Here is a 57,671-nt window from a genome sequence, read left to right on the forward strand (position 1 = left end):
TTCCGCGACGAAGCGCAACCGGTCGAAGTTCATGTTGGCGCCGCACAGGATCACTGCGTAGGTTTCGCCGCGCGTGCCGTGCGTTTCCACATACTGCTTGACGGCAGCCACGGCCAATGCGCCAGCTGGCTCGACGATGCTGCGCGTGTCGATGAACACGTCCTTGATGCCGGCGCACACGGCGTCGGTGTCGACCGTCATGAACTCGTCGACCAAGTCAGCAGCGATGCGAAAAGTCTCTTCACCGACCAGCTTGACGGCCGTGCCATCGGAGAACAAACCCACATCGACGAGCGTCACGCGTCGTTTGGCTGCGACCGATTGCATCATCGCGTCGGAGTCGCTCATTTGCACGCCGATGACCTTGATCTCGGGCCGAACGGCCTTGATGTAGTTGGCCACGCCGGAGATCAAGCCGCCGCCGCCGATGGCGACGAACACCGCATCGAGTCGACCCTGATGTTGGCGCAGGATTTCCATGGCGATGGTGCCCTGGCCGGCAATGACATCGGGGTCATCGAACGGATGGACGAAAGTCAGGCCCTGTGCCGTTTGCAGTTCGAGCGCATGCGCATAGGCGTCGGAGTAGCTGTCGCCGTGCAGATGCACTTCACCGCCCAGCGCGCGCACTGCGTTCACCTTGAGTTCGGGCGTGGTAACCGGCATCACCACCACCGCGCGTGCGCCGAGTTTTTGCGCCCCCAGCGCTACGCCTTGCGCATGGTTACCGGCCGAAGCGCAGATCACGCCGTTCGCCAACTGTTGGGCGCTCAGGTGCGCCATCTTGTTGTACGCACCGCGCAGCTTGAAGCTGAATACGGGTTGCTGGTCTTCGCGCTTGAGCAGAACCGTGTTGCCGAGACGAGCGCTCAACGCCTTGGCAGGTTCCAGCGCGGATTCGACCGCCACGTCGTACACGCGCGCCGTCAGGATCTTCTTCAGGTAGTCGGCGGGAGTGAGCGAGGTGGGCATGGGGCCGCGATCATAGTGCGCCCAAGAAAAAAGCCCCGGGTCTTGCGACTCGGGGCTAAATCCACCAATTGGAAGGGTGGAGGAGACAACCGGTGCGTCCTTGCGGAGGCGATGAAATAAAGTATATCGACAGTTTGTTGCATTGCAACAAGCGCCCGACGCTTTTCGCATACACAAACCAACTTGCAGTGTGATTTTTTTGCCTGCGACCCCGACCTTATGGAGCTACGACGATGGAATGCACAGTGAGCTGGACTGGAAATGCCGGCACGCAATCGGCAATGGGCTTTGTCGCAGAAACCGGCAGCGGCCACGTTTTGACAATGGACGGCGCAGTGGACGAGACGAAACCTGAAAACGGTGGGCGCAATCAGGCGCCGCGTCCGATGGAAACGCTTCTGGCTGGCACCGGTGGTTGTACTGCGTATGACGTGGTACTGATCTTGAAGCGCGGGCGCCATAAGGTCGAGCGTTGCAGCGTCAAGCTGACCAGCACGCGGGCTGAGAAGGATCCCAAAGTGTTCACAACGATCCACATGCACTTCACCGTCGCCGGCAAAGGCATCCCGGCCTCTGCGGTCGAGCGTGCCATCGCGCTAAGCCACGACACTTATTGCTCTGCGACCATCATGCTTGGCAAGACGGCTGAGATCACGACCAGTTTCGACCTGATCGAGACTTGATCGGCCCAGACCTTCTCATATGCGATGCGCGACTGTCGTCATCACCCGTGATACGAGCTTCATCATTCCCTTGGCGGGCGCGGGCAGTTCCTTGGCGCCGGCGCTCCATGCCTCTGCTGCGTGGCGCGCTTCGTCCATCTTCATTTGCACGATCACTGCGCGCGATTCGCGATCAGCTGCCGGTAAACGGTCCAGGTGGCCATCGAGATGCGCCTCGACCTGCTTTTCCGTCTCTGCAACGAAGCCCAGACTCCAGCGATCGCCCAGGCGGCCCGCCAACAGGCCCAGCCCGAAAGCGCCCGCATACCAGAGCGGATTGAGCAGCGACGGGCGCGCGCCCAATGCCTCCAGCCGTTCGTGCGTCCAGGCCAGGTGGTCGGTCTCCTCGCGAGCGGCGTGCAGGAAGTGCTCGCGCAGGCTTTTGTCCTTGGTGACGGCGGCCTGTGCCGTATACAGCGCCTGAGCGCAGACCTCGCCGACATGGTTCACTCGCATCAGCGCGCCGGCTTCGCGCCGCTCGATGTCGGTCAGTGCAAGTGGAGCAGCATCTGTCGCTGTCGCTGTCGCTGTAGCCGACGGGATGGGTCGCGTCGCGTACGGCGCGGAAAAAAGGGTCCGAAGTGCTGCGTCGGCTGCAATTAAAAGAGGGTCAAGGGTCGAACTCATCACCTTATTTGAACCGAAGAGCAATCACCTCGCCGTTGTGCACTTTCTATTTCACATCACGGCATCGAGGAGGCTTTCAGTCCTTTGTTGCACCCGTGCAACGAAACGCGCGGGCCAGCTGACTTTTCGGGCGAATTGTTTTGCCCTGTCGCGGCTGCTCTGGTGCAATAGCGACAACTTCCCAAAAGGAGGTTGGCCCGGGGTCCGGTGGGAGCACAAAAGTGCACAAGCACAGTGAACCCTCCGCACCGGAGCCCTATGTTTAACCTTGGAGAAACTTGCAATGAAAAAATCTCTAGTTGCTTTGGCTGCCCTGGCTGTTGCCGGTATTGCCTCGGCTCAGTCGTCCGTCACGCTGTTCGGTGTGGTCGACGCTTCGGTCAGTCACTACTCGTCCAAAGCCGAGTTGGCCAACCCGTTCGCAGTGGCGCCTTTCGTCATTCCTACCGGCATCAAGCAAAGCCAGACCGTTCTGGGCAATTCCGGCTACAACTCCAGCCGGATCGGCTTCCGTGGTACGGAAGACCTCGGCGGCGGCTTGGCTGCCAGCTTCTGGCTCGAATCGAGCATGTCCAATGATGACGGTGCCAAGGCTCTGAGCAACTTCAACCGTCGTTCGACGGTGAGCTTGTCCGGTGGTTTCGGTGAAGTTCGTCTGGGTCGTGACTACACCGCCACGTTCTGGAACGACACCGTATTTGATCCGTTCGGCACCAACGGTGTCGGCAGCAGCGCAATCTTTGGCACGAACCTCCGTTTGTCCAGCCTGCGTGGTCCAGGTGCTGCCGCAGGCGGCTCCGGCAGCGACAACTACGTTCGTACCAGCAACTCTATCGGCTACTTCCTGCCGCCAAACCTTGGTGGTTTCTACGGCCAGTTGCAATATGCACTGCCGGAAACCGTCAAGAACAGCGGTCTCGATCAGTCGCAGAAGGGTCGCTACGTCGGCGGTCGTTTCGGCTACGCCAATGGACCTCTGGACGTGGCAGTTGCCTACGGCCAAAGCACGGCTGCCGACACTCCTTCGGTCGTGACTGGCCTCGTGGTCGGTAACAGCCAGCAGCGCAAGATCGACACCCTGAACCTTGGCGCTTCGTATGACTTCGGTCCTGCAAAGTTGTTCGCTGAACTGTCGCAAGCCAAGGACAAGAACAAGCTGGGCACCTCCGCTGCGCTCGCAGGTCTTCCTTACTTCGTGACCACGAGCCAGACCGACAAGTACAACGGTGCTTTGGTGGGTGTGACTGTTCCCGTCGGCGCAGGCCTGATTCGCGCTTCGTACTCGCGTGTCAAGTTCAGCAACGGTGCAACGCCTGTCGTCAACGTGCAAAACTTCTTCAGCACGTCGAACTTCGACTCTACGGCTAACCAGCTGGCGCTCGGCTACGTGCACAACCTGTCGAAGCGCACGGCTCTGTACGCTACGATCGCAAAGCTGAAGATCACCGACGGCCAAAACAGCGCAGTCCTCGGCGGCCAGTCCATTATTCAAAGCAATGGGACGAACCCAACCGGTGGCGTGGGCAATTCGCCAGCTGGCTACACCCAGCGCAGCTCGTTGGGCTACGACTTCGGCGTCCGCCATTCGTTCTAATTTGACGCTGGCCTAGCCAGTTCAAATTGAAAAACGATAAAAGCCACTCGACGCAAGTCGAGTGGCTTTTTTTATGTCTCTAGTCGTAGGCCGGCACAGCCCTTGCACGTCTATCCGCACGGCGCTTTGCCTTTCTCTCCGTCACTCTCGTTGATGCCTTACTGATGCTCGTTTTTATTCTGCGCCGTTTGTTCCAGGCTGTCATCGTCATGGTGGTCGTGGCTTTCGTGGCCTTCCTGCTGTTCCAGTACGTGGGTGACCCCGTGGTGTTCTTGCTCGGGCAAGACGCCAAGCCCGAGCAGATCCAGCAACTAAGAGTCGATCTCGGTTTCGACAAACCTTTCGCGGTGCAGTTCTGGCACTTCCTGATCAACGCGGCGCAAGGTGAATTCGGCCTCAGCCTGCGGCAGGGCGCCAAGGTGTCGCGGCTGATCGCTGAGCGCTTGCCTGCCACGCTGGAACTCTCACTGGTGGCTGCGGTGATGGCACTCGCCATCGGGCTGCCGATGGGCGTCTATGCGGCACTGCGTCGCGGCTCGTGGGGTAGCCAGACGCTGATGGCCTTGTCGTTGCTCGGTGTTTCGTTGCCGACCTTCTTGATCGGCATTTTGCTGATCCTCGTTTTCTCCGTTTGGCTCGGCTGGCTGCCGAGCTTCGGGCGCGGAGAAGTCACGCAGCTCGGCTGGTGGTCGACCGGTCTTTTCTCGCGCGATGGCTGGAGTCATCTGATATTGCCGGCGATCACGCTGGCGGTGTTCCAGCTCACGCTCATCATGCGGCTGGTGCGTGCCGAGATGCTCGAAGTGCTGCGCACCGACTACATCAAGTTCGCGAGAGCACGAGGCCTGTCCGATCGGGCCATTCACTTCGGCCACGCACTGCGCAACACGATGGTGCCGGTCATCACCATCACCGGTCTACAGCTGGGATCGCTGATTGCTTTCGCGATCATCACCGAGACGGTCTTCCAGTGGCCCGGCATGGGCCTGTTGTTCATCCAGGCCGTCACCTATGCCGACATTCCGGTCATGGCCGCGTACCTTTGCCTCATCGCACTCATCTTCGTCACGATCAATCTGATCGTCGACCTGATGTACTTCGCAGTCGATCCGCGGCTGCGCATCTCGACGCTCGGGGGCCACTGATGTCACGCCTGCAAGTTTCTGGGCGCGCCTTTGCCCACATCGCCAACTTCTATCCGGAGATCGCCGCCTTCCGACGCGACCTCCACGTGCATCCGGAACTCGGCTTCGAAGAGGTGTACACCGGCGCCCGCGTCCATGAGGCGCTCAAGGCTTGCGGTGTCGACGAGGTGCACACCGGCATCGGCAAGACCGGACTGGTCGCGGTAATCCGCGGTCGCTCGACCGCCAGCAAACGCATGATCGGTCTGCGTGCCGACATGGACGCGCTGCCCATGAAGGAAGACAACGATTTCGCGTGGCGTTCCGCCAAGTCGGGCCTGATGCATGGTTGCGGCCACGATGGCCACACCGCAATGCTCGTCGGTGCCGCCCGCTACCTTGCCGAGACGCGCAACTTCGACGGCACGGCCGTGCTCATCTTCCAGCCCGGAGAAGAAGGCTATGCCGGTGCGCGCGTGATGATTGAGGACGGCTTGTTAGACAGCTTCCCGGTGCAGTCGGTGTACGCCATGCACAACTGGCCGGCCATGCCGGTCGGCACCATTGGCATTAACAGCGGCGCCATGATGGCCGCGGCCGATCGCATCACCATCGAGGTCACCGGCAAGGGTGGTCACGGCGCCCATGCCTACTTCACGGTCGATCCCGTGCTGGTGTCGGCGCACATCATCACGGCCGTGCAGAGCATCGTTTCGCGCAATGTGCGGCCGATCGACTCGGCGGTCATCAGCATCTGCGCGGTGCAGGCCGGCGACCTGGGTGCGATGAGCGTGGTGCCCGGCAAGGCCGTGATGGTGGGCACCGTGCGCACCTTCAGTGCGCAGGTTCAGGCCATGGTGGAGCAGCGACTCGGGGAGTTGTGCTCGTCGGTGGCGGCCGGTTTCGGTGCCACCGCAAAGGTCACCTTTGAGCGTATCTACCCCGCGACGGTCAACACGGTGGCTGAAGCACTGTTCGCTGGCGACGTGGCGCAAAGCCTGGTCGGCGTCGCCAATGTGGAACGTCAGATGGAGCCCAGCATGGGCGCCGAAGACTTCTCCTTTATGCTGCAGAAGAAGCCGGGCGCGTACCTGCGTATCGGGCAAGACGCCAAGGGCGGTGCGTTTCTGCACAACAGCCGCTACGACTTCAACGACGAGATCTTGCCGCTCGGCGCCGCGCTTCATGCCGGCTTGGTCGAGCAGGGCATGCCACTTGCAGATGCAGTTCGCACGCAGGCACCTATCAAGGAAAGCGTGAACTCCGATGTGCACCAAAAAGCTGCATCATCGTCAGCTCACTGACTTGACCTCGCTCATCTCTTTCATCCGTTTCCCAAACCCGAGGAGTTTTCCCCCATGAGTTTCAAGCGAAATATGCTCGCAGCGGCAGCGCTGTTCACGCTGACCGCCACCAGTTTGCTGGCCAACGCGCAGACCATTCGCATCGCGAACCAGGGCGATGCACTGTCGCTCGATCCGCACTCGCTGAACGAATCGCTGCAACTGAGTACCGATGCCAATGTGTACGACACCCTGGTCGGCCGCAACAAAGATCTGACGGTGGCGCCGCTGCTCGCGACGAGCTGGAAGCAGACGTCGCCCACGGTCTGGCGCTTCGAACTGCGCAAGGGCGTCAAATTTCATGACGGCACACCGTTCACGGCCGACGACGTGCTGTTCAGCTTCGCGCGGGCGTCCGGCGAGGGCTCGGACATGAAGTCGAACACCACCGACATCAAGGAAGTGCGCAAGGATGGCGACTTTGCCGTCGAGATTGAAACCAAGGGCCCGTTCCCGATCCTCCCGGACGTCATCACCCAACTCATGATCATGAGCAAGAAGTGGTGCGAGGACAACAAGGCGACGACGCCTGTGGACCGCCGCAAGGGCATCGAGAACACCGCCTCGTTCAAGGCCAACGGCACCGGCCCGTACCGCGTGCGCGAACGCCAGCCGAACGTGCGCACGGTGTTCACCCGGAATCCGACCTACTGGGGAAAGATCGAAGGCAATGTGCAGGAGGTCATCTTCACGCCCATCTCGAATCCCGCCACACGGGTCGCCGCGTTGATTTCGGGTGAAATCGACGTGATGGAGCCGGTGCCAGTACAGGACGTGGCGCGCATCAACGCCAGCCCCAACGCCCGCGTCATTGCCGGCCCCGAGCTGCGCACGATTTTTCTCGGCATGGACCAGAAGCGCGACGAGTTGCTCTACTCGAGCGTCAAGGGCAAGAACCCGTTCAAGGACAAGCGCGTTCGCCAGGCTTTCTATCAAGCCATCGACATCAACGGCATCCAGCGCACGGTGATGCGCGGCGCTTCGCGCCCCACCGCGTTGATGGTCGGTCCCGGCATCAACGGCTGGACCGCCGAGCAAGACAAGCGCTTGCCTTACGACATCGAAGCCGCCAAGAAGCTGTTGGCGGACGCAGGCTATCCCAACGGTTTCGAAGTGACGATGAACTGTCCGAACGACCGCTATGTGAATGACGGCCAGATCTGCCAGAGCGTGGCCGCCAACCTGGCGCGCATCGGCGTCAAGGTCAACCTCGCGACCGAAACCAAGGGAACCTACTTCCCGAAGATCCTGCGCCGCGACACCAGCTTCTATCTGCTGGGCTGGACCCCGACCACGTACGACTCGCACAACGCGCTCACCGCGCTGATGGCTTGCCCGGACGACAAGACCGGCGCGGGCCAGTTCAACCTGGGTGCGTACTGCAACGCGAAGGTCGACGAGCTGACCAAGAAGATCCAGTCGGAGACCGACAAGCCAAAGCGCGACGCCATGATCAAGGAAGCCTTTGCGCTGCACACCGACGACGTCGGCCATCTGCCGCTGCACCAGCAAGCGCTGGCGTGGGGTGTCAGCAAGAAGGTCGAACTCACGCAGATGGCCGACAACTACATGCCCTTCAAGTGGATGAGCATCAAGCCGTAAACGTCGATTTCCGCATCGCTTAGACAGAAGACAAAAGCAGACATAGGTCGCGCCGGCCGCAGTGGCGGGCGCGATCTTTGCAGCACCTTGCATCGAATACTTGCATTGAATGTTGCCACTCTCCCCACAATGAAAAAAACCTTCGCACGCTGGTACGACAGCGATGTCGGCTACAGCTTCCGCCATTCGCCCGTTGCCATGGCAGCGGCTTTCGTCGCCTTTGTCTGCATTTTTTGCGCGACCTTCGCAGGCTGGATCGCGCCGCACAATCCCTACGACCTCGCCACGCTTCGCAGCGAAGACGCCTTCTTGCCGCCAGCGTGGGTCGAGGCCGGATCTCGCCGTTTCATTCTTGGCACCGACGACCAGGGCCGCGACATCCTGTCGACGCTCATGTACGGTGCTCGCATCTCGCTGGTGGTCGGCATCGCGTCGGTGTTGCTGTCGATGGTGGTGGGTGTCGCACTCGGGCTGCTCGCGGGCTTCCGCGGTGGCTGGATCGATACCTTTCTCATGCGGCTGTGCGATGTGATGCTCTCGTTCCCGACCATCCTCGTAGCGCTGCTCATCGCCGGGGTCGGCCGAGCACTCTTTCCCAACGCACAGAACACGGTCGCTTTCGGCGTGCTCATCCTTGCGATCTCGCTCACCAAGTGGGTCGACTACGCGCGCACCGTGCGCGGCTCTACCATGGTGGAGCGCAACAAGGAATACGTGCAGGCCGCGCGCGTAACCGGCGTCACGCCGCTGCGCATCATGCGCAAGCACGTGCTGCCCAACGTGATGGGCCCGGTCTTCGTGCTGGCGACCATCCAGGTCGCGACGGCCATCATCACCGAGGCCACGCTATCGTTTCTCGGGGTCGGCGTGCCGCCGACTTCACCGTCGCTCGGCACGCTCATCAGCATCGGCAACCAGTTCCTGTTTTCGGGCGAGTGGTGGCTGTCGGTGTTTCCCGGCGCTGCGCTGGTGCTCATCGTGCTGAGCGTCAACCTGGTGGGCGACTGGCTGCGCGATGCGCTGAATCCGAGGCTGCAATGAGAAGCGACACGGTAAAGCTGCTCGACGTCCAGCATCTGGTCGTCGAATTCCCCGGTCGGCGCGGCACGCTGCGCGCGCTGGACGACATCTCGTTCGACATCGCACCCGGAGAAATCCTCGGCGTGGTCGGTGAATCGGGTGCGGGCAAGTCGCTCACCGGCGCATCCATCATCGGCCTGCTCGAACCGCCGGGCCGTGTTGCCAGCGGGCAGATCATGCTCGAAGGCGAACGGATCGATCATCTCAACCACCAGCAGATGCGGCATATCCGCGGCAAGCGCATCGGCGCGATTTTTCAGGATCCGCTGACCTCGCTCAACCCGCTGTACACGGTCGGCCGACAGATCACGGAGACCATTCGCGCGCACTTGCCCGTGAACGAAAGCGAAGCGCGGCGCCGTGCCATCGCGCTGCTCGAAGACACCGGCATTCCGGCCGCGGCGCAGCGCATCGATCACTATCCGCATCAGTTTTCCGGCGGCATGCGGCAACGCGTCGTCATCGCCTTGGCCCTGGCCGCCGAGCCGACCCTGATCGTCGCCGACGAGCCGACCACTGCACTCGACGTGTCGATCCAGGCACAGATCATCCAGCTCCTGAAGCGCTTGTGCCGCGAGCGCGGTGCGGCGGTGATGCTCATCACGCACGACATGGGTGTGATCGCCGAAACATGCGATCGCGTGGCGGTGATGTACGCCGGCCGCATCGTGGAGATCGGCCCGGTGCACGAAGTGATTCACACGCCGGCGCATCCGTACACCGCAGGGCTGATGGCGTCGATCCCGGACATGGCGATCGAGCGCGAGCGCCTGAACCAGATCGACGGCGCAATGCCGCGGCTCAACGCAATTCCGAAAGGTTGCGCTTATCACCCACGCTGCCCGCGTGCCTTCGATCGTTGCACGCAGGAGCGGCCTGAACTGATTCCCGCTTGTGCCACGAGTGCGGCTTGCTGGCTGCACGACGCGCACGGTCACGATGTGCCCCACGGCAAAGAGGCGAAGGTATGAGCGCAGTGCTGCCTTTCACAACCACACCGGCGATCGCGCCGCCACCGCTCGTGCAGGTCGACGACCTCGCGCGCACCTTCGACGTCTCTGCGCCCTGGCTCAATCGCGTGATCGAGCGTCAGCCGCGACTGTTGCTGCACGCCGTCGATGGCGTGAGCTTCACGATTCCGCGCGGACAGACGATGGCGCTGGTCGGCGAATCGGGCTGCGGCAAGAGCACCGTGGCGCGGCTGATGGTCGGCCTCTATGGTCCGAGCCGCGGCAGCGTGCGCTTCGATGGGCAAGACGTGCACGCCACCTTTGCGTCGCCGAAAGGGCGTGCGCTGCGGCAACGCATCCAGATGATTTTTCAGGACCCGTACGCGAGCCTGAACCCGCGATGGACGGTCGAGGCGATCGTCGGCGAGCCGCTGCGCGAACACGGCCTCGTGACCGAAAAAGCAGTGCTGAAAGAACGCGTCGGCGAGTTGCTGCGATCGGTTGGGCTGAACCCGCTCGATGGCGTCAAATACCCGCATCAATTTTCAGGCGGCCAGCGACAGCGCATCTCGATCGCGCGTGCGCTCGCGACCGCGCCCGAGTTCCTGGTGTGCGACGAGCCGACGTCGGCACTCGACGTGAGCGTTCAGGCGCAAGTGCTCAACATCATGAAAGACCTGCAGCGCGAGCGCGGTCTGACCTATCTCTTCATCTCGCACAACCTCGCGGTGGTGCAGCATGTGAGCGATCAGGTGGGCGTGATGTACCTCGGTCGGCTGGTCGAGGTGTCGCCCAAGCGCACGCTGTTCGCGACGCCGCGCCACCCCTACACGCGCATGCTGCTGGACGCGATTCCGCAGATGCACGCGACCGGGCGCGACCGCACGCCGGTGCAGGGTGAGGTGCCCAATCCGCTTGCGCCGCCCTCAGGCTGTGCCTTCAATCCACGCTGCCCGTTTGCTAACGAACGCTGCCGCGTCGAGCGCCCGAAGCTGTTGGCCATCGACAGCGTGCAGGTCGCCTGCCACGCAGTTGAAGAAGGTCGCCTGTAAGCAGCCGATCACCGGACTGTGGCGACTCGTAGCGGATCGTTCCGACTGCTCAACAGAGCCGGGCGCTGCGCCAGGTTTCCTTCGGCAGCTTGCCGAAGCGCTCGCGGTACGAAGCCGAAAAGCGACTCAGGTGCGAGAAGCCGCAGCCGAGCGCGACGTCGGTCACGCTGTCTGCGCTGCGCCTCGCGAGCTGCGCGTGCGCCGCATCGAGCCGCAGATTGCGCAAGGCTTGCATCGGCGAAGCCTCGCGGTGCCGACGAAACATCAGGCTCAGCGTGCGCCGGCTCACACCGGCGGCATGGGCGATGTCGTCGAGCGACTGGCTTTCCGCGAGCCGGCTTTGCATGAACTCTTCGGCGCGACGCAGCGGCGGCAAGTCGATTCGCTGTGTCGATCGCCGTGCACCGTCGTGTTGTCGCCGCGCCGAGTTCGGGTGATGGCACAAGAGATAGCGAATGAGGTTGTCTTCGTAGTGCAGCAACCACTGCGGGTCGTAGGTCCCGCCGCCCATGACAGGCGCGGCTGCGGGCAGCAAGGCGACCAGTCCCGCCACGAGCCGCCGCCACTGCATGCCGATGGCATCGTCCAGCCGGAACGATGTCTCGAATTCGATGTTGCTGTCGTCGATCCGATCTCGACCGTCATCTGCTGCAAAGGCCTGGCGCGCGACCTCGTTCAGGTGCTTGCGCTCGATCTTCAGCATGAGCTGTTCGCAGCCGGCGTGCCACTTCACCTTGACAGGCCGATGCGCCGAAATCACCGCGCCCTGGCCGGCATGGATCTGCACCAGCTCGCTGCCCATGCGGACCTCGGCGCGTCCGCGCAATGGCATCTGCACGAGCACGAAGTCGTCGAGCGAGTCGGGTTCGATGTCGACTTCGCAGCCGTAACGCAGGATGCACAACGACATCGGCCCCAAACCGGCGCGGTAGAAAGCCGAGTCGACCGCGCCGCGGCCCCAGTGGCTGCGATGCGACTTCAGCTCGGCGCTGACGAGCGCATGCGTTTCGTCGGCATGACGCGATCGAAAAACCTCATGCCGATACAACGGCGACAGCTGCTGGCTGGACAAAGCGTTCATGGGCACTCCCTGGCCCGTAAGCGTAGACCTCAATGGTCATAGCAACAAGCGTGCCCTTGGCGTGTTCCTGAGGCCTACAGCTTGGCGGTGCAGAGCGGTGCGCCCGTGTCCACGTAGTTGGTCATGACGGTTCCGATCAGCTTGTTGGTGATGCGGCCAGTGGCGTCTTTGCTGATGACGCGAAGGTAGTAGTTCTGGATCGGGAAGTTGTTGGCGCCGTATTTGAAGTCACCGCGGATCGACTTGTACTTGGCGGCCTTGATCGCCTTGAGCATGGCGGGCTTGTCGTCTACCTTGCCGCCGACATCGCGCACCGCAGCGTCCATTGCCATCAGCACGTCGTAGGCTTGCGCAGCGTAGAGCGAAGGATTGCGGCCACCGTTTTGCGCGCGGTAGTCGGCGACGAAGCGGCGGTTGGCATCGTTGTCCAGGTCGTGCGCCCAATGCGAAGTGTTGAAGATGCCCAGCATCGGCTCACCGACGCCGCCGATCATGTCTTCGTCGGCGGCAAAGGCTGTCGACACCAGCGTGACATCTTTCGACAAGCCGGCAGCGACGAACTGTTTGACGAAAGCGATGCCCATCGCGCCGGGCAAGAAGTAGTAGAGCGAATCGGCCTTGGCGGCGCGAATCTGCGCGAGCTCCGGCGCGTAGTCGATCTGGCCGAGCTTGGTGAAGATCTCGTCGGCCACAGTCCCTTTGTAGGCGCGCTTGAAACCGTTGGCCGCATCCTTGCCGCCCGGGTAGTTGGGCGCGATCACGATGGTCTTCTTGAAGCCCTTGTCGGAGGCGAACTTGCCGGCCGACTCGTGGTACGCGTCGTTCTGGTACGAGGTGCCGAAGAAGTACGCATTGCACTGCGCGCCGGAGTAGGCGCTCGGACCCGTGTTGTTCGACAGGTACGGCACCTTGGCCGCGAACAGCACCGGGCCAACGGCCAGCGCGACTTGCGAACCGATCGGGCCGGTGAAGAGGTCGATCTTGTCGCGTTGCACCATGCGGTCGACCGCCTGCCGCGCAGAGTCGGGGTTACCGCCGGTGTCGGCTTCGACATAAGTGACCGGCACGCCTCCCAGCTTGCCGCCGAGCTGCTTCATCGCGACCGCGAAGCCGGTCTTGGAATCGGCGCCGAGCGCAGCGAAGGGCCCTGACAAGTCGAGCGCGAGGCCGATCTTGACGCCCTGTGCGCCGGCCGCTGTAGACAGCGTCGCAGCCAAGGCGAAAGTCAGGCAGGCAAGGCTGCGGGGAAACTGTGACAGAGCGGGCATGAAGATCCTCGAAGTAACTTGATGTACTCGCGAGTCTGGTGGCCGCCGGCCGCGCGGGCTATCCATTTCGGGCAATGCGGGGCATTCTCGAAGCGGACAGACGCGGTGCAAAACCATTCCCAGAATGCAGCTGTGTTCGTAGTTAGAAAGCGAGCCTCCCATGCAGAACCAAACCGACATTGCAGTCGAACGACAAGTCCAACAAGAAGTGCGCTTCTATCCAACGGCGCATGCCCAGAAAAACGCGGCGCCCCACACGCTCGTGCAGGTCGACCGCGTCCACAAAAGCGTCTACACCGACCCCGAAATTTTCGAGCTCGAGATGGACCGCGTTTTTGGCCAGGCCTGGCTCTACGTCGGTCACGAGAGCCAGGTGCCGAACACTGGCGACTACTTCACCACGCGGCTCGGGCGCGAGCCGGTCGTCATGCTGCGGCACTCCGACGGCGCGGTCCATGTGCTCTACAACCGCTGCCCGCACAAGGGCGCGAAGATCGTGCCGGACGGCAGCGGCAGTGCCGGAAAGTTCCTGCGTTGCCTGTACCACGGCTGGACTTTCAAGTGCGACGGCAGCCTGCTGGCGGTGCCTTTGCGCAGCGGCTACGAAGACACTGCGATGGACTTGAAAGACCGCGAGAACGGCGTGCGCAAGGTGGCGCGCGTGGCGACGTATCGCGGCTTCGTCTTTGCCAGCCTGGCCGCCGACGGGCCCGATCTGCCCGAATTTCTCGGCGGCGTGGCGACCTCTCTCGACAACTTTTGCGACCGGGCACCCGATGGCGAAGTCGAGGTGGCCGGCGGCGTGCAGCGCGTCATCCAGCGCAACAACTGGAAGATCTTTTTCGAGAACCTGCACGACACCATCCATGCGGTCGCCACGCACGAATCGTCGTGGCGCGCCGCCAAGGAAGAGTTCGAGTCGATGCCCGAGGGCACGCAAAAGCCTTTCGAGATCGTCATCGTCGACGGCAACGGCGAGCCGCTGGAGTTCTGGGAGAGGCTGGAGCTCAAGGGCTACGACGGCGGCCACGGCTACATGGAAGGCATCTTCACGCCGCCCAAAGATCCGGTGAGCCTGGCGTATGTCGCATCGCTCGAAGCCCGCCAGGGCGCGGCGCGTGCCGACGAGATCCTGCGGGTGAACCGACACAACACCATCGTCTATCCGAGCTGTTCGCCGCACACCTCGTTCCAGCAGATTCGCGTGATCCGGCCGCTGTCGGTCGACCGCACGCTGGTCGAGATCTTCACCTTCAGGTTGAAGGGCGCGCCGGATGCCACTTTCCGACGCGCGCTCAAGTACACCAACGTCATCAACTCGCCGTCGTCGACCGTGATGCCCGATGACCTGGAGGCTTACAACCGCGTGCAGGAAGGCCTGGGCTCCGACGGTGGCGACTGGGTCAGCCTGCACCGCGCGGCAGGACGCGAAGAGGCGTTGCCCGGTGGCCGTGCATCCAACGGCAACAGCGAGATGCCGATGCGCAACATGTTCCGCGCGTGGGCCGGCTACATGGCAACCGAGCCGACAAAGCACGGTCTGCTGAAAGATGCCGCATGAACTTTACAGACTGGCAAGAGCAGCAGCACATCACGCAGTTCCTGCACCACGAGGCGCGGCTGCTCGACGAGCACCGTTGGGCCGAATGGATGGACCTCTTCACGCCTGACGGCTTGTACTGGATGCCGCTGGTGCGCGGACAGACCGACCACCTCGACCACGCCTCGCTCTTTTGCGACGACGCCTTGCTGCGCTCGATGCGCGTGCGCCGGCTGTCGCAGGTGCGCGCCTATTCGCAGCAGCCCGCCACGCGCACCTCGCACGTCATCGGCAACATCGCGCTCGAATCGCGCGCGGCGGATGGCTGCATCGTCTACTCGACCTTTCATTTGCTCGAATGGCGCAAGGACGCGCAACGCGCTTTCGGCGGCAGCGTGCTGCACACCCTGCAACGCGAGGGCGACAGCTTTCGCATTCGCATGAAGCGCGTCGATCTGCTCAATTGCGAGGCGCCGCACGAAGCGCTCGAGGTGTTCATGTGAAGGCCGCCTTGCTCGCCATGCACTACCAGAACGACGTGCTCCATCCGGATGGCAAGGTGCGCGTCGGTGTCGCGGCGGACGACCCCAAGCGCACGCTGCTGATCGAAGCGGCGGCGCGCCTGATCGCCGGTGCCCGCGCCAACGGCGTGCCAGTGATCTCGGTTCGTATCGCGTTCTCGCCCGGTTATGCCGACTGCCTCACCAACTGCGCGCTGTTTCGCAACGTCGCAAAAAGCGGCGCGGTGCAGGAAGGCCAATGGGGCGCCGACTTCTTCGCGACGCTGGCGCCGAACGGCGGCGAAGCCATCGTCACGCACCAGCGCGACAACCCGTTCTGGGCCACGGATCTAGAAGCCGTGGTGCAGCGCACAGGGGCCACGCGGCTCTACATGGCGGGCATCGCGACCAACTACGTGGTCGAGCACGGCGCGCGCCATGCGAGCGATCTGGGTTACGACGTGGCCGTGGTCGGCGATGCGTGCAGCACCGCCAAGCCGCATCTGCATGCTGCGAGCCTTGAGACGCTGTCGTTGCTGGCCGACATCGTGACGGTCGATGAGGCAGTGGCACAATGGCAACGCACCGTGAGGCGGTGCAATGACGCATGACGGCCAGCTCGAAGGCAGATTGGCGATCGTCACCGGCGCGTCGGCCGGCATCGGTGCCGCCATCGCACGCGCCTTCGTTGATGCAGGCGCCTATGTGCTGGCGGCGGATATCGACGAAGCCCGCGGCCGCGCGTTGCATGCGGCGCTGGGCCCGCGTTGCCGCTTCGTGCATGGCGACATCGGCTCCGACGCGGTACTCGATGCGTTGATTCAATCGGCGCTCGACTTCGCCGGCCGCATCGACTTCGTCGTCAACAACGCCGTGTTCTACGGCGACCGTGGCGCCGAGGCGAGCCGCGCCGAATGGCTCCATGCGCTCGACATCAATCTCGTATCTGGCGCGTTGCTGGTCCACAAGGCCAGCGCCGAGCTGGCGAAGCAAGGCGGTGCGGTCATCAACATGGGCAGCGTCGGCGGCAAGTTCGGTACGACCGGTCGTGCTCTCTATCCGGCAGCCAAGGCGGCCATCCTGCAGCTCACCCGCAACCAGGCCGCGACGCTGGCGCCACAGCGCGTGCGCGTCAACTCGGTGTCGCCGGGCTGGACGTGGTCGGACGCGCTGTCGCGCATGGCCGGTGGCGACAGGGCGCGGGCCGACGCCATGGCCGCGCCCCTGCACCCGCTCGGCCGTGCCGGCGACGCCGACGATGTGGCGCAGGTGGTGCTTTTCCTTTGTTCGGATGCAGCGCGCTTCGTCACCGGTGCCGACATACCGGTAGACGGCGGTTTTTCGATGCTCGGCCCGGACCAGGGCCGTTCGGCACGCGACTGGTTCGAACGCGGTACCTGAGTCGACAAGCCCGAAAACGCTTACTGCTCTTCGCCCCAGGCAAAGCCGTCGCGGGCGATCATCGCGCTCGATGCGCTCGGCCCCCAAGTGCCCGCGGCGTATGGGCGCGGTGCGCCGTCGGCACCCCAACTGTCGATCAGCGGTTCGACCCAGCGCCACGCTTCTTCCTGCTCGTCGCTGCGCACGAAAAGATTCAGCCGGCCGGCGATCACGTCGAGCAGCAGGCGCTCATACGCGCCCACGCGTTCTGCGCCGAATCGCTTGTCGAAGTCGAGGTCGAGCTGCACCGGCGCCAGCGGCACCATGTCGCTGCGCACGCCGCCCTTGATGGTGACGCGCTGGTCTTGCGCCTGGGCGAGCAGATGCAGTTCGAGTCCGTCTTTCGGTTGCAGGTTGATGACCAGCTTGTTCGCGACACCGACCGGCGTGCGAAAGATCGCATGCGGAGCTGGCCGAAAGTTCATCTCGATGCGAGCGTCTCGCGAGCCCAGCCGCTTGCCGGTGCGAATGTAGATCGGCACGCCGGCCCAGCGCCAGTTCTCGATCTCGGTGCGCAGCGCCACGAAGGTTTCGGTGCGGCTGTCGGGCGGCACGCCGGCTTCTTCCTTGTAGCCCGGCACGCGTTCACCGTAGGCCGTGCCCGCGGTGTACTGCCCGCGAATCGCATGCAGGCCCAGCGTCTCGGGCGTCCAGCGCTTCAGCGAGCGCAACACCTTCAGCTTTTCGTCGCGAATGGCATCGGCGTGCGCGTTGATCGGTGGCTCCATGCCGATGGCGCACACCAGCTGCAGCGCATGGTTCTGCACCATGTCGCGCAAGGCGCCGGTCTGGTCATAGAAGGCCCCGCGCTTCTCGACGCCCAGGTCCTCCGCGATGGTGATCTGGATGTTGGCGATGTGCTCGCGGCGCCAGATCGGCTCGAACAGCGAGTTGCCGAAGCGCAGCGCGAACAGGTTTTGCACCGACGGTTTGCCGAGGTAGTGATCGATGCGGAACACCTGGTTCTCGTGCAGCACCTTGCGCACGGCCGCGTTGATCGCCTGGTTCGATGCGAGGTCGTGGCCCAGCGGCTTCTCGAGCACCACGCGGGTTTGCGGACCGTTGAGGCCGGCCGCGGCGATCTGCTCGACCACCTGCGTGAAGAGCGAAGGCGCGGTTGCGACGTACATCACCACGGTTTCGGCGTTGCGCGTTTTGAGCAGGTCGGCGAGCTGTGCGTAGTCGGAGGGCTTGGACAGGTCCATGCGCTGGAACGTCAGCATCTCGGAAAACTTTTTGAACTCCTCTTCGCTCGGCCGCTTGGCGCCTTCGACGGCTTTGAAGCGCGAGCGGATCAGTTCACGATAGGCGTCTTCTGTGAGGTCTTCGCGCGAGACGCCGATGATGCGGCCCTCGGCCGGAAGGCTGCCATGTCGGAATGCCTGGAACAGCGCCGGCATCAGCTTGCGCCATGCCAGGTCGCCGGTGCCGCCGAACAAAACGAGATCGAAACTCATGGGGGTGACTTGTGTGGGTGGTGGAGAAGGGTGGCACGGGTGACCATGCATCACTTTAATGGTAGTTGTACCGATGCTGAAAACGCGCTGACTTTGATAGGCTGACCCGTGGCCCGAGTGGGCCATTTTGTTTGCGGTGCAGGATCAACGTCGGGCGTAAGGTCACATGAAAAAACTTCTTGGTACGGTGGTATTGCTCGTTGCGTCTGGTGCGGCGTCGGCCCAGCAAGTCAACGTGATCTGCTCGGTGCAGGCCGATTGGTGCAACATGATCGCCACGGTCTACGCAAAGACCACTGGCGTCAGGATCAACCTGGCGCTCAAGGGCTCGGGCGAGGCACTGGCCCAACTCGTCGCGGAAAAGGACAACCCGAAGACGGATGTCTGGTTCGGCGGCACCGGCGACCCGCACCTGCAGGCGGCTGAATCGGGCCTCACGCTCGAATACAAATCGCCGTCGTTGCCGCAGCTTTATCCGTGGGCGCAGCAGCAGGCGCAACAGTCGGGCTACAAGACCGTCGGCATCTACTCCGGACCGCTCGGCTTCGGCTACAACACCGAGCTGCTGAAGAAGAAAAAGCTGGCTGCACCGACCAGCTGGGCCGACTTGCTCAAGCCCGAATACAAGGGTGACATCCAGGTCGCCAACCCGGCATCGAGCGGCACGGCCTACACGATGATCGCCACGCTGGTGCAACTTATGGGCGAAGACAAAGCCTTCGATTATCTCAAGGCGCTGCACAAGAACGTCAGCCAGTACACCCGCTCGGGCACCGGCCCGATCAAGGCGGTGGCACGCGGTGAAACGGCGGTGTCGATCAGCTTCGTGCACGACGCGCCGCAAGAAAAGATGCAGGGCTTTCCGGTCGAGACCGCCACGCCGAGCGAAGGCACCGGCGCCGAGATCGGCTCGATGAGCATCGTCAAGGGTGCACGCAATCTGGAGCAGGCCAAGAAGTTCTACGAGTGGGCGCTGACGCCGCAGGCGCAGACCTTCGGCGCTGCCGCCAAGCAGTACCAGTTGCCATCGAACAGGGCGACGCCGGTCGATGCCAACGTGCCCGACTTCAAGAAGATCAAGCTCATCAATTACGACTACAAGAAGTACGGTGAGAGCGCGGAGCGTCGCCGGCTGATCGCGCGTTGGGAAAAAGACGTCAACTCGCTTCCGCATTGATTGACGGCTCGAGTACGCACCCAGTCAAGCGCGATGAAGCGTGATGTGAAGGGCAAGCGCAACGCCGCGATCTGGCTCTGTCTCGCGGCGGGATTTTTCGGCTACGTGGTCCTGCCGTGGTACGCCATTCAGGACACCAGCTGGTACGAAGCATTGCCCCGAATCTTCAGCGGCGACGAGGCTGCCAACGGTGTGTTGCAGGCGGCAACGCACGGGCGGGTCTGGTTGTTCGCGGGCGTCGTCGGGCTTGCGCTGTGCACCATCGGTGCGCTGCTGCCAGCCGGCCGTGCGCAGGGCCGCTGGCTGCTCGTCGGCGGGCTCGTCGGCGCGGTTGGCATTTCGCTCGCCGGCTTCCTGATCGGTGCCCGGGGCTGGAGCGCGGGCTGGCTCAACAGCGCTTTCGGCGAGCTCGCGGTCAATCAGTTCGGCATCGGTGCCGGCGGCTTCGTGGCGTTGCTCGCGCTCATCCTGCTGTGCGCCTTCGGGCTGGCGCGGCTCGGCTTCTTCAAGGGCGATCTGTTCGTCTCGGGAGCGGTCATCGGCTGCGGCGTGCTGATGGCGCTCTTCATCGCCTATCCGGTGAGCAAGGCGCTGGCCGGCGCCTTCTTCGACGAAGACGGCCATGCGTCGCTGTCGGCCTTCGTCGGCCGTGTCTTCATGGAGCGTATCTGGGGCCTGAGTTGTCTGGCCGGCGGGCTGCGCTGCGGCGTCGCATGGAACACACTGGCGCTGGCGCTGGTCACCGCCGTTGGCACCACCTTTCTAGGCACGTCGATGGCGCTGATGGCCGAGCGCGGGCACAGGCGCTGGCAAAGCCCGTTGCGCGTGCTCGCGGTGTTGCCGATCATCACGCCGCCGTTCGTCGTCGGGCTCGGGCTCATCCTGTTGTTCGGCCGCGCCGGGGTCGTCAACCAGTTGCTGGAAAGCGGGTTCGGCATCGAGCCGTCACGCTGGTTCTACGGGCTCAAGGGCCTGATCATCGCGCAGCTCTTTGCCTTCACGCCCATCGCTTTCATGATCATGCGCGGCGTGGTGCAGGGCATCGCGCCGAGCCTCGAAGAAGCCGCGCAAATGTTGCGCGCCGACCGGCGTCGCACCTTCTTCACCATCACGCTGCCGTTACTGAAGCCGGGGCTTGCCAATGCGTTTTTGGTCGGCTTCATCGAGAGCATGGCCGACTTCGGCAATCCGGTGGTGGTGGGTGGCGATTTCTCGGTGCTGGCGACCGATGTGTTCTTCGCCATCGTCGGCGCGCAGAACGATCCGGGGCGGGCGGCTTCTCTGGCCTGGATCCTCACCTTCTTCGCGCTCGGCGTTTTCGCGCTGCAGCGCGGCCTGCTCGGCAAACAAAACTTCACCACGGTCAGCGGCAAGGGCGATGCCGGTATCGCGATGCCGCTGCCCGATGGGGTGCGGCGCACGATCTACGCCATCGCCTTTCCTTGGATCGTGTTCACGTTGGTGGTCTATCTGTTCGCTTTTGCCGGGGGCTTCGTGCAGACCTGGGGCCGCGACTACAGCCCGACGCTCGCCCACTTCAAGACGGCGTTCTCGCTCGAGTGGGGGCAGTTCGGACTGGTGTGGGCCGGGACCGCGTGGAACTCACTCTTCACCACGCTCAAGCTGGCCGGCATTTCGGCACCGATCACCGCATCGCTCGGCTTGCTGATCGCCTGGCTCCTGGCGCGCAACGAGTTCAAGGGGCAGGGGTTGTTCGAGTTCGCGGCATTGCTGGCATTTGCGATACCGGGCACGGTGCTGGGTGTGAGCTACATCCTGGCTTTCAACGTGCCGCCGCTGGAGCTCACCGGCACCGGACTCATCATCGTGCTGTGCTTCATGTTTCGCAATTTGCCGGTCGGCGTGCGCGCCGGCACCGCGGCTTTCAAGCAGCTCGACCGCTCGCTGGACGAGGCCTCGCTGATGCTGCGCGCATCGACTTCGCAAACGCTCTTCAAGATCGTGCTGCCGCTGTTGAAGCCCGCGCTGGTGGCTGCGCTGGTCTACAGCTTCGTGCGGGCGATGACGACGGTGAGTGCCGTGATTTTTCTCGTCACGGCCGAGAACGAACTGGCGACGACCTACATCATCGGCCGCGTCGGCAATGGCGACTACGGCGTTGCGCTCGCGTACTGCACGGTGCTGATCGTGCTGATGTCGGCGGTCATCGCGCTGATCCATTGGGCGGTCGGCGAGCGCAGGCTGGGGCGGCGCGGCGCCGATGGGGCAAGCACGGGGGCGGACACGAAGACCGTGGCCGCACCCGCGTTGCCGGCACACTGAACACGAGGCAGTCATGACGACCCACGGCATCGAATTTCGCAACGTCTCCAAGCGCTACGGCAGCGACGCCAACGCGCCACTCGCGGTCAAAGGGATCAGCTTCGAGGTGCCGCAAGGCACGCTGACCACCATCCTGGGTCCGTCGGGCTGCGGCAAGACGACCACGCTGCGCATGATCGCGGGTCTCGAATCGCCGACCTCGGGCTCGATCTTCATGGGTGGCCGCGACGTCACGACGCTCGGGCCGGCCGAGCGCAACGTCAGCATGATGTTCCAGAGCTACGCGCTCTTTCCGCACATGGACGTGATCCAGAACGTCGCCTACGGTTTGCGCATGAGCGGCGTCAAGAAAGACGAGGCGACGTCGCGTGCGCGCGAGGCCTTGCGCGGTGTCGGACTTGTCGGCTTCGACACGCGTTTGCCCAGCGAGTTGTCCGGCGGACAGCAGCAACGCGTGGCGCTGGCGCGCGCGCTGGTGCTGGAGCCCGCGGTGCTGTTGTTCGACGAGCCGTTGTCGAACCTCGACGCCCGCCTGCGCCGCGAGATGCGCGAAGAGATCCGCACGCTGCAGCAACGGCTGAAGCTGACGGTCGCCTATGTCACGCACGACCAGAGCGAGGCGCTGGCGGTGAGCGACCAGATCATCGTGATGGACGAAGGCGTCATCGCGCAACGCGGCACGCCCGAGCAGCTCTACGGCAAGCCTGAAAGCGAATTCGTCGCCGGCTTCATGGACGAGGCGATGGTGTTCCCGGCCATGGCGCAGCCCGATGGCGTGGTCACGCTCGGCCCGCTCACGCTGGGGTCGCGTTATGGCAATGTTGCGCCGGGCGTGGTCAAGGTGGCCGTGCGGCCGGAGGCTTGGCTCCTCGGCTCGGCCGTCGGCATCGAGGCGACGCTGCGCAAGGCGACCTACCTCGGCAGCTTCTACGAGTACGTCTTCGACACGGCGCTCGGTGCGGTGTTCGTGGTGTCTTACGACCTCGCGCGTCCGTTGGCTGCCGGCGTAAAGACAACGTTGTCGCTTGGCAACCATGGCGTTTCGGTGGTGCCCGCGGCGGCTTGAGAGCGCCGGGTGGCTCCTGCGGTCCAATGGCGGCATGAATATCGTTTTCGATCTGGGCGCCGTGCTGTTGACCTGGGAGCCCGTGGTGCTGGTGCAGGCGCACCTCGGCGCCCATGCACCGACCGCCGAGGGCGCACACGCGCTGGCGCGCGACATGTTTCACCATGAAGACTGGCTCGGCTTCGACCGCGGCACCCATCCGCTAGATGTTGCGATCGGTCTGATGGCGACGCGCCTGGGCCTGCCGGCCGACAAGCTCGACGCGTTGCTGGCCCCGATGGGCGAGCGGCTGGCGCCGATCGCGGTCACGGTCGAACTGCTCAAAGGGCTGCGCCAGCGCCGTGATGCCGGCGAAGCCCTGAAGCTGTATTACCTGTCGAACATGCCGGTGCCGTATGCGCGCGCGCTGGAGCGGCGGATGTCGTTCCTGCAGTGGTTCGACGGCGGCATTTTTTCAGGTGATGTCAAGCTGCTCAAGCCGCAGCGCGAGATCTACGCGTTGCTGGCAGATCGTTTTGTGCTGAAGCCCCAGATGACCGTGTTCATCGACGATTCCAGGGCGAATGTGGACGCAGCACGTGCGTTCGGTTGGCACGCCGTGCATTGCGAGTCGCCGACTGCGCTCCCTGAACAGTTGGCCCGTCAGATGACTGCGTTGTCGGGGACCACAGGGGACCGCTGCCACGACGTCAATCGTCGGATCTGAGGCGACCGTCAGGGAGTTGTGGTGGTGACTGCGCGCTTCTGTGGCAACGTCGACCGGCTGCCCGACGTCGGCGTGAAAGCCGCCGACCCCACCGGCTCGCCAGTTCGCACCACCTTGTCGACATCGAACCCCAGAGTCCGTGCGTATTCGAGTTCGGCGGCAAGCGTTGCCTCGTCGACCCGCGGCGCGCGCGACAGCACCCAGAGGTAGTCGCGATCCGGCGTGCCGACCAGCGCGACCTGGTAGTCGCGGTCGAGCTTCAGGATCCAGTAGTCGCCCCAAACTGCCGGCAGCCAACTTAGCCAAGCGGGTGCAAAGCGCACTTTCAACCTGCCTGCGCCGGGCTGGCCGATCACTGGAACGACGTGTGCAGAGCCCACCGCTTCGTCGAAACTACCGTCGGCCAGCATGCAGCGGTTGCGCACCTCGAATGTGCCGTCGGCCAGCTGCGTGTAGTCGGCCGACACCGGGCCGGTGCACTTCTTTTCGAACCGGTTGGGCAGCCTGGCCTGTTCGTGCCAGACGCCCGAGTAGCGCTTGAGGTCGACAGGTGCCACGACTTGCAGCGGTGCCCGCATCAACGGCGCGCCGTCTGCCGGGCCGCCCATGGCTTGAGCGCGTGCAGTTCGTGCGCTGGTCAACGCGATCAGCGTCAGGAACCCGCCCACGCAGAAGGCGGCCGCAAGGGTTCCGATGGACACGTTGCGGGAATGGTCTTCGGATCCCAAACGGGTTCGAGAAGCTGACGACGGGAGCGGCTCGCGGCTGCGGCGAAAGGACATTGAATCCTCCTGATGTAACGGTTTCCAGATACTGAACCGCACACGCTCGAGGCGGTGTCGGTGACGAACCACGGGGACTGTCGGCATCGGCGCTATCTGCCGGTGACTTTGAATCCCGCAGGCTGCATCAAAACATGCAGGCCGCTCATCCCGGTACAAGCATTCGTCAACATCGCGCAGGATAATGTTTCGATGAACCAACTCGACGCCCTTCGCCAATGGACCACCGTGGTCGCCGACACCGGTGACTTTCGGCAATTCGTGCAGTACAAACCGCAGGACGCGACGACCAATCCGTCGCTCATCCTGAAGGCCGTGCAAAAGCCGGACTACCGACCGCTGCTCGACGAAGCGGTTTCCAAATTCAAGGGCAAGCCGATCGACGAGGTGATCGATCGGCTTCTGGTGCGCTTCGGCACCGAGATCCTGTCGATCATTCCGGGCCGCGTTTCGACCGAAGTCGATGCACGACTCAGTTTCGATACCGCTGCGACGGTGGCACGGGCCGACCGCATCGTGGCGCTGTATCGCGCAGAAGGCATCGACGTCGAAAAGCGCGTGCTCATCAAGGTTGCGTCGACGTGGGAAGGCATCGAGGCCGCCCGGCAGCTCCAGCTGAAGGGCATCAACTGCAACCTCACGCTGCTGTTCTCGTACGCGCAAGCGGTGGCGTGCGGCGCGGCCAAGGTCAAGCTGATCTCGCCCTTCGTCGGGCGCATCTACGACTGGTACAAAAAGACAGGTGGCGCCAAGTGGGAGGAGGCCGCCAACGCGGGCGCCAACGACCCGGGCGTGAAGTCGGTCCAGCAGATTTTCGATTACTACAAGAGCCAGGGCATCAAGACCGAAGTGATGGGTGCGAGCTTTCGCAACGTTGGCCAGATCGCCGCGCTGGCGGGCTGCGACCTGTTGACCATCAGCCCCGAGCTTCTGGGCGAACTGGCGGCGAGCGAAGCGCCGTTGCCGCATGCACTCGATGCGTCGGCTGCGGCCAAGCTCGATATCCAGCCGGCTTCCTACGACGAGCCAGGGTTCCGCTTTGCGATGAACGAGGATGCGATGGCCACCGAGAAACTGGCCGAGGGTATTCGTGCCTTCGCCGCCGATGCGATCAAGCTTGAAAAGTTGATGGAGGCCAAGTGAGCGCCGCAGGCGTGCCCCTGGCATCTGGCTACTTGCGGGCCGACAACGCGCCGACCTGGGCCGCGTTGCAGGCGCACTTCGAAGCGTCCGGCAAGTCGCTCGATTTGCGCGAAGCTTTTGCATCGGACCCGCAGCGCGTCGCCTCGCTGAGCCAGTCGGCGCCTCATGTCTTCGCCGACATGTCGAAGAACCTGACCGATGCGGCAACTGAAAAGTTGTTGCTGGCGCTGGCACGCGAATGCGGCCTCGAAGCGCACCGAGACGCGATGTTCGCCGGTGACCACATCAACACCACCGAAGACCGCGCCGTGCTGCACACGCTGCTGCGCGCGCCGGCCACCAAAGGCATGACCGGCAAGCTGGCCGAGGTGCACGCTACGCTCGATGCGATGCTGGCATACGCCGAAAAGGTACGCGCCGATCACACGATCACCGACGTGGTCAACATCGGTATCGGTGGCTCCGATCTCGGCCCGCAGATGGCGGTGCTGGCCATGGCCGAGTACGTTGCGCCGGGCAAGCGTTTTCACTTCGTCTCGAACGTCGACGGCCACGAACTGGCCGGCGTGCTCAAGGGTCTGGCCCCGGAACACACGCTGTTCCTGATCGCGTCGAAGACCTTCACCACCGCCGAGACGATGACCAACGCACAGTCGGCCAAGCGCTGGTTCGAGCAGGCCGGCGGCGTCGACATCGCGCAGCATTTCGCGGCGCTCACGACCAATGTCGAAGCGGCCAAAGCCTTCGGCATCGACACCACTTTCGGCTTTTGGGATTGGGTCGGCGGGCGCTACTCGTTGTGGTCCGCCATCGGGTTGCCGATCGCGCTGGCCATCGGTGCCGACGGCTTTCGTGCGCTGCTGGCCGGCGCACACGCGATGGACGAGCACTTTCGCACCGCGCCGCTGGCGCAGAACTTGCCGGTGCGGCTCGGGCTGCTCGATGTCTGGTATCGCAACTTCCATCGCTTCACCACGCGCAGCATCGCGCCGTATCACAGCGCGTTGAAGCGCTTGCCGGCGTACCTGCAGCAGCTCGAGATGGAGAGCAACGGCAAGCAGGTCGACCTCGACGGCAAGCTGCTGCCTTTCGGTACGTCGCCGGTGTTGTGGGGCGAGCCGGGCACCAACGGGCAGCACGCGTACTTTCAAATGTTGCACCAGGGCACCGACGTGACGCCGCTCGAGTTCATCGGCGTGCGCGATGCATCGCACGATCTCGATGGGCATCACCCGAAGCTGCTGGCCAACTGCATCGCGCAGGCGCAGGCGCTGATGGTCGGCAAGCAGGACGCTGGCGGCCACAAGAACTTTCCGGGCAATCGGCCCAGCACTTTCTTCGTGTTCGAGAAGCTCACGCCGGAAACGCTCGGCGCGTTCCTGGCGATGTACGAGCATCGCGTGTTCACCAGCGGCGCGCTGTGGGGCATCAACAGCTTCGACCAGTGGGGCGTGGAACTCGGCAAGGTGCTGGCGCGGGATATCGAGCCGCGGCTGGCTTCGGGGGACACGTCCGGGCTCGACGCTTCGACGGCCGGTTTGCTGGAGCGCCTGCGTCCGCCAGCTTAAGTGGCTTGCACGGCCACTCCGCCTTTTTGATCCTTTTGGGGTTTTCCCATGGGACTACAAAGAGGAGTTAGCCGAATGAATATCCCGGAATCTGTTCGCACGTGCTTCACCAAGTTTGCCGATTTCACGGGTCGTGCTTCGCGATCCGAGTATTGGTGGTTCGTCCTCGTGTATCTGATCGCCTTGTTTGTCGGCGCGCTGATTCACCGCTTCGTGCAGGGCTTGGTGGTGCTGGTGTTCATCGTCCCGATCATTGCAGTCGGCGCGCGCCGACTCCACGACATCGGCAAGACCGGCTGGCTGATGCTGCTCGGGTTGATTCCGCTCGTCAATTTCGTCCTCCTGTATTTCACGGTGCAGCCGTCGCAGCCTGAGACCAACCAGTGGGGCGCTCCGCCCACCACGGTACCGGTCGTTTAGGCGCTCGAAACTTGCATCCTCCAAAGGCCGCCTTGCGCGGCCTTTTTCACGTCGCCAGGGTCAAACTACATCCTGTATTGCTCGAATCAGGGAATCCACTAGCCAATCAATGCATGAAAGTACCGGATGTGGCGATCGAAGTACCAAAGCCGCAATCCGCAATCTACAGAATCCTTCCCACAGCGATCGGTGGTCGCTGATCACAACAGGAGACTATTCATGAAGCGTTTTGCCAAAGCGGGCCTCGTCCTCGCACTCACCGCTGCCGGGTTCGCCCATGCCGCCACGGAATTGGTCATTGCCACCGTGAACAACGGCCACATGATCGAAATGCAGAAGCTCACGCCGTTCTTTGAGAAGGCAAACCCCGACATCAAACTCAAGTGGGTGACGCTCGAAGAAGGCACCCTGCGCCAGCGCGTGACCACCGACATCGCCACCAAGGGCGGCCAGTTCGACGTGATGACCATCGGCCTCTATGAAACACCGATCTGGTCGAAGAAGGGCTGGCTCAAGCCCATCGCCACCGACGCGGCATACGACGTCGACGACCTGCTGCCCGCGATTCGCAGCGGCCTCTCGACCGACGGCAAGCTGTATGCCGCACCGTTCTACGGCGAGAGCTCGATGCTGATGTACCGCAAGGACCTGGCAGACAAGCTCGGCATCAAGATCTCCGACAACCCAACGTGGACCGAAGTCAGGGCGTTCGCCGACAAGGCCAACGACCCGAAGGCGGGTGTGTACGGCATGTGCCTGCGCGGCAAGCCGGGTTGGGGCGACAACATGGCCTTCCTGACCACGCTGGTGAACACCAACGGTGGCCAGTGGTTCGACATGAAATGGAAGCCGCAGATCGACACCAAGCCATGGCATGACGCCGTCACTTTCTACGTCGACATGATGAAGAAAGACGGCCCTCCTGGCGCGTCGGCCAACAGTTTCAACGAGAACCTGGCGCTGTTCAACGAAGGCAAGTGCGCTGCATGGGTCGACGCGACCATCGCGGCATCCTTCATCAGCGACCCGAAGCAGTCGAAGGTGGCCGACAAGGTCGCCTTCGCGCAGGCACCGACCGCCACGACGCCCAAGGGCGCCAACTGGCTCTGGTCGTGGAACCTCGCCATCCCCGCCAGCTCGAGCAAGGATGAAGCTGCGCAGAAGTTCATCAAGTGGGCAACGTCGAAGGACTACATCAACCTGGTCGCCAAGGAAACGGGCTGGGCTTCGGTGCCAACCGGCACGCGCAAGTCGACCTATGCCAACCCTGAATTCCAGAAGGTGGCCAAGTTCGCAGAAGCCGAGAAGAAGGCCATCGACACCGCCAACCTGACCGACAGCACGCTGCCGAAGTCACCGTACGTCGGTGTGCAGTACGCGGCGATTCCGGAGTTCCAGGCGATCGGCGTGGCTGTGGGCCAGCAGATGAGCGCGGCACTGTCGGGCAAGGTCACTGTCGACCAGGCGTTGAAGACATCGCAGACCGCGGCCGAGCGTGAGATGAAAAAGGGCGGCTACTACAAGTAGTCCGTTTTCATCCCCTCTCCTCGCGGGGAGAGGGCCAGGGTGAGGGGGCATCGGCGTATCCACATCAACAGTGGTCTATGTCGCTCTCCCTCACCCCAACCCTCTCCCGCAACGGGAGAGGGGGCAATCGCCAGCGAGGAATACAAAAATGAAAAGAATACTGCCGCGCGCCCTCATGGCGCCCGCCGTGCTCACGCTCTTCCTCTGGATGATCGTGCCGCTGTTGATGACGTTGTACTTCTCGTTCGTCAACTACAACCTCATGCAGCCGGGCGAGCGCACCTTCGCCGGCATCGAGAACTTTCACTACTTCGTGACCGACCCCGACTTCTGGCCGGCGGTGTGGAACACGCTGATGCTGATCGGCAGCGTGATCATCATCACGGTGGTGGGCGGGGTGCTGCTGGCCTTGCTGGTCAACGAACCGTTTCCGGGCCGCGGCATCGTGCGCGTGCTGCTCATCTCGCCGTTTTTCGTCATGCCCGCGGTCAACGCGCTGCTGTGGAAGCACATGATGATGAACCCGATCTACGGGGTCCTGGCCGACCTGTGGCGCTTCTTCGGTGCGACGCCGGTCGACTGGCTGACGGACGTGCCGCTGTTCTCGATCATCATCATGGTGGCATGGCAATGGCTGCCTTTTGCCTGCCTGATTTTCATCACATCGCTGCAGTCGCTCGACCGTGAACAGATGGAAGCCGCGCGCATGGACGGCGCGACCGGGCCGCAGCGATTCTTCTATCTGACCATCCCGCATCTCGGCCGCCCGATGGCGGTGGTGATCATGATCGAGATGATCTTTCTGCTCAGCATCTTTGCCGAGATCGCCATCACCACCAACGGCGGTCCGGGCAACGAGAGCACCAACATGACCTACCTGATCTTCAAGCAGTCGCTGATGAATTTCGACGTGGGTGTGGCCTCCGCCGGTGCGCTGTTCGCGGTGGTGTTCGCCAACATCGTGGCCGTGTTTTTGATTCGCATCATCGGCAAGAACCTGGACTGAGAGGCAAGCATGCAAGTCACCAAACCCCCCAGCAATTTTCTGCCGCTGACGCTGCGTACCGTTGGTGCGTGGGCCGTCACGCTGATCCTGTTCTTTCCGCTCGGCTGGCTGTTCCTCACCGCCTTCAAGACGGAATTGCAGGCGATCCATGTGCCGCCGCTCTTCGTCTTCGAGCCGACGATGGACAACTTCACCGAGGTGCAGCGTCGCAGCGACTACCTGCTGTACGCGCGCAACTCGCTCATCACCAGCCTGGGCTCGACCATCATCGGCCTGCTCATCGCGGCGCCCGCCGCATATTCGATGGCGTTCTTTCGCACCAAGCGAACACGCGACATCCTGATGTGGATGCTGTCGACCAAGATGATGCCGGCGGTCGGCGCGCTGGTGCCGATCTATGTCATGGCGCAGACGGTCGGCATGCTCGACTCGCTGACGGCGCTGACCATCGTCTTCACGCTGTCTAACCTGCCGATCATGGTGTGGATGCTCTACACCAGCTACAAGGACATCCCGCCGGAGATCCTCGAAGCGGCGCGCATGGACGGCGCCAGTCTCTGGAAAGAGTTCCGCCACGTGGTGCTGCCGCTGTCGGTCGGCGGCCTCGCATCGACCGGCCTGCTGTGTCTGGTGCTGAGCTGGAACGAGGCTTTCTGGGCGCTCAACCTCACGTCCGCCAAAGCCGGCACGCTGGCCACGCTGATCGCTTCGTACTCGAGCCCCGAAGGTTTGTTCTGGGCCAAGCTGTCGGCCGCTTCGCTGATGGCCATCGCGCCCATCGTGGTCTTCGGCTGGTTCAGCCAAAAACAACTCGTCCAAGGCCTGACCTTTGGCGCAGTGAAGTAATCAAGGAGACGAATCAATGGCCTACCTCGAACTCAAAAGTATCAAGAAAAGCTTCGGCGACGCGCACATCATCAAGGGCGTCGATCTCGAAATTGCCAAGGGCGAATTCATCGTCTTCGTAGGACCTTCGGGCTGCGGCAAGTCGACCTTGCTGCGGCTCATTGCCGGGCTCGAACCCATCACCAGCGGCAACCTGCTGCTCGACGGCAAGGACATCACCTACACCGCATCGGGCAAGCGGGACCTGGCGATGGTGTTCCAGAGCTACGCGCTCTATCCGCACATGAGCGTGTACGACAACATGTCGTTCGCGCTCAAGCTGGCCGGCGTGTCCAAGGCCGAGATCAAGACCAAGGTCGAGCACGCGGCCAACACGCTCAATCTCACGCAGTATCTCGACCGCACGCCCAAGGACTTGTCGGGCGGCCAACGCCAGCGCGTCGCCATCGGCCGCGCCATCGTGCGGGCTCCCAAGGTGTTCCTGTTCGACGAGCCGCTGTCCAACCTCGACGCCGCATTGCGCGGCAACACGCGCGTCGAGATCCACAAGCTGCACGTGGCGCTCGGCGCGACCACGATCTACGTCACGCACGACCAGGTCGAGGCGATGACGCTGGCCGACCGCGTGGTGGTGCTGCGCGACGGGCTGATCGAACAGGTCGGCTCGCCGCTCGACCTGTACGACCGGCCGGCCAACCAGTTCGTCGCGCAGTTCATCGGCATGCCGTCGATGAACATGGTGGCGGCCGCCGCGATCCCGAGCTTCTCGTCGCAGACTGGTGGACGTTTGCCGCAGGACGGTTTCCTCGGCGTGCGCCCCGAAGGCTTGCGTGTGCACCCGGGCCGCGGCGCGGCACCGGGCGGCGTGTCCGGCCGCGTCGATTTGATCGAAGCACTCGGTGCCGACACTTTGATTCACGTCGACGTGGGTGGCGTACCGCTGATCGCTCGCCAGAACGAACGCACGCCGCTGCGCGTGGGCGACGAGGTCGGCGTCGAGCTCGATCCGTCGGTGCTGCATCTGTTCAACAAAGAAGGCCGAACGGTTGCCGCATGAGGCACCAAACGCAAAGGACATCGTGACCACCAGTGAACCCGATCGGGTAATTCTTCATCTCGGGCTCGGCTCGTTTCATCGGGCGCATCAGGCTGTGTACCTGCAACGCCTCATAGAGGCCGGCGACACGCGATGGTCGATCACCGGCGCCAACCTGCGCGGCGACATGGCCCCGGTGCTCGATGCACTGCAGGCGCAGGGCGGCAGCTACACGCTGGAGACGGTGTCGCCCGCGGGCGAGTATCGCTACGAGCGCATCGAATCGATTCGCAAGGTGTTGCCGTGGGAGCCGACGCTCGCTGCGGTGATCGCCTGCGGCGCTGCACCGGCCACGCGCATCGTCTCTTTCACGGTGACCGAAGCCGGCTACTACCTGGACCCGAAGGACAAGCTCGACCTGTCGTTCACCGACTTGTCGGGCGATGTCGAGCGGGCACGCAAGGGCGAAGCGGGGCAAACCATCTACGGCGCGCTCTGCGCCATCCTGCGGGCGCGCAAGGCCGCCAATGCAGGGCCTGTCACGCTGCTCAACTGCGACAACCTGCGGCATAACGGCGAGCGCTTTCGGGCTGGCCTGCTGGAATTCATCGGCATGACCGGCGACGACGCGTTGCTGCAATGGGTGCGAACGAACACGACTTCGCCCAACGCGATGGTCGACCGCATCACGCCGCGCCCGCCGCCAGAGTTGCGCGACCGGGTGAAAGCGGCGACCGGCTGGGACGACGCCGTGCCGGTCACCGGAGAGAGCTTTATCCAGTGGGTGGTCGAAGACGACTTCATTGCGGAGCGGCCCGACTGGGGTCGCGTCGGCGTGCAACTGGTCGATTCGGTGGCGCCGTATGAAGAGGCCAAGATCCGCATCCTCAACGCGACGCACAGCTGCATCGCCTGGGCCGGCACGCTCATCGGGCTCGACTTCATCCACGAAGGCACGCACGACGTGGCGATCCGCAAGATGGCATTCGACTACGTGACCGACGACGTGATTCCGTGCCTGAGTTCGCCGACGTCGCCGGGGCCGATCGATCTGCCGGCGTACCGCGATGTGGTGCTCGACCGCTTCGGCAACCCTGCCATCCGCGACACCAACCAGCGCGTCGCGATGGACGGCTTCTCGAAGATACCCGGCTTCATCGCGCCGACGGTGCGTGAGCGGCTGGCGGCGAGCGAATCGATCGACAGCGTGGCCATGTTGCCGGCGCTGTTCCTCGCTTTCTTGCAGCGTTGGCATCGCGGCGTGCTGCCGTACGAGTACCACGACCAGAGCATGGATGTGGCGGCAGCGCATGCTCTGTGCGACGCGGTCGACCCGGTCGAGACGATGTGTGCCGATGTAGCGCTGTGGGGCTCTGCGGCGAGCGACGCGCGGCTGGTGGATGCGGTGCGCGGTGCCAGCGAAAAAGTGACGCGCTTCGTCGAAGGCGTACCGGCATGACCGCAGTCACAAGCGCCATCGACGCCATCGCTTCGACGGCTGCCACGACCGCCGCGAGGAGCGGCAGCTTCGCAGGCCGTCATATCGTTTTAACGGGCGCAGGCGGCGGCATCGGCCTCGCAGTGGCGCAAGCGTTCGCGGCCGAAGGCGCTCTCTGCAGCGTGGTCGACCGATCGCCGACCGCCTCCGACGAGGCCGCCGCATTGCAGCAGTCGCATCCGGCTCAGGTCCACTACATCGGCGCCGACGTGACCGACTCACGTGCCATCGCCGATATGCTGGCCTCCGCCACGCAGCGCTTCGGCCCGGTGCACACGCTCTTCAACAATGCGGCGCTGTTCGACTTGGCACCGCTGCTCGACAGCGACGAGGCCTCGTTCGACCGCCTGTTCGCAGTCAACGTCAGAGGCATGTTCTTCGTCATGCAGGCCGTGCTCCGGCAGATGGTCGAGAGTCGCACGCCGGGCGCGTCGATCATCAACCTGGCCTCGCAAGCCGGGCGCCGTGGTGAGGCACTGGTGTCGCACTACTGCGCCACCAAGGCAGCCGTCATCAGCTACACGCAGAGCGCGGCGCTGGCGATGGCACCACACGGCATTCGCGTCAACGCGATTTCGCCGGGCGTGGTCGACACGCCGATGTGGGCGCATGTCGACAGCCTGTTCGCCAAGGCGGAAGGCCTGCCGCTGGGTGAAAAGAAGCGGCGCGTCGGGCTCGAAGTGCCGCTCGGTCGCATGGGCAAGCCGGGTGACATCGCCGGGGCTGCGCTGTTCCTGGCGGGCGAATCGGCGAGCTACATCACGGCGCAAACCTTGAATGTCGACGGTGGTAACGTCATGAGCTGAACGGTTTTCCCGTTCTGCTTTTCAGATTCATGACTGATCGATGACCGCCGCCCGCCAACGCCATTTGCCTCGCCACCGCGAGCCGGAGATGGAGCGCGACTTCACGCGCTCACCGGCGCTCGGCTACGAGGCGCCTGACGAAAGCGGTTTGGTGCGCTGCCTGGCGCACGGCTTTCCGAGCCCGCTGGTGCGATGGCATTTTCATGAAGAGTACGAGCTGCATCTGATCACCGAGACGTCGGGCAAGGCCTTCGTGGGCGACTGGATCGGACCATTCCAGCCCGGCCATCTGGTGCTGTGCGGGCCCAAGCTGCCGCACAACTGGATCTCGCTCGATGCGCCGGAAGGTGGTGCCGCCGGCCGCGATCGCGTCATCCAGTTCCGGCACGAGCCGATCGAACGTGCGGCGGTTGAAATTCCTGAATTGCGCGAGGTCATGCACCTGCTCGATCGTGCGCGCAACGGCATCGAATTTTTCGGCATGTCGGAGCGTGCGCGGCTGCATTGGGATCACATCAAGGCGTCGCGCGGCGTGCGGCGCTTTGGCGTGTTCTGCGACTTCATGGCCGACCTGTCGCAGTGCACCGACTACCGGCTGCTGTCCAGCGTGCAGATGCAGGGCGTCGAAGGCGATGCAGAGGTCGACCAGATCAACGGCATCGTCAACCGGATCACCGCCAACCTCGCCGAGCCGATTGCGATGTCGGACGTGGCTGCGGAACTGGGCATGAGCGAGAGCAAGTTCAGCCGTTTCTTCAGGCGCTCGACCGGCAACAGCTTCACCGATTTCGTGAACCGCGTGCGCATCAACAGCGCCTGCCACCTGCTGATGCAGACCGACCACTACGTGACCGACATCTGTTACCAAGTCGGCTTTAACAACGTGGCCAACTTCAACCGGCGCTTTCTGGAAATCAAGGGCATGACGCCCAGCGAATTCCGGCGGCAGGCCGATCACCGCTTCGGCGGATCGACGGTGCCGTTGAATGCTCTGGCACCACCGAGTCTTCAGGCGCCCACGCCCACCAGCACCGGCGTCGCGCGGTAGCGGTCCGGAAACACCTTCCTCAGGTTCTCGATTTTCGGTAGGTCGTTGAAGACGATGTACGGCTGATTCGGATTGCGCGTCAGGTAGTCCTGGTGATAGCCCTCCGCCGGAAAGAAGGCTTTTTGCGTTTCGATGGTCGTGGCGATCGGACCGCCGAAAGTCTTGGCCGCGTCGAGTTGGGCGATGTAGGCCTTGGCGATGCGCGCCTGCTCGGGCGATTGCGCGAACACGGTCGAGCGGTATTGCGTACCCCGGTCCGGCCCCTGGCGATTGAGTTCGGTCGGGTTGTGCGCCACCGAAAAGTAGATCTGCAGGATGCGGCCGTAGCTGATCTGCTTGGGGTCGTAGGTGATGCGAACGGCTTCGGCATGGCCGGTGCTGCCCGAGCCGATCGACTCGTACCTGGCCGTCTTCTCGTCCCCGCCGGCATAGCCCGACACCGCGCTCGTCACGCCCTTGACGTGCTGGAACACTCCCTGCACGCCCCAGAAACAGCCGCCGGCGACGACGGCCGTTTCGGGGGCGGTAGTGGACGCCGCGGCGGCACTCGCCGCATCGTCGGCTGGTGCCGGAATGACGACGGCATTCTCGGCAGCGAACGAAGGCACTGCCTTCCAGAGTGCTGCGCCACCGAGCAATGCCACCGCGGAAAGCAGCGTGCGGCGTGCCAGCACCGAGCGTGTTGCCGATGCGGATGTGGCGGCGGAGACGGCGGAGACGATTGCTCTGGCCTGGTGGTTCGATTGTTTGTTGTTCATACGGGTTTCGCGTCCTTTCGTGCTTCTTCCAGCAGTTGCTGAATAACCTGTTCCGACTTTTCGTATTCGCCTTCACCGAAGTGGTGAAAGCGGATGCGGCCTTTGGCATCGACGAAGTAATGCGCCGGCCAATAATTGTTGTTGAAGGCGCGCCAGATGGCAAAGCTGTTGTCGATCGCAACCGGGAAAGTCACGTCGAGCTCGCTCACCGCGCGCTTCACATTGTTGATGTTTTTCTCGAATGCGAACTCGGGTGCATGCACGCCGACCACAACGAGCCCTTGGTCTTTGTACTTGCGATTCCATTCGCGCACATAGGGCAGGGCGTTGCGGCAGTTGATGCAGCCGAAAGTCCAGAAGTCGACCAGCACCACCTTGCCGCGCAATTGCTCGGCCGTGAGCGGTGGCGAGTTGAGCCATTCAACGGCGCCCGAGAAGCCCGGTAACGCGCCTTCGTCAGGCAGCGAGAGCGGGGCGAAGCGCGGCACGGCGGGCGCCTGCACCTTGATGAAGGCAGCGCGGTCGTTTGCAGTGGGGGGACGGGCAGCATCCGATGTCTGGTCGAGCGCCGCGTGCGGCCGCAGGCGCTCCAGCAAGCCACGCTCGATCGACGCACCGCCGCTGCCCGACGAGAGCTGCGCGAGCACACCGGTGTCGAGGCCGAGCGACACCGCTGCAACGCCGGCCAGCACCGCGACGCCCAGGCCTTTGCGCAACCATTCGCCAGCGCCGATCGTCCGTTTCAGCAAGGCGAACATGCTGCCACCGAGCAGCAATGCGGCGGCAAGCGACGTCATGGCGCCGGCTGCGTAAGCCAGCAACAAAAGCGAGGTGTGAACGGTGGGCCCTTGCAGCGCCGCACCGGTGAGGATGAGGCCGAGCACCGGTCCGGCGCAAGGTGCCCACAAGAGGCCCGTCGCCACGCCGAGCAGCAGCGAGGGCACGACGGGGCTGCGTACGCCGCCGTCAGATGCGACGCGCTGGCTTTGGCTGCGCGTCGCCGAATTCAATAGTCCGGAGCCGAGCGCGACCAGCGGCCGCGTGACGCGCTCCGCAAGGCGAGGCGCGATCAGCATCACACCCATGACCCCGAGCAGCACGATGGCCGCCATGCGTCCGTATTCATTGGCCTCGACGGCCCAAGCGCCGGCTACCGCACCGAGCGACGCGACGCCTGCGAAAGTCAGCGCCATTCCGACTAGCAGCGGCAACCCGCTCTTGACGAAAGGCTGGTCGACCCGCGCGAAGACGAAGGGCACTACGGGCAGGATGCAGGGCGCCAGGATGGTCAGCGCTCCGCCCAGATAGGACAGGATGAAATAGATCATGGGATCCTCAGGTTGGCGAAGCGCTGTCGGGAAAGGCTGGAACGCTTACTTCTTCATCTCATCCTTGCCCATCGAGTCTTTCTTCATGCCGTCTTTGGCCATGCCGTCCTTCGCCATCGAATCCTTCTTCATGCCGTCCTTTGACATCGAGTCCTTCGTCATGCCGTCCTTGGCCATGGAGTCTTTGCTCATCGAGCCCTTGGCCATGCCGTCGTCCTTTTTCATTTCGTCGGCGGCAAAGGCCGAGACGGAACCGATGGCCATGCAGGTGGCGATGAGTGCTGCGGAGAATTTGTTCATTTAAGTTGTCCTTCGAGTGAGTGGTTTGAAAAATAAAGAAGATAAAAATGGCGCGGTTCGAAATGAACTCGGCCTTGCGTTTCAGTAGCGCTGAGCCCTTCCGGGGGCTCAACTGCCGCCGAACCAGTTGTAGCCCTGGTCTTCCCAATAGCCGCCAGGGTAGGTGTTGGTAACGAAAATCGCCTTGATGTGTTTTGGGTTTTTGTAGCCCAACTTGGTGGGCATCCGCAGCTTCATCGGGAAGCCGTATTTGGGGGGCAGCGGTTGGCCGTCGTAGGTCAACGTGAGCAGCGTCTGCGGATGCAGCGCGGTCGGCATGTCGATGCTGGTGTAGTAGTCGTCGGCGCACTTGAAGCCGACGTACTTGGCGCTCGTGTCGGCGCCGATGCGCTTAAGGAAATCGGCGAAGTGCACGCCGCCCCACTTGCCGATCGCGCTCCAGCCTTCGACGCAGATGTGCCGCGTAATCTGGTCTTGCTGCTGCATGGCGCGCAGTGCGGGCAGCGTCCACTGGCGCTTGTCGGCGACCATGCCGGTGACCTCGAGCTTGTAGCTGGCCTCGTCGACTTCGCGGATCTCGTCTTCGCCGTAGTAGGCGTTGAAGGGAAACGGCCGCGTGATCATCGAGTCCGGATAGGTCGGCGCCAGTTGCGTCGGGTCGAAGATGAGGCCTTGCACCCTGTCGTTGAAGCGCGAGATGGTGGTGAGCGCAGCGTCGACGCCGGCGTTGTCGGTGATGCTGCAGCCTGTGAGCAGCGACAGGCCGCCGAGCGTGAGCGTGCGTTGCAAAAAGGCGCGGCGCGCAGGCTGCTCGATGCGGCGGCCGATGAGCTTGCGGGCTTCGGCGAGGGCAGCGTCGGCATCGACGTTGTGCAGGGCTGGGCGTTTGAGAATGTTCATGCGGCTTCTCCGTTGCTTGCTTGATCTGCGGCGCTCGCGACGTCGCGTACTCCGGCACGGCCGCTCAGCATCGTGAGCAAGGTCTTCGGTACCAGCGCGACCATCACCAGATGCACCGCGACAAAGCCCACCAGCAACGCCATCGCGACGAAGTGAATGCGGCGGGCAAAGTCATAGCCGCCCAGCAGATCGCGCAACACCGCGAATTGCACCGACTTCCAGAGCACCAGGCCCGACAGCACCAGCACGGTGATGTCGAGCATCACGAAGAGGTAGGCGAAACGCTGCACGCTGTTGTAGTGGCACGGGTCGGCGTGCGACAGCTTGCCGTGCAGCGCGGCAAGCCCATCGCGCACGATGCCGCCGACCGACAGTGGAAAGAACTTGCGGAACAGCCGACGGCTCACGATGTTGAGCGAGAGGTAGACGAGGCCGTTGGCGGCCAGCAACCACATCGCCGCAAAGTGCCACTGCAAAGCGCCGCCGAGCCAACCGCCGAGCGTGATCGCGCCGGGAATCTCGAAAGGAAAGAACGGCGCCGCGTTGTAGATGCGCCAGCCGCTGGTCACCAGCATCAGCACGGCCAGCGCATTGAGCCAATGCGTGATGCGCATCCAGACCGGATGAATCGGCTTGAACTTCGGGGTGACTGAATCGCTTTGCATGGCTGGCATTCTTGGCCGTACCCGGTGGCCGATTCATCACGAAGAGTTCAATGAATCGTGATAACTCCCGCGGCCATATCGCGGGACAATCCGGCGACATGGAAACTGCCAAACGCGTGCTGATCGTCGAGGACGATGCCCACATCGCCGAGCTGCTGCGCATGCATCTGCACGACGAGGGCTATGCCGTGACGCACGCCGCCGACGGCCATGCCGGCATCCGCGAACTGGAGCGCGGCAGCTGGGACGCATTGATCCTCGATCTGATGCTGCCCGGCGTCGACGGCCTGGAGATCTGCCGCCGCGCCCGCGCCATGACGCGCTACACGCCGATCATCATCACCAGTGCGCGGTCCAGCGAAGTGCATCGCATCCTCGGCCTGGAGCTGGGCGCCGACGACTACCTCGCCAAGCCTTTCTCGGTGCTGGAGCTGGTGGCGCGGGTGCGGGCGCTGTTGCGGCGCACCGAGGCGCTGGCGCGCAATGCACGCATGGAGTCGGGACGGGTCGATCTCGGCAACCTCGGCATCGACCCGGTGGCGCGCGAGGTGCAGGTCGACGGCAAGCCGATCGAGCTCACGCCACGCGAGTTCGATCTGCTCTATTTCTTCGCGCGCCACCCCGGTCGCGTGTTCTCGCGGCTCGATCTGCTGAACAAGGTGTGGGGCTACCAGCACGATGGCTACGAGCACACCGTCAACACGCACATCAACCGGCTGCGCATGAAGGTCGAGGCCGACCCCGCGGCGCCGCGGCGCATCCTGACCGTGTGGGGCCGCGGCTACAAGCTGGCGGCGGATGTCGAGGAGGCCGCCGCATGACGCGCTCGACGCCCTCCATGTGGTCGATACCGTCGAGCCTGTCGACGCGTCTGTCGATCGTCTTTGCGGTGCTGCTGCTGGCGTGCTTCGGCGTGTCGGCCTGGCTGCAGATGGCGGGCAGCGAACGACACGAGCAGGAAGTGACGCAGCGCCTGTCGATCGGCCTGGCCGCGCACATCGCCGGCAATGCCGAGCTGATGAAGCGCGACGGCCTCAACCCGCCGGCCGTGCACGAGCTGTTCGACCAGCTGATGGCGGTCAACCCGAGCGTCGAGGTCTATTTGCTGGACGCCGAGGGGCGCATCGTCGGACAAGCCGCGCCGCCGGGGCATCTGAAGCACGACCGCGTCGACCTCGGCCCGGTAAAGCGCTTGCTGGCGGGCGCCGCATTGCCGATTCTGGGCGACGACCCACGCGGCGGACTGGAAGGACAGGATGTGTCTGGGGCACAAGGCGTGCAACCCTTGCGGGGCGGCCGCAAAGTCTTCAGCGCGGCACCGTTGAAGGTCGATGGCCGCGATGCAGGCTATGTGTACGTCGTGCTGTCCGGCGAAGACCGCGAAGCCCTGGTCGCGAACCTGGGCGCCGGCAACGTGCTGCGAACGACGCTGTGGTCGATGGCATGGGTCGCTTTGCTCGGCCTCATCGCGGGGCTGGTCGCCTTCCGGCTCATCACGCGGCCGTTGCGCCAGCTGACCGACGCCGTGCAACGCTTCGAGCGCGATGGCGTCGCAGCCATCGATCCTGCAACGCCGGCCTTCGCACAGGTCGCACGCGGCGACGACGAGATCGCCACGCTCGGCAAGGCCTTTCAGAAGATGACGCTGCGCATCGCCGAGCAATGGCGCGAACTCACCGCGCTGGACCAGCAGCGCCGCGAACTCTTCGCCAACATCTCGCACGACCTCCGCACGCCCCTGACCTCGCTGCACGGCTATCTCGAAACCCTGCTGATGAAGGCCGACACGCTGGCGCTGGCCGATCGGCGCCGCTATCTCGAGATCGCGCTCGGCCAAAGCCGCAAGGTCGGCCGCCTGGCGCAGGAATTGTTCGAACTGGCGCGGCTCGAGTCCGGCATGGTCAAGCCCGACAAGGAGAGCTTCGCGCTGGCCGATCTGGTGCAGGACGTGTTCCAGAAGTTCGAGCTCGCCGCCGAAGCACGCCGTCAGCGCCTGGTGCCGCAGATCGCGTCCGGCCTGCCGGTGGTCACAGCCGATCTGGGAATGATCGAACGCGTGCTGACCAACCTGCTCGACAACGCGATCCGCCACACGCCAGAGGGCGGCGAGATCGTCGTGCAATTGCGGCCCGCCGAAGCGGGGGAGGATGGTGTGGCCGGCGTACAGGTCGAGATCAGCGACACCGGCCCCGGTATCCCCAAAGAGCTGCAGCCCGTCCTCTTCATCCGCCCTGCCTTCTCGTCGTCCGGCGGCCGCAGTGGCGGCCTCGGCCTGATGATCGTCCGCCGCATCCTGCAACTGCACGGCAGCGAAATCCGCCTGCTCCCCCAACCCGGCAAAGGCGCGGTCTTCGCCTTTCAGCTCAGCTAAAAAACGAACGAAAAAAGGCCCGCACGAAGCGGGCCTTTTAGTTGGTGAGGTGCCGCAGCGGACACGAAGTGCCGCCAGCCTCGGGGGGGATCACATGCCCATGCCGCCCATGCCGCCCATGCCACCCATGTCAGGCATGCCGCCGGCGCCGGCTTCGTCCTTCGGTGCATCGGCGACCATGGCTTCGGTCGTCAACAGCAGCGAAGAAACCGAAGCTGCGTTTTGCAGTGCAGTGCGGGTGACCTTCGTCGGGTCCAGGATGCCCAGTTCGAGCATGTCGCCGTACGTGTCGTTTTGTGCGTTGAAGCCGAAGTTGCCCTTGCCGGCCAACACAGCATTCACGACCACGCTGGCTTCGCCGCCGGCGTTGTTGACGATTTCGCGCAGGGGCGCTTCGACGGCCTTCAACACCAGCTTGATGCCGGCGTCCTGGTCGGCGTTGTCGCCCTTGATCTTGTCGCCGACAGCTTGCTTGGCGCGCAGCAGAGCCACGCCGCCGCCAGCCACGATGCCTTCTTCGACTGCAGCGCGGGTGGCGTGCAGTGCGTCTTCGACGCGGGCCTTCTTTTCCTTCATTTCGACTTCGGTGGCAGCGCCGACCTTGATCACTGCAACACCGCCGGCCAGCTTGGCCACGCGCTCTTGCAACTTTTCACGGTCGTAGTCGCTGGTCGCTTCTTCGATCTGAACGCGAACTTGCTTCACGCGAGCTTCGATGTCTGCAGCAGCGCCGGCACCGTCGATCAGGATGGTGTTTTCCTTGCCGACTTCGATGCGGGCAGCCGAGCCGAGGTCGGCCAGGGTCACCTTTTCGAGCGTCAGGCCGACTTCTTCAGCGATGACCTTGCCGCCCGTCAGGATGGCGATGTCTTCGAGCATGGCCTTGCGGCGATCGCCGAAGCCAGGTGCCTTGACAGCCACGACTTTCAGGATGCCGCGGATCGTGTTCACGACCAGAGTAGCCAGGGCTTCGCCTTCGACTTCTTCGGCAATGATCAACAGCGGACGGCCCGACTTCGCGACTTGTTCCAGCGTAGGGAGCAGGTCACGGATGTTGCTGATCTTCTTGTCGTAGAGCAGAACGAACGGGTTTTCCAGAATCGCGGATTGCTTTTCAGGGTTGTTGATGAAGTAAGGCGACAGGTAGCCGCGGTCGAACTGCATGCCCTCGACGACGTCGAGTTCGCTGTCCAGGCTCTTGCCGTCTTCGACGGTGATGACGCCTTCTTTGCCGACCTTGTCCATCGCGTCAGCGATGAGCTTGCCGATGGTTTCGTCGCTGTTGGCCGAGATCGAGCCGACTTGTGCGATTTCTTTGGACGTGGTGGTGGGCTTCGATGCCTTCTTCAGCTCGGCGACCAGGGCCGTGACAGCCTTGTCGATGCCGCGCTTCAGGTCCATCGGGTTCATGCCGGCCGCGACCAGCTTGAAGCCTTCGCGAACGATGGCTTGAGCCAGAACCGTAGCGGTCGTGGTGCCGTCACCCGCGTTGTCCGAAGTCTTGGAAGCCACTTCCTTCACGAGCTGGGCGCCCATGTTCTGGAGCTTGTCCTTGAGTTCGATTTCCTTGGCGACGGACACGCCGTCCTTGGTCACCGTGGGGGCGCCGAACGAACGCTCGAGCACGACATTGCGGCCCTTGGGGCCCAGGGTCACTTTGACTGCGTTGGCCAGGATGTTGACACCCTCGACCATGCGCGCGCGGGCTTCACCGCCGAAGACTACGTCTTTTGCTGCCATGTTTATTTACTCCGATGAGATGGGGTTGATTACTTCTCGACGACTGCGAACAGGTCGTCTTCCTTCATGACAAGCAGCTCGTCGCCATCGACCTTGACGGTCTGGCCGCTGTACTTGCCGAACAGAACGCGGTCGCCGACCTTGACGCTCATGGCGAGCAGTTCGCCCTTGTCGGTCTTCTTGCCCGGGCCAACGGCCAGCACTTCACCCTGATCGGGCTTTTCGGCAGCGTTGTCGGGGATCACGATGCCCGAGGCAGTCTTGGTTTCGCTTTCAATGCGCTTGACGATCACACGATCGGCCAAAGGACGAAGTTTCATAGCATCTCCTGAATAGAAACGGGTTTGGTTTGAGGGTGCCGGACCGAACGGCTGGCTGCCCAATCGACTGGAGGTGAGCGCTGTTGGCACTCGTCCTCAGCGAGTGCTAATGATAAGGGCATTCGTTCGGGTTTCAAGGGCGGATGTAAGCCGATGTAGGCGGCTTCTGGCGTGGGCTCGCGCTGTTGACCACGCCATAGTTGTGCGTCGCCTGCACGAAAGTCGTGCGTCATCGAACAATAGACAGGAGACGACAAATGGACTTCGAAGGCATTTATTGCTTCGACACGGCCTCGGTGCGCTTTGCGTTCTATCCGGACGGCGACGACGGCGCCCGTATCCTGGGGCTGGTTTCAGAACAGACTTTACGGGACGTTTGCGGTGCTCGTGATGGCAGCAGCGAAAGCTTGCTCGCAACTTGCCGCAGTCACTTCAGCCTGATCCGGGACAAGGCGATCGAACTGTATTTCGCCGATCCCTCACGCGCAGTGGTGCTGACGACGGGCGACTTCGCTCGCCCGGCAATCCCGGCAATGCAGGCGTCGATGGTTTCATCACAAGCAGCCGGCGCTGCAGCCGGGGCCTGAACAAACAGCGCGCGCCGCATACGCGCTTCTCTCTGACACGCGAAGGCGCCCGGTGCCCTTCGCGGCGCTCGCCTTTGACCCAACAATGGCCTTGAACTTGCGGTCGTTGTCGTCGATTCTCGGCCATCGATCATCGATTGAACGCAGCGAAAGTGTCCCTCGTGATTCCAGAAATCCGATCTCTCCATACCCAACCCGTCGATTCCCAGCCCTCTGGTACCCAGTCTCGCCAGGCTCAGGACGCCTATCTCTTTCGCGAGGGCACCCACGCTCGGCTCTACGATCTGTTGGGCTGCCATGTGAATCCCCAAGGCGGCGCGTCGTTCGCGGTCTGGGCGCCCAACGCTGAGTCCGTCTCGGTTATCGGCGACTGGAACTACTGGTCCGGCGATGCCGATCCGCTGCAACTGCGCGACGACGGCACCGGCATCTGGCAAGGCTCGGTAGCAGACGCGCAGCCGGGCCAGACATACAAGTACCGCATTCGCTCGCGCTTCAACGGCTATGTCGTCGACAAGGCCGATCCGGTCGCGTTCTATGCAGAGCACGCGCCCGCTACCGCATCACGCATCTGGTCGATGGACTACGAATGGAACGACGACGCGTGGATGACATCGCGCGGCGCTCGCAATGCGCTTGACGCGCCGATGTCGACGTATGAGTTGCACCTGGGCTCATGGCGCCGCCACGATGGCGAGTTCCTCGGTTACCGCGAAATCGCGCATCAGCTCGCTGAATACATGTTGAAGATGGGCTTCACCCATGTGGAATTGATGCCGGTCACCGAACACCCGTTCTATGGTTCATGGGGCTACCAGACCACCGGCTACTTCGCGCCGACCTCGCGCTTCGGTACGCCGCAAGACTTCATGTACATGGTCGACCATCTGCACCAGAAAAACATCGGTGTGCTGCTCGACTGGGTGCCTTCGCACTTTCCGACCGACGAGCACGGGCTGCAGTATTTCGACGGCACGCATCTGTTCGAACATGCGGATCCGCGCCAGGGCTTTCACCCGGAGTGGAGTTCGAGCATCTTCAACTACGGGCGCAACGAGGTACGCAGCTTTCTGACGTCGTCCGGCCTGTTCTGGCTCGACAAGTACCACCTCGATGGATTGCGCGTGGACGCGGTCGCGTCGATGCTCTACCTCGACTATGCGCGGAAAGACGGGGAGTGGATTCCCAACAAGTTTGGTGGTCGCGAGAACCTCGAGGCCATCGAGTTCTTGCAAACCCTGAACCGCGCGGTGTACCGCGAATTCCCCGATACGGTGACCATCGCGGAGGAGTCGACTGCCTGGCCCAACGTCTCGCGCCCCACCGACATGGACGGCCTCGGCTTCGGCATGAAGTGGAACATGGGGTGGATGCACGACGACCTGGCCTACATGAAGGAAGACCCGGTCTACCGCAAGTACCACCACGGCCAGATGACGTTTTCGCTGGTGTATGCCTTCAATGAAAACTTCGTGCTGCCGCTCTCGCACGACGAGGTGGTCTATGGCAAGGGCTCGCTCATCAACAAGATGCCGGGCGACCCTTGGCAGCAGTTCGCCAATCTGCGCGCGCTGTTCGGGTTCATGTGGGGACACCCTGGCAAGAAGCTGCTTTTCATGGGCGGTGAATTCGGCCAGCGCCGCGAATGGACGCACGACGGTGAGCTCGAATGGTGGTCGACGTCGCTAGAGGGGCATTCCGGCCTGCAACATTTCGTGGCCGAGCTCAACCGGGTGTACCGTGGCACGCCTGCGCTGTATCAACTCGACTTCAGCGCCAACGGTTTCGAGTGGATCGCGGCCGACGATGCGGATGCCAGCGTGTTCGCCTTCTTGCGCAAGGCGCACGATGGCACTGCTCCGGTGCTGGTGGTGAGCAACATGACGCCACTGCCCCGGACCAACTATCTGCTCGGCGTGCCGTTGGGTGGGGAGTGGCGCGAAGTGATCAACAGCGATGCCGGTGAATTCGGCGGCGCAGGATGGGGCAACCTGGGTCGTGTCGAGTCGTCGCCGGTGCGCTCCCATGGCCGGCCGCATTCTGTTTGCCTGACCTTGCCACCCCTTTCGACCCTTATTTTCCAATACGTGCCCCATGCAAAAAAAGCCAGCACCGCCCACTGAGGTCGCCGCAGTTTCCAAGGTCGCCAAAGCGGCGCAGTCGACACCCGCAACCCATCTTTCCTTGCCCTCAGACAGCGGCGGCGAGGGCCGCGTCCGTGCGGTCATCGATGCTGTGTTGCCCGCCGTCGATGCCGGCCGCTTCGCCATCAAGTGCGTTGCGGGCGACACGGTGAAGATCACCGCGCATTGCTTCACCGACGGGCACGACGTGGTGCGCGCGATGCTGCGCTGGAGCGCGGATGCCGGTGATGGTGCGCGTGATTGGCACGAGGTACCGATGAAGGCGCTGGTGAACGATGTGTGGGAGGCCAGCTTCGCGCCGCCGTCGATAGGGCGCTTCGTCTACACGGTGGCGGCCTGGGTCGACCCGTTCGAATCGTGGCATCACGAGATGACGCGTCGCATCGAGCCCGAAGACATCCGCATCGCGTCGCAGGTCGGCGCGATGGACATCATCGCCGCAGCGGCGCGGGCGCAGGTTGCGGACCGCGACACGCTCTTGCGCTGGGCCAAGGCGCTGCAGACCGCGGCGCTCGACGCTGACCACAATGCAAACGCACTCAAGGCCCTGGCGCTCGACGAAACGCTGGGCGAGTTGGCCGGCCGCTATCCGGACCGTCGCTTCGAGACGCACTACGTCGCCGAGCTGCCGCTCTTCGCGGACCGCAAACGCGCCCGCTTCAGCAGCTGGTACGAGCTGTTTCCGCGCTCTGCCTCGCCGGAGCCCGGTCGCCACGGTACCTTCAAGGATGTCGAGGCGCGGCTGCCAGCCATCGCCGAGGTGGGTTTCGATGTCTTGTACTTCCCGCCGATCCATCCGATCGGGCGCACGCAACGCAAGGGCAAGAACAACGCTCTCGTCGCGGGTAAAGACGATGTCGGCAGCCCGTGGGCCATCGGTGCCGCGGAAGGCGGTCACAAGTCAATCCTGGCGGAACTGGGCACGCCGGACGAATTCCGGCAACTGGTGCAGAAGGCCGCCGGCCTCGGCATGGACATCGCGCTCGACATCGCCTTTCAATGCGCCCCCGACCATCCGTATGTGCAGTCGCATCCGGCGTGGTTTCGCTGGCGTCCGGACGGCACGGTGCAGTACGCCGAGAACCCACCCAAGAAGTACCAGGACATCTACCCGTTCAACTTCGAGAGCGACGACTGGCGCGCGATGTGGGCCGAGTTGAAGAGCGTGTTCGATCACTGGATCGGCGAGGGCGTGAAGATCTTTCGCGTCGACAACCCGCACACCAAGGCGTTTCCGTTTTGGGAGTGGGCCATCGGCGAGGTCAAGAAGGAACATCCTGAAGTACTGTTCCTTGCCGAGGCTTTCACGCGGCCCAAGGTCATGCATCGACTGGCCAAGCTGGGCTTCTCGCAGTCGTACACCTACTTCACCTGGCGCAACAGCAAGCAGGAGCTGACCGAGTACTTCACCGAACTGTCGACGGGCCCGGGCAGCGACTATTTCCGCCCCAACGTGTGGCCCAACACGCCCGACATCCTGCACGAGCAATTGCAGGGCGGCGAGGCGTCGCTCTACATGATGCGGCTGGTGCTGGCGGCCACGTTGTCTGCCAACTACGGCATCTACGGACCGGCCTACGAACTGCGCGACCACTTGCCCCGCAATTCTGGAAGCGAGGAATACCTCGACTCCGAGAAGTACCAGTTGCGTACCTGGAACCACGACGATGCGCAGAGCCTCGCGCCCTTCATTGCGCGGGTGAACCGCATCCGGCATGACAACCCAGCCCTTCAAGCCGACCGCAGTCTGCGCTTCTTGCCGGTCGAAAACGATCAGCTCATCGCCTATGCCAAAGAGTCCGAAGACGGGAGCAATGTGATCGTGACCGTGGTCAACCTCGACCGTTACAACGTGCAGTCGGGCTGGATCGGTCTGGACGCTGCGTCGATTGGCGTGGAGCCCGGCGAGTCGTTCCAGATGCACGACCTGCTGAGCAACCAGCGCTTCATCTGGCAGGGTGAATTTCACTTCGTCCAGCTCGACCCGCACGCAGTTCCCGCACATATTTTCGTGGTCCGTCGGCGCAGTCGCACCGAGCGTGATTTCGACTATTTTCTCTAGACTCCAAAAGCCTCGACGCCCATGAACGCACCCGTGCCCGCCCTTGCCCTCGAGACACCGGAGATCGACATCAGCGACGATCCGCAGTGGTATCGCGATGCCGTGATTTACCAGCTCAACGTCAAGGCGTTTTTCGACACCAACGACGACGGCGTCGGCGACTTCAAGGGCGTGACGGCCAAGCTCGACTACGTAAAGGATCTGGGCGTCAACACGATCTGGCTGATGCCTTTCTATCCGTCGCCGCTGCGGGACGACGGCTACGACATTGCCGGATACGACGATGTGCATCCACAGTACGGCACGCTGGCCGACTTCCGCGAAATGATGGCCGAGGCGCACAAGCGCGGCTTGCGCGTCATCACCGAACTGGTCATCAACCACACCTCGGACCAGCACCCGTGGTTTCAGGCAGCACGCAATGCGCCGCCCGGCTCGCCCGAGCGGAACTTCTACGTGTGGAGCGACACCGACCAGATCTACCAGGGCACGCGGATCATCTTCACCGACACGGAGAAGTCGAACTGGACGTGGGACCCGGTTGCCAAGCAGTTCTTTTGGCATCGCTTTTTCAGTCATCAGCCCGACCTGAATTTCGACAACCCGGCGGTGATGGAGGCGGTGCTGAAGACCATGCGCTTCTGGCTCGACCTGGGTGTCGACGGGTTCCGGCTCGACGCCATTCCCTACCTGATCGAGCGTGACGGCACGAGCAACGAAAACCTGCCTGAGACGCACGCGGTCATCAAGCAGTTGCGCGCCGCCATCGATGCCGAATACAAGAACCGCTTCTTGCTGGCCGAGGCCAACATGTGGCCTGAAGACGTGCGCGAATATTTCGGCGACGGCGACGAATGCCACATGGCGTACCACTTCCCGTTGATGCCGCGCATGTACATGGCGATCGCGCAGGAAGACCGCCACCCGATCGTCGAAATCATGCAGCAGACGCCGGAGATTCCGGATGGCTGCCAGTGGGCTATCTTCTTGCGCAACCACGACGAGCTCACGCTCGAAATGGTGACCAGCAAAGAGCGAGACTACATGTACACGATGTACGCCGCCGACATGCGCGCGCGCATCAACCTGGGCATTCGGCGCCGCCTCGCGCCACTGATGGAAAACGACATCGATCGCGTCAAGCTCATGAACGGCATGTTGCTGTCGATGCCGGGCTCGCCGATCATTTATTACGGCGATGAAATCGGCATGGGCGACAACGTGTTCGTCGGCGACCGCAACGGCGTGCGCACCCCGATGCAATGGAGCCCCGACCGCAATGCCGGTTTCTCGCGTGCCGACCCGCAGCGCTTGTATCTGCAGCCGATCATGGACGCGATGTACGGCTACGAGGCGCTCAACGTCGAGGCGCAGGCGCGCGACAGCAGCTCGCTGCTCAACTGGACCAAGCGCATGCTGGCTGTGCGCAAGACCAGCTTCGCCTTCGGCCGCGGCAAGCGTATTTTTCTGAAGCCGGGCAACCGCAAAATCCTCGCGTACCTGAGCATCCATGAAGACGAAACGCTGTTGCACGTGTTCAATCTGTCGCGCGCTGCGCAGCCGGTCGAACTCGATCTTTCGGCCTATAAAACGCGCGTGCCGGTCGAAATGCTCGGCCGCACCTCGTTCCCGCCCATCGGCGAGCTGCCTTACATGCTCACGCTGCCGTCGTTCGGCTTCTACTGGTTCCGTCTGGCGAGCGATGCCGCGATGCCGAGCTGGCACCAGGAAGAGGTGGCGCTGCAAGACCGGCCGACGCTCGTGCTGTTCGACGGCTGGACCAGCTTTTTCCGGGAGCGCGTGATGCCGTGGCGCATGGGCATGGCTGACCGCATGCGCGTGCAGTTCGAGACCGACACGCTGCCGCGTCACATCGAAATCCAGCGCTGGTATGCAACCAAAGCTACCGCCGTGTCGCGCGCCAGGCTGGCCGACTACGCTGTCTGGGAGATGCCTGGCTCCAGCTGGATGCTGCCCATCCTGAAGCTCGACGGACCACCGGACGACGACACTTATTTCATGCCGCTTGCGCTGGCATGGGAAGACACCGAAGAAGAGCGCGTGACGCGGCTCACGCCGGCCGCACTCGCCAAGATCCGGCAGCAGGCCAACGTCGGGGTCATGGCCGATGCGTTCTACGACGAGCCATTCTGTCGCGCTTTGGTGCAGGCGATCGAGGTCGGCAAGGAACTGACCACCGTCGGCGGCAAGATGAAATTCAGCGCTACCGCCGCCTTCAAGGCTGCCAACATCGACGTGCGCGAGATGCCGGTGTCGCGCCCGAGTGCGATGAGCAGCAATACCGTCGTCACGCTGGACGACACCCTCTTCCTGAAGGGCTATCGCCGGCTGCGCGAGGGTGTGAACCCCGAGCTCGAGATGGGTCGTTTCCTGACCGATGTCGTGCACTACCCAAACTGCGTTCCCGTGCTCGGCGCACTTGAATACTTTGGCACCGATGGCCGCGTGATGACGCTGGCGCTGGTGCAGTCGCATGTGCAGAACCAGGGCGACGGCTGGGACTACACGCTCGGCTATCTCGAACGCTATCTGGAAGAGTTGCGTACCGCGGGCGCTGCAGCCGGCGAGGAGCTATCGACGGTCAAGGCGCATGGTGGTTTCCTGGCACTGGCTGCGATGCTGGGCAAGCGCACGGCTGAGCTGCACCTGGCATTGGCCACGCGCACCGGCGATGCAGCCTTCGATCCCGAGCCGCTGGCGGCGGCGGACGTGGCCGGCTATCGCGACCGCGCCGTCGCCGAATCGAACAGCACCCAGGCCTTGATGCGCGAACGCATCGGGCAGCTGCCGGCATCGGTTCAGGTCTATGCGCAGGCATTCCTGTCGAGCGGCGCGGCCCTGCAGACACAGCTCGCTGCAGCGCACGGTGCCTCGCAGGTCGGCGGTATCAAGACGCGCTACCACGGCGACTACCACCTGGGGCAGGTGCTGGTCACGGCCAACGACTTCGTCATCATCGATTTCGAGGGCGAGCCGGCCCGCACCTTCCAGGAGCGGCGCGCCAAGGGCTCGCCACTGCGCGACGTGGCCGGCATGCTGCGGTCGTTCAACTACGCACGTTGGTCGGCACTGCGCCGCATCGCGCAGACCGCTGAAGAGCTGGAGCGGCTCGAGCCCGACGCCAAGGCCTGGGAATCCGCAACGCGCGATGCCTTTTTGCAAGCGTATACGGCGACCCTGTCCGGTAAGGGCGCGGCAGCGATCGATATCGAATTGCTGCGTCTGTTCGAAATCGAAAAGGCGCTGTACGAGCTGCGCTACGAACTCAACAATCGCATCGACTGGGCTCAGGTTCCGCTGCAAGGCGTGCTGGCACTGATCGACTCGAACGCCGCGCGCTGAGGCGCGTTCGTTCCTTCACTGGAGACACATCATGGAAAGCTTCGGCATCCAACTCGAACCCTTGCGCGCCGTACTGTTTCAGGTCGGTGCCTTCATCCCGCGACTGTTGATCGCCATCGTGGTGATCATCGGTGGCTGGCTGATCGCCAAGGTGGTGCGGCTGGTCGTCACCAAGGCATTGCGCGCCATCAACTTCAACGTGCTCACGGAGCGCGCGGGGCTCGACAACTTTTTGCGGCAGGGCGGCGTGGCGAGCGACACCACTGCCATCTTCGGCATCCTGGCGTACTGGCTTGTCATCCTCGCGGCGCTGCTGATCGCCTTCAACGGCCTGGGCCTGACCTACATCACCGACTTGTTGGGGCGCGTGGTCTGGTTCGTGCCCAACGTGTTCGTCGCGCTGCTGGTGCTGGCCTTCGGCTCGTACTTCGCCAAGTTCGTCGGCGACACCGTGCTGGCCTATTGCCGCAACATCAAGCTGCAGGACGCGGCCTTCGTCGCCAAGCTCGCGCAGTACGCCATCATGGTTTTCGTGGTGCTCATCGCGCTTGACCAGGTCAGGGTCGGCGGCGACATCGTGCGGCAAAGTTTCCTGGTGATTCTGGGCGGCATCGTTTTTGCATTGGCACTGGCCTTTGGCCTCGGCGGCAAGGACTGGGCGGCCGAACGCATCGAGCAGTGGTGGCCGCGTGACAAGAAAAACATCAAGGACTCCGTGGACGACAAGCTCCGATGAAGACCACTGAACTGGTCAGCGCATGAAGCGCAGACACGCCATGCCTTTCGGCGCGACGGTGTTGGCCGAGGGCGGAGTTTCGTTTCGCCTGTGGGCGCCGTCGATGACACCTGTGGTGCTGCAGCGTGAGCCGCAGGCCGGTCATACAGAGGCGCCGGTCGAGCATCCGATGCTTCTGGGAACCGATGGGTTTCACTCGGTCACCGTGCCCGAGGCGAGTGCCGGCGACCTCTACCGCTTCCGCATGCCCGATGGATTGCGCGCGCCCGATCCGGCATCGCGTTACAACCCGAACGATGTGCACGGCGCCAGCCAGGTCATCGACACGGGGGCCTATGAATGGCGCGACGAAGCTTGGCGCGGCCGCCCGTGGTCGGAAGCGGTGATCTACGAACTGCATATCGGCACGTTCACGCCCAAAGGCACTTTCACGGCCGCCACTGCGCGACTTGCGGCACTCGCCGAACTGGGCGTGACGACGATCGAGGTGATGCCGCTCGCCGACTTCCCCGGCCTGCGCAACTGGGGCTACGACGGCGTGCTGCAGTACGCGCCCGATGCGACCTACGGCACACCCGACGAGCTCAAGGCGTTCGTCGACGCAGCCCACGGGTTCGGCCTGATGGTCTTGATCGACGTGGTCTACAACCACTTCGGGCCTGAAGGCAATTACCTGCATGCGTACTGCCCGCAGTTCTTCAATCCTGCGCACCAGACGCCGTGGGGTTCGGCCATCAATTACGACGGCGAAGCATCGCGCACGGTACGCGACTTCTTCGTGCACAACGCGTTGTACTGGGTCGAGGAATATCACTTCGACGGTCTGCGCATGGACGCCATCCACGCCATCCGCGACGACTCGCCACAGCACATCATTCGCGAAGTGACAGAGACCTTGCGCGCCGGTCCGGGGCGCACGCGGCACATCCACGTGGTGCTCGAAAACGAACTCAACGAAGCGTCGTTTCTGGAGCGTGACGACGATGGCCATCCGCGCGACGGCACGGCCCAGTGGAACGACGACCTACACCACGCGGCCCACGTGCTGACCACTGGTGAAACCGATGGCTACTACGGTGACTACGCCGACGTACCGGTCGCGCAATTCGGCCGCGCGCTGGCGGAAGGCTTCGTCTACCAGGGCCAGCCTTCGCCCTACCGCGAAGGCGAGACGCGGGGCGAGTCGTCGATGCATTTGCCGTCGGCGGCCTTCGTATCGTTCTTGCAGACGCACGACCAGATCGGCAACCGCGCTTTCGGCGAGCGCATTCATGCACTCGGCGACGAGGTCTTGCTGCACGCCGCTTATGCGTGCGTGCTGTTGTCGCCGCATGCACCGATGCTCTTCATGGGCGAGGAGTACGCAGCGTCGACGCCGTTCCAATACTTCTGCGATTTCGGGCCTGAGCTCGCCGAGGCCGTGTCGAATGGTCGGCGCGAGGAGTTCGGCCGCTTCGCGACCTTCTCGACCGATGAAGCCCGCGCGCGCATTCCCGATCCGAACGCCGAGTCGACGTTCCTCGCGTCGAAGCTGCGATGGGACGAGCGCGAGATCGAACCGCATGCGCGGTGGCTGCGCTTCATCGGTGAGTTGCTGGCCGTGCGACAGCGTGCGGTGGTGCCGCATCTGACGGGCCTGCGCGGTGCCGGCACCTTTTCGTGCGATGGAGATGGTGGGATTCTTCGAGTCGTCTGGCAGCTCGACGGCGAGCTTGCGGCGGCCACCACGCTCTATGTGCTGGCCAACTTCGGCCGCGACAGCGCTGACGGCATCGTCATGCCGCGCGGCCACATGATCTACAGGTCGGACGCAGAACCGACCGGCGACGCCACCTTGCGCCTCGCGCGCGGTGGCGTTTTAGTCACCCTCGAGGAGCCTTCGAATGTCTAGTCCCCGCGCGCACAGCGACATCGAGGCCGTGCAGCGCCTCTGCGCGCACTTCGGTATCTCGACCGACTATCACGACGTGTGGGGCAACCACCATCGCGTCGCGCGAGAGCATCTCGTGGGCTTGCTCGCGGAGTTCGATGTGGTGCTCGACGACACGCTCGATGCGACAGCGGCACTCGATGCAGCTCAACGTGGCGACTGGTCCGAGACGCTCCCGCCGGTGCTGGCCATGCAGGCGGGCGCCGCCGAATGGTCCATCGCGCTGCGCCTGCCGGCGACCGCGCACCACGTGCGCTGGCGGCTCGAAGAGGAGGGCGGCGCAGTGCACGGCGGCGAGATCGATGCGCGCGCGTTGCCCGATACCGCCTATGCGGAGCTCGATGGCATCGGCTGGTACGAACGTCGGCTGACGATGACGCTGCGTCTGCCCGCGGGCTATCACCGTTTCAGCATCGAGGGCGCCACCGCGCCGCATGGCGGAGCCGTCGCAGGCACTTCGACTGGCAAGCCGGGCGAGCCCTATGTTCACGCCACGACACTCGTCATCAGCGCGCCCGAACACTGTCATCGGCCGGTCGCACTGCAAGGCGAGGGTCGCATCTGGGGGCCAGCGGTGCAGCTCTATTCGCTGCGCTCCCAGCACAACTGGGGCATCGGTGACTTCGGCGATCTGGCGCAACTGGTCGGCATCATGGCCGAGCGCGGCGCCGACATCATCGGCCTGAGCCCGCTGCATGCGCTGTTCTCGCACAACCCCGCGCATGCCAGCCCGTACAGCCCGTCGTCGCGGCAGCAGATCAACGTGCTGTACATCGACGTGCAGGCGGCCGATGAGTTCAACGCGTGCGATCCGGCGCGGCGCCTGGTGCGCTCGGCCAGTTTCCAGTCACGCCTGGCCGACCTGCGAGCGACATCTCTGGTCGACTATCCCGGCGTGGCTGCCGCCAAGTTCGAAGTGCTCGAACTCCTGTTCGCGCACTTCCGCGCGCAGCATGTGTCGGCCGACGGCCAGAGCGCTTCGACCGATTCGCGCAGCACGCGTGGCGAAGCTTTCTTCGCCTTTGTCGAAGAGCGAGGCGAGGCCTTGCGTCGGCATGCGCTGTTCGAGGCGTTGCAAGCGCACTTTCACCTGATCGACGACTCGATCTGGGGCTGGCCGGTGTGGCCCGATGCCTACCGCGACCCGGCTTCGCCCGAGGTCGCCGCATTCGCCTCGGAGCATGCCGATCGCGTGCTGTTCCATCTCTACCTGCAATGGGTCGCCGTCGAGCAACTGGTGCGGGTGAACTCGCGTTGCAAGGCGCTCGGACTCGGCATCGGCCTCTTCCTGGATCTTGCTGTGTCTGTCGATCGCGGTGGCTCCGATGTGTGGGGCGAGCCGTCGGCTTTCGGTGCTGGCGCCAGCGTCGGCGCGCCGCCGGACGAGTTCAATCCGAACGGCCAGAGCTGGGGCTTGCCGCCCTTGCGGCCAGACCATCTGCGCGCCAGCGGCTACCGCATCTTCATCGAGACCTTGCGCGCCAACATGCGCGGTGCGGGCGCCTTGCGTATCGACCACGTGATGGGGCTGATGCGCCTGTTTTGGGTGCCCCAAGGACGCACCGCACGCGATGGCGCTTATGTGCACTACGCGCTGCACGAGATGATGGCGATCGTCGCGCTCGAGAGCCAACGCAACCATTGCATGGTGGTGGGCGAAGACCTCGGCACCGTGGCCGACGAGATGCGCGCAGCGCTGTCCCGGTCCGAAGTGCATTCGTATCGCCTCTTGTACTTCGAGCGCTGGCCCAACGGCGACTTCAAAGCGCCTGCCGAGTACCCGCGTCATGCGCTGGTCGCCGTCAGCACGCACGACCTGGCCACGCTGGCCGGCTGGTGGTCGAGCCACGACCTGCGCCTGCGCTGGCAACTCGGCTTGTTCCCCGATGAGCAAACCTTCGAAAAGCAATTGCTCGATCGTGCGCAGGAGCGCGTGCGCCTGCTGCTGGCGGTGCAGCATGCCGGGCTGCTGACGGGCGAGCAGGTGGCCGAGGCGACCGGCAGCCAGACCTTGCCTTCGCTCGCGGTGCAGGCCGTGCACCTGTACCTGGCGATGGCGCCCTCGGCGCTGATGCTGGTCCAGCTCGAAGACGCTCTGGGTTCGGTCGAGCAGGCCAACCTGCCCGGCACGACCGACCAGCAGCCGAACTGGCGTCGCAAGCTGCCGATCGATCTCGATGCCGTCGGTGCCGATGGCGATGCGCGCAAGCTGTTCGACGCGATGGCCCAGGTGCGACCGCGTGCAGCCGTGGCGGGTTCCGCGATGGCCGCGGGCTTGCAGACACGCGTGCCGCGCGCCACTTACCGGCTCCAGTTCCACAAGGATTTCGGCTTCGACGATGCGGTCCGCATCCTTCCGTATCTCGCGCAGCTCGGCGTGAGCCATGTGTACTGCTCGCCGATCCAGCGGGCACGCGCCGGCAGCATGCACGGCTACGACGTGGTGGCGCACGACGAAATCAACCCGGAGATCGGCGGTGCCGAAGGCTTCGCGCGATTCATCGGTGCCCTGCGGCAGCACGGGCTCGGGCAATTGCTCGACATGGTGCCAAACCACATGGGCGTGCTGGGCGCCGACAACGCATGGTGGCTCGACGTGCTCGAGAACGGCCAGGCGTCGCACTTCGCGCAACACTTCGACATCGACTGGCAACCGCTCAACATCGAGCTCACCGGCAAGGTGCTGCTGCCTGTGCTGGGCGGCCACTACGGCGAGGTGCTGCAGAACGGCGAGATCGCGCTGCGCTTCGACGCTGCCGAGGGCAGCCTGGCGCTCAACTATTTCGAGCATCGATTTCCGCTGGCGCCCGAGAGCTATACCGACGTGTTGCTGGCTGCATCGCGACACGTCGAAGACGCCGATGTCGCAGCGGGTGCCGCGAGCATCGCGTCGGCCTTTGGCCATCTGCCGGGTCGCAATGAAACCGAGCCGCAGGCGCGCGCCGAGCGTGCGCGCGACAAGGAGCTGCTGAAGGCGCGCCTGGCGCGTCTGTGCACCAGGTCACCAGCGCTGACCGAAGCCATCGCAGCGTCGGTCGACACGGTGAACAGCGATGACACTCGCGATCGGTTGCACGCGTTGATCGAAGCGCAGGCCTATCGTCTGGCTTACTGGCGCGTTGCGGCGGACGAGATCAACTACCGCCGCTTCTTCGACATCAACGATCTGGCCGCGTTGCGCATGGAGCGCGACGAGGTGTTCG

General features: G+C 63.6%; 47 protein-coding genes and 1 pseudogene (2 of these 48 cut by a window edge). 35 read left to right on the plus strand and 13 right to left on the minus strand.

Annotated elements, in window-relative coordinates; all coding sequences use genetic code 11:
- Positions 1-972, minus strand: the 5' portion of a protein-coding gene (gene ilvA, locus RCH10_RS07110) for a threonine ammonia-lyase, biosynthetic (protein WP_187054456.1). 573 nt of this gene lie to the left of the window's left edge; the window shows 972 of its 1,545 coding nt (coding positions 1-972); the start codon lies at positions 970-972; its stop codon lies beyond the left edge, outside the window.
- 233 nt (positions 973-1,205) lie between these two features.
- Between ilvA and RCH10_RS07115 the strand changes: the two genes are divergently transcribed.
- Positions 1,206-1,655: an OsmC family protein gene (locus RCH10_RS07115; protein ID WP_409051849.1), complete on the plus strand. Its 450-nt coding sequence runs from the start codon at positions 1,206-1,208 to the stop codon at positions 1,653-1,655.
- Positions 1,656-1,670: 15 nt separating this feature from the next.
- On the opposite strand, the gene coq7 is transcribed toward RCH10_RS07115, so the two are convergent.
- Positions 1,671-2,321: a 2-polyprenyl-3-methyl-6-methoxy-1,4-benzoquinone monooxygenase gene (gene coq7 / locus RCH10_RS07120; RefSeq protein WP_409051850.1), complete on the minus strand. Its 651-nt coding sequence runs from the start codon at positions 2,319-2,321 to the stop codon at positions 1,671-1,673.
- 283 nt (positions 2,322-2,604) lie between these two features.
- Between coq7 and RCH10_RS07125 the strand changes: the two genes are divergently transcribed.
- The 7 genes from RCH10_RS07125 to RCH10_RS07155 all read left to right on the plus strand — a co-directional run bounded on the left by RCH10_RS07125 (position 2,605) and on the right by RCH10_RS07155 (position 11,066).
- Positions 2,605-3,915 carry a porin gene (locus RCH10_RS07125; RefSeq protein ID WP_409051851.1) on the plus strand — a complete coding sequence of 437 codons (1,311 nt, stop codon included), beginning with the start codon at positions 2,605-2,607 and terminating at the stop codon, positions 3,913-3,915.
- A 164-nt stretch (positions 3,916-4,079) separates the two neighbouring features.
- Positions 4,080-5,060, plus strand: coding sequence for an ABC transporter permease (locus RCH10_RS07130; protein WP_187054460.1), 981 nt, complete (start codon positions 4,080-4,082; stop codon positions 5,058-5,060).
- Positions 5,060-6,343: a M20 aminoacylase family protein gene (locus tag RCH10_RS07135; protein ID WP_409051852.1), complete on the plus strand. Its 1,284-nt coding sequence runs from the start codon at positions 5,060-5,062 to the stop codon at positions 6,341-6,343. The genes RCH10_RS07130 and RCH10_RS07135 overlap by 1 nt, the downstream gene beginning before the upstream one ends.
- A gap of 54 nt (positions 6,344-6,397) precedes the next feature.
- On the plus strand, positions 6,398-7,984 hold the full coding sequence (locus RCH10_RS07140; RefSeq protein ID WP_187054462.1) for an ABC transporter substrate-binding protein: 1,587 nt from the start codon (positions 6,398-6,400) through the stop codon (positions 7,982-7,984).
- A gap of 129 nt (positions 7,985-8,113) precedes the next feature.
- Positions 8,114-9,025: an ABC transporter permease gene (locus tag RCH10_RS07145; protein WP_409051853.1), complete on the plus strand. Its 912-nt coding sequence runs from the start codon at positions 8,114-8,116 to the stop codon at positions 9,023-9,025.
- Positions 9,022-10,035 (plus strand): ABC transporter ATP-binding protein, encoded by a 1,014-nt coding sequence (locus RCH10_RS07150; protein ID WP_409051854.1) that lies wholly within the window; start codon positions 9,022-9,024, stop codon positions 10,033-10,035. Before RCH10_RS07145 ends, RCH10_RS07150 begins: the two co-directional genes overlap by 4 nt.
- A complete protein-coding gene (locus tag RCH10_RS07155; RefSeq protein ID WP_187054465.1) occupies positions 10,032-11,066 on the plus strand; it encodes an ABC transporter ATP-binding protein in 1,035 nt (344 codons plus the stop codon). Before RCH10_RS07150 ends, RCH10_RS07155 begins: the two co-directional genes overlap by 4 nt.
- A 49-nt stretch (positions 11,067-11,115) precedes the next feature.
- Here RCH10_RS07155 and RCH10_RS07160 read toward each other — a convergent pair whose 3' ends face one another.
- Both RCH10_RS07160 and RCH10_RS07165 read right to left on the minus strand, forming a co-directional pair.
- Entirely contained in the window at positions 11,116-12,147 is a 1,032-nt protein-coding gene (locus RCH10_RS07160) for a helix-turn-helix domain-containing protein (protein WP_409051855.1), read from the minus strand.
- 74 nt (positions 12,148-12,221) lie between these two features.
- Positions 12,222-13,415, minus strand: coding sequence for an ABC transporter substrate-binding protein (locus RCH10_RS07165; protein WP_409051856.1), 1,194 nt, complete (start codon positions 13,413-13,415; stop codon positions 12,222-12,224).
- Between the two features lie 160 nt (positions 13,416-13,575).
- Between RCH10_RS07165 and RCH10_RS07170 the strand changes: the two genes are divergently transcribed.
- Genes RCH10_RS07170 through RCH10_RS07185 form a run of 4 tightly spaced genes read left to right on the plus strand, consistent with a single transcriptional unit; the run spans position 13,576 to position 16,856 of the window.
- Complete coding sequence (locus RCH10_RS07170) at positions 13,576-14,976, plus strand: aromatic ring-hydroxylating dioxygenase subunit alpha (RefSeq protein WP_409051857.1); 1,401 nt, start codon at positions 13,576-13,578, stop codon at positions 14,974-14,976.
- A complete protein-coding gene (locus RCH10_RS07175; protein ID WP_409051858.1) occupies positions 14,973-15,458 on the plus strand; it encodes an aromatic-ring-hydroxylating dioxygenase subunit beta in 486 nt (161 codons plus the stop codon). Before RCH10_RS07170 ends, RCH10_RS07175 begins: the two co-directional genes overlap by 4 nt.
- The gene (locus RCH10_RS07180) at positions 15,455-16,066 is read left to right on the plus strand and encodes a cysteine hydrolase family protein (RefSeq protein ID WP_409051859.1); all 612 of its coding nucleotides are present in this window, start codon (positions 15,455-15,457) and stop codon (positions 16,064-16,066) included. The genes RCH10_RS07175 and RCH10_RS07180 overlap by 4 nt, the downstream gene beginning before the upstream one ends.
- Positions 16,056-16,856: an SDR family oxidoreductase gene (locus RCH10_RS07185; protein WP_409051860.1), complete on the plus strand. Its 801-nt coding sequence runs from the start codon at positions 16,056-16,058 to the stop codon at positions 16,854-16,856. Before RCH10_RS07180 ends, RCH10_RS07185 begins: the two co-directional genes overlap by 11 nt.
- A 20-nt stretch (positions 16,857-16,876) precedes the next feature.
- On the opposite strand, the gene zwf is transcribed toward RCH10_RS07185, so the two are convergent.
- Positions 16,877-18,352 carry a glucose-6-phosphate dehydrogenase gene (gene zwf / locus RCH10_RS07190; protein WP_409051861.1) on the minus strand — a complete coding sequence of 492 codons (1,476 nt, stop codon included), beginning with the start codon at positions 18,350-18,352 and terminating at the stop codon, positions 16,877-16,879.
- A 166-nt stretch (positions 18,353-18,518) separates the two neighbouring features.
- On the opposite strand from zwf, the gene RCH10_RS07195 reads away from it, so the two are divergent.
- From RCH10_RS07195 to RCH10_RS07210, 4 genes are read left to right on the plus strand one after another with little or no spacing between them, the layout of a single operon-like run.
- Entirely contained in the window at positions 18,519-19,529 is a 1,011-nt protein-coding gene (locus RCH10_RS07195) for an ABC transporter substrate-binding protein (protein ID WP_409051862.1), read from the plus strand.
- A gap of 33 nt (positions 19,530-19,562) precedes the next feature.
- Positions 19,563-21,812 carry an ABC transporter permease gene (locus tag RCH10_RS07200; protein WP_409051863.1) on the plus strand — a complete coding sequence of 750 codons (2,250 nt, stop codon included), beginning with the start codon at positions 19,563-19,565 and terminating at the stop codon, positions 21,810-21,812.
- A gap of 13 nt (positions 21,813-21,825) precedes the next feature.
- Positions 21,826-22,878 (plus strand): ABC transporter ATP-binding protein, encoded by a 1,053-nt coding sequence (locus RCH10_RS07205; protein ID WP_409051864.1) that lies wholly within the window; start codon positions 21,826-21,828, stop codon positions 22,876-22,878.
- Between the two features lie 34 nt (positions 22,879-22,912).
- A complete protein-coding gene (locus tag RCH10_RS07210; RefSeq protein WP_409051865.1) occupies positions 22,913-23,584 on the plus strand; it encodes an HAD family hydrolase in 672 nt (223 codons plus the stop codon).
- Between the two features lie 8 nt (positions 23,585-23,592).
- Here the strand turns inward: RCH10_RS07210 and RCH10_RS07215 are convergent, their stop codons facing one another.
- The gene (locus RCH10_RS07215; RefSeq protein ID WP_409051866.1) at positions 23,593-24,285 is read right to left on the minus strand and encodes a lipocalin family protein; all 693 of its coding nucleotides are present in this window, start codon (positions 24,283-24,285) and stop codon (positions 23,593-23,595) included.
- 273 nt (positions 24,286-24,558) lie between these two features.
- Here RCH10_RS07215 and tal point away from each other — a divergent pair, with 273 nt between their 5' ends.
- From tal to RCH10_RS07265, 10 genes are all read left to right on the plus strand, one after another.
- Entirely contained in the window at positions 24,559-25,509 is a 951-nt protein-coding gene (gene tal / locus RCH10_RS07220) for a transaldolase (protein WP_409051867.1), read from the plus strand.
- Positions 25,506-27,077: a glucose-6-phosphate isomerase gene (pgi, locus tag RCH10_RS07225; RefSeq protein WP_409051868.1), complete on the plus strand. Its 1,572-nt coding sequence runs from the start codon at positions 25,506-25,508 to the stop codon at positions 27,075-27,077. Before tal ends, pgi begins: the two co-directional genes overlap by 4 nt.
- 75 nt (positions 27,078-27,152) lie before the next feature.
- Entirely contained in the window at positions 27,153-27,497 is a 345-nt protein-coding gene (locus RCH10_RS07230) for a DUF805 domain-containing protein (RefSeq protein ID WP_409051869.1), read from the plus strand.
- 219 nt (positions 27,498-27,716) lie between these two features.
- Positions 27,717-29,024, plus strand: a complete 1,308-nt coding sequence (locus RCH10_RS07235) for a sugar ABC transporter substrate-binding protein (RefSeq protein ID WP_187054479.1) — start codon at positions 27,717-27,719, stop codon at positions 29,022-29,024.
- Positions 29,025-29,172: 148 nt separating this feature from the next.
- A complete protein-coding gene (locus RCH10_RS07240) occupies positions 29,173-30,030 on the plus strand; it encodes a carbohydrate ABC transporter permease (protein WP_187054480.1) in 858 nt (285 codons plus the stop codon).
- A 9-nt stretch (positions 30,031-30,039) separates the two neighbouring features.
- Positions 30,040-30,876 carry a carbohydrate ABC transporter permease gene (locus RCH10_RS07245; RefSeq protein WP_187054481.1) on the plus strand — a complete coding sequence of 279 codons (837 nt, stop codon included), beginning with the start codon at positions 30,040-30,042 and terminating at the stop codon, positions 30,874-30,876.
- 16 nt (positions 30,877-30,892) lie between these two features.
- A complete protein-coding gene (locus RCH10_RS07250) occupies positions 30,893-31,933 on the plus strand; it encodes an ABC transporter ATP-binding protein (protein WP_187054482.1) in 1,041 nt (346 codons plus the stop codon).
- A gap of 49 nt (positions 31,934-31,982) precedes the next feature.
- Positions 31,983-33,371, plus strand: coding sequence for a D-arabinitol 4-dehydrogenase (dalD, locus tag RCH10_RS07255; RefSeq protein WP_409051990.1), 1,389 nt, complete (start codon positions 31,983-31,985; stop codon positions 33,369-33,371).
- Positions 33,368-34,216 (plus strand): L-iditol 2-dehydrogenase, encoded by an 849-nt coding sequence (locus RCH10_RS07260; protein ID WP_409051870.1) that lies wholly within the window; start codon positions 33,368-33,370, stop codon positions 34,214-34,216. Before dalD ends, RCH10_RS07260 begins: the two co-directional genes overlap by 4 nt.
- A 40-nt stretch (positions 34,217-34,256) precedes the next feature.
- Positions 34,257-35,264, plus strand: a complete 1,008-nt coding sequence (locus tag RCH10_RS07265) for an AraC family transcriptional regulator (RefSeq protein ID WP_409051871.1) — start codon at positions 34,257-34,259, stop codon at positions 35,262-35,264.
- Here RCH10_RS07265 and msrA read toward each other — a convergent pair.
- From msrA to RCH10_RS07290, 5 genes and pseudogenes are all read right to left on the minus strand, one after another.
- A complete protein-coding gene (gene msrA, locus RCH10_RS07270; protein WP_409051872.1) occupies positions 35,225-36,022 on the minus strand; it encodes a peptide-methionine (S)-S-oxide reductase MsrA in 798 nt (265 codons plus the stop codon). The two genes, RCH10_RS07265 and msrA, sit on opposite strands and share 40 nt — an antisense overlap.
- A pseudogene (locus RCH10_RS07275) lies at positions 36,022-37,350 on the minus strand (cytochrome c biogenesis protein DipZ); the annotation flags it as partial. The pseudogene RCH10_RS07275 and the gene msrA, both read right to left, overlap by 1 nt.
- Before the next feature lie 45 nt (positions 37,351-37,395).
- Complete coding sequence (locus tag RCH10_RS07280) at positions 37,396-37,650, minus strand: pentapeptide MXKDX repeat protein (protein ID WP_323499928.1); 255 nt, start codon at positions 37,648-37,650, stop codon at positions 37,396-37,398.
- Between the two features lie 108 nt (positions 37,651-37,758).
- Positions 37,759-38,550 carry a molybdopterin-binding protein gene (locus RCH10_RS07285; RefSeq protein ID WP_409051873.1) on the minus strand — a complete coding sequence of 264 codons (792 nt, stop codon included), beginning with the start codon at positions 38,548-38,550 and terminating at the stop codon, positions 37,759-37,761.
- Positions 38,547-39,215, minus strand: a complete 669-nt coding sequence (locus RCH10_RS07290; RefSeq protein WP_409051874.1) for a cytochrome b/b6 domain-containing protein — start codon at positions 39,213-39,215, stop codon at positions 38,547-38,549. The genes RCH10_RS07285 and RCH10_RS07290 overlap by 4 nt, the downstream gene beginning before the upstream one ends.
- Before the next feature lie 98 nt (positions 39,216-39,313).
- Between RCH10_RS07290 and RCH10_RS07295 the strand changes: the two genes are divergently transcribed.
- Together RCH10_RS07295 and RCH10_RS07300 are read left to right on the plus strand one after the other, a co-directional pair.
- Complete coding sequence (locus RCH10_RS07295; protein WP_409051875.1) at positions 39,314-40,036, plus strand: response regulator transcription factor; 723 nt, start codon at positions 39,314-39,316, stop codon at positions 40,034-40,036.
- Positions 40,033-41,586 (plus strand): ATP-binding protein, encoded by a 1,554-nt coding sequence (locus RCH10_RS07300; RefSeq protein ID WP_409051876.1) that lies wholly within the window; start codon positions 40,033-40,035, stop codon positions 41,584-41,586. Before RCH10_RS07295 ends, RCH10_RS07300 begins: the two co-directional genes overlap by 4 nt.
- Before the next feature lie 90 nt (positions 41,587-41,676).
- Here the strand turns inward: RCH10_RS07300 and groL are convergent, their stop codons facing one another.
- Positions 41,677-43,326: a chaperonin GroEL gene (groL, locus tag RCH10_RS07305; protein ID WP_187054492.1), complete on the minus strand. Its 1,650-nt coding sequence runs from the start codon at positions 43,324-43,326 to the stop codon at positions 41,677-41,679.
- A 29-nt stretch (positions 43,327-43,355) separates the two neighbouring features.
- On the minus strand, positions 43,356-43,646 hold the full coding sequence (groES, locus tag RCH10_RS07310) for a co-chaperone GroES (protein ID WP_187054493.1): 291 nt from the start codon (positions 43,644-43,646) through the stop codon (positions 43,356-43,358).
- A gap of 257 nt (positions 43,647-43,903) precedes the next feature.
- Between groES and RCH10_RS07315 the strand changes: the two genes are divergently transcribed.
- From RCH10_RS07315 to RCH10_RS07345, 7 genes are all read left to right on the plus strand, one after another.
- Entirely contained in the window at positions 43,904-44,233 is a 330-nt protein-coding gene (locus RCH10_RS07315; RefSeq protein WP_409051877.1) for a hypothetical protein, read from the plus strand.
- A gap of 173 nt (positions 44,234-44,406) precedes the next feature.
- Positions 44,407-46,356 carry a 1,4-alpha-glucan branching protein GlgB gene (gene glgB / locus RCH10_RS07320; protein WP_409051991.1) on the plus strand — a complete coding sequence of 650 codons (1,950 nt, stop codon included), beginning with the start codon at positions 44,407-44,409 and terminating at the stop codon, positions 46,354-46,356.
- A complete protein-coding gene (locus RCH10_RS07325; RefSeq protein WP_409051878.1) occupies positions 46,328-48,439 on the plus strand; it encodes an alpha-1,4-glucan--maltose-1-phosphate maltosyltransferase in 2,112 nt (703 codons plus the stop codon). Before glgB ends, RCH10_RS07325 begins: the two co-directional genes overlap by 29 nt.
- Positions 48,440-48,460: 21 nt before the next feature.
- A complete protein-coding gene (gene treS / locus RCH10_RS07330) occupies positions 48,461-51,802 on the plus strand; it encodes a maltose alpha-D-glucosyltransferase (RefSeq protein ID WP_409051879.1) in 3,342 nt (1,113 codons plus the stop codon).
- A 31-nt stretch (positions 51,803-51,833) separates the two neighbouring features.
- Positions 51,834-52,538, plus strand: coding sequence for a mechanosensitive ion channel family protein (locus tag RCH10_RS07335; protein WP_323494720.1), 705 nt, complete (start codon positions 51,834-51,836; stop codon positions 52,536-52,538).
- A 22-nt stretch (positions 52,539-52,560) separates the two neighbouring features.
- Positions 52,561-54,429, plus strand: a complete 1,869-nt coding sequence (treZ, locus tag RCH10_RS07340) for a malto-oligosyltrehalose trehalohydrolase (protein WP_409051880.1) — start codon at positions 52,561-52,563, stop codon at positions 54,427-54,429.
- Positions 54,422-57,671, plus strand: the 5' portion of a protein-coding gene (locus RCH10_RS07345; protein ID WP_409051881.1) for a malto-oligosyltrehalose synthase. Its footprint extends 1,985 nt past the window's final position; only the first 3,250 of its 5,235 coding nucleotides appear in the window; the start codon lies at positions 54,422-54,424; its stop codon lies beyond the right edge, outside the window. The genes treZ and RCH10_RS07345 overlap by 8 nt, the downstream gene beginning before the upstream one ends.

The sequence above is a fragment of the Variovorax sp. GrIS 2.14 genome (genome assembly GCF_046115955.1).
Lineage (GTDB): Bacteria > Pseudomonadota > Gammaproteobacteria > Burkholderiales > Burkholderiaceae_C > Variovorax.

What these genes read in the sequence shown, in the direction of transcription:
- RCH10_RS07205 (WP_409051864.1), top strand. Translation starts at nt 21,826, where the DNA reads ATGACGACCCACGGCATCGAATTTCGCAACGTCTCCAAGCGCTACGGC.
- RCH10_RS07315 (WP_409051877.1), top strand. Translation starts at nt 43,904, where the DNA reads ATGGACTTCGAAGGCATTTATTGCTTCGACACGGCCTCGGTGCGCTTT.
- RCH10_RS07140 (WP_187054462.1), top strand. Translation starts at nt 6,398, where the DNA reads ATGAGTTTCAAGCGAAATATGCTCGCAGCGGCAGCGCTGTTCACGCTG.
- RCH10_RS07335 (WP_323494720.1), top strand. Translation starts at nt 51,834, where the DNA reads ATGGAAAGCTTCGGCATCCAACTCGAACCCTTGCGCGCCGTACTGTTT.
- RCH10_RS07250 (WP_187054482.1), top strand. Translation starts at nt 30,893, where the DNA reads ATGGCCTACCTCGAACTCAAAAGTATCAAGAAAAGCTTCGGCGACGCG.
- zwf (WP_409051861.1), bottom strand. Translation starts at nt 18,352, where the DNA reads ATGAGTTTCGATCTCGTTTTGTTCGGCGGCACCGGCGACCTGGCATGG.
- RCH10_RS07175 (WP_409051858.1), top strand. Translation starts at nt 14,973, where the DNA reads ATGAACTTTACAGACTGGCAAGAGCAGCAGCACATCACGCAGTTCCTG.
- RCH10_RS07240 (WP_187054480.1), top strand. Translation starts at nt 29,173, where the DNA reads ATGAAAAGAATACTGCCGCGCGCCCTCATGGCGCCCGCCGTGCTCACG.
- RCH10_RS07185 (WP_409051860.1), top strand. Translation starts at nt 16,056, where the DNA reads ATGACGCATGACGGCCAGCTCGAAGGCAGATTGGCGATCGTCACCGGC.
- RCH10_RS07295 (WP_409051875.1), top strand. Translation starts at nt 39,314, where the DNA reads ATGGAAACTGCCAAACGCGTGCTGATCGTCGAGGACGATGCCCACATC.
- RCH10_RS07170 (WP_409051857.1), top strand. Translation starts at nt 13,576, where the DNA reads ATGCAGAACCAAACCGACATTGCAGTCGAACGACAAGTCCAACAAGAA.
- RCH10_RS07325 (WP_409051878.1), top strand. Translation starts at nt 46,328, where the DNA reads ATGCAAAAAAAGCCAGCACCGCCCACTGAGGTCGCCGCAGTTTCCAAG.
- groL (WP_187054492.1), bottom strand. Translation starts at nt 43,326, where the DNA reads ATGGCAGCAAAAGACGTAGTCTTCGGCGGTGAAGCCCGCGCGCGCATG.
- treZ (WP_409051880.1), top strand. Translation starts at nt 52,561, where the DNA reads ATGAAGCGCAGACACGCCATGCCTTTCGGCGCGACGGTGTTGGCCGAG.
- msrA (WP_409051872.1), bottom strand. Translation starts at nt 36,022, where the DNA reads ATGAACAACAAACAATCGAACCACCAGGCCAGAGCAATCGTCTCCGCC.
- RCH10_RS07245 (WP_187054481.1), top strand. Translation starts at nt 30,040, where the DNA reads ATGCAAGTCACCAAACCCCCCAGCAATTTTCTGCCGCTGACGCTGCGT.
- RCH10_RS07145 (WP_409051853.1), top strand. Translation starts at nt 8,114, where the DNA reads ATGAAAAAAACCTTCGCACGCTGGTACGACAGCGATGTCGGCTACAGC.
- RCH10_RS07260 (WP_409051870.1), top strand. Translation starts at nt 33,368, where the DNA reads ATGACCGCAGTCACAAGCGCCATCGACGCCATCGCTTCGACGGCTGCC.
- RCH10_RS07165 (WP_409051856.1), bottom strand. Translation starts at nt 13,415, where the DNA reads ATGCCCGCTCTGTCACAGTTTCCCCGCAGCCTTGCCTGCCTGACTTTC.
- tal (WP_409051867.1), top strand. Translation starts at nt 24,559, where the DNA reads ATGAACCAACTCGACGCCCTTCGCCAATGGACCACCGTGGTCGCCGAC.
- groES (WP_187054493.1), bottom strand. Translation starts at nt 43,646, where the DNA reads ATGAAACTTCGTCCTTTGGCCGATCGTGTGATCGTCAAGCGCATTGAA.
- RCH10_RS07160 (WP_409051855.1), bottom strand. Translation starts at nt 12,147, where the DNA reads ATGAACGCTTTGTCCAGCCAGCAGCTGTCGCCGTTGTATCGGCATGAG.
- RCH10_RS07125 (WP_409051851.1), top strand. Translation starts at nt 2,605, where the DNA reads ATGAAAAAATCTCTAGTTGCTTTGGCTGCCCTGGCTGTTGCCGGTATT.
- RCH10_RS07290 (WP_409051874.1), bottom strand. Translation starts at nt 39,215, where the DNA reads ATGCAAAGCGATTCAGTCACCCCGAAGTTCAAGCCGATTCATCCGGTC.
- RCH10_RS07210 (WP_409051865.1), top strand. Translation starts at nt 22,913, where the DNA reads ATGAATATCGTTTTCGATCTGGGCGCCGTGCTGTTGACCTGGGAGCCC.
- coq7 (WP_409051850.1), bottom strand. Translation starts at nt 2,321, where the DNA reads ATGAGTTCGACCCTTGACCCTCTTTTAATTGCAGCCGACGCAGCACTT.
- RCH10_RS07280 (WP_323499928.1), bottom strand. Translation starts at nt 37,650, where the DNA reads ATGAACAAATTCTCCGCAGCACTCATCGCCACCTGCATGGCCATCGGT.
- RCH10_RS07200 (WP_409051863.1), top strand. Translation starts at nt 19,563, where the DNA reads ATGAAGCGTGATGTGAAGGGCAAGCGCAACGCCGCGATCTGGCTCTGT.
- treS (WP_409051879.1), top strand. Translation starts at nt 48,461, where the DNA reads ATGAACGCACCCGTGCCCGCCCTTGCCCTCGAGACACCGGAGATCGAC.
- RCH10_RS07230 (WP_409051869.1), top strand. Translation starts at nt 27,153, where the DNA reads ATGAATATCCCGGAATCTGTTCGCACGTGCTTCACCAAGTTTGCCGAT.
- RCH10_RS07235 (WP_187054479.1), top strand. Translation starts at nt 27,717, where the DNA reads ATGAAGCGTTTTGCCAAAGCGGGCCTCGTCCTCGCACTCACCGCTGCC.
- RCH10_RS07285 (WP_409051873.1), bottom strand. Translation starts at nt 38,550, where the DNA reads ATGAACATTCTCAAACGCCCAGCCCTGCACAACGTCGATGCCGACGCT.
- RCH10_RS07150 (WP_409051854.1), top strand. Translation starts at nt 9,022, where the DNA reads ATGAGAAGCGACACGGTAAAGCTGCTCGACGTCCAGCATCTGGTCGTC.
- RCH10_RS07265 (WP_409051871.1), top strand. Translation starts at nt 34,257, where the DNA reads ATGACCGCCGCCCGCCAACGCCATTTGCCTCGCCACCGCGAGCCGGAG.
- RCH10_RS07135 (WP_409051852.1), top strand. Translation starts at nt 5,060, where the DNA reads ATGTCACGCCTGCAAGTTTCTGGGCGCGCCTTTGCCCACATCGCCAAC.
- RCH10_RS07115 (WP_409051849.1), top strand. Translation starts at nt 1,206, where the DNA reads ATGGAATGCACAGTGAGCTGGACTGGAAATGCCGGCACGCAATCGGCA.
- RCH10_RS07195 (WP_409051862.1), top strand. Translation starts at nt 18,519, where the DNA reads ATGAAAAAACTTCTTGGTACGGTGGTATTGCTCGTTGCGTCTGGTGCG.
- RCH10_RS07155 (WP_187054465.1), top strand. Translation starts at nt 10,032, where the DNA reads ATGAGCGCAGTGCTGCCTTTCACAACCACACCGGCGATCGCGCCGCCA.
- RCH10_RS07300 (WP_409051876.1), top strand. Translation starts at nt 40,033, where the DNA reads ATGACGCGCTCGACGCCCTCCATGTGGTCGATACCGTCGAGCCTGTCG.
- RCH10_RS07130 (WP_187054460.1), top strand. Translation starts at nt 4,080, where the DNA reads ATGCTCGTTTTTATTCTGCGCCGTTTGTTCCAGGCTGTCATCGTCATG.